This is a genomic window from Bacillus salitolerans (genome assembly GCF_042680805.1).
GTDB classification, from domain to species: domain Bacteria; phylum Bacillota; class Bacilli; order Bacillales; family SA4; genus Bacillus_CJ; species Bacillus_CJ salitolerans.
This window is the reverse complement of record NZ_JBHUEM010000052.1, coordinates 1-57,671: the sequence shown is the minus strand read 5'-3', so window position 1 is coordinate 57,671 and position 57,671 is coordinate 1. Positions and strand designations below refer to the sequence as shown.

The window sequence follows — 57,671 nt, the reverse complement described above, 5'->3', positions numbered from 1 at the left end:
ATGAACACGCTTGGATAACAGTTTGAAATGAAAGATTGTCATTACACCAACTAATAAAAGCAGTACCACACCTGCCGCAGATGCATAACCAATCTTGAAAAAATCGAAGCCATATTCATAAATGTAAAAGACAAGCATATTCGTAGAGTTTACGGGTCCGCCTTGAGTCATGATTTTGACCGTATCGAACACCTGAAAGGATGCAATTGTATTTATAACTAGTAAAAAGAAGATCGTTGGCGACAGCATTGGAACTGTTATTTTTGAAAAGATTCTCCATTTATTCGCTTGATCTAATTTTGCTGCTTCATAAAGCTCCTTCGGGATGCTTTGTAAACCTGCAATAAACACAAGTGTGTTATAGCCAGTTATCTTCCACACACTTACGATCACAAGTGAGTAAAGGGCTGTGTCTGGATGTGCTACCCATGTATTAGCAGGCAAGCCCACTAGTTTTAATAAAAAGTTAAGAAAACCATATTGTGGGTCCATCAACCAGAGCCATAACAAGGATACTGATACTAACGAAATAATATAGGGACTAAATACGGCGCCTTGAGCCATTCCATAAAACGCACCTGATTTATTCAACCAGAGCGCAAATAGTAATGATAGGACCATTGAAATACCTACTGTTAATACGGTATAAATAATCGTGTTCATAAACACTTGGCGAAATTCATCTTCTCGAAACAAATCTATAAAGTTATCAAACCCTACAAAATTTTTCACTGGACTAATTAAATCCCAATCTGTAAAACTGAGAAAAACCATATAAAAGATTGGGTAAATAAAGAATAGAATGAAAACAGTGATAGCTGGTGCAACCATTAAGTAAGGACGAAATAGCTTCCCAGACATCATGATACAGATCCTCCGACTACGGCCAACTCTTCTCTTTCCGATCTTACGTCATACATTCGATTTCCAAGTTTATCGAAGTAATAGAGGTCTTGATTTCGAATGTTAACTGACACATTGCTCCCTTCTGATAACGGCTCCGTAAAGCTTTTCACCATAAACATGCCAAGTTCCGTTTCGATTTGGTAGATTGTTTCTGAACCTAGCGTTTCTCTTGTTACGATTTTTCCATTTAAGGTAAGTCCATCACTAATTGCTTCAAATGAAACCTTTTCTGGTCTAAATCCAACTTGGTGGACATTTTCCTTTAAGGAAGAAGCAAGTAAACCGTGACTGTCTAGCAAATTCATTGGTGGCGTTCCAATAAACTGAGCGGTAAACGTATTACTTGGATTATTGTATAGCTCGACTGGACTTGCGACCTGCTGAATTTCTCCTTTATTCATAATGACAATTTGGTCACCCATGGACATTGCTTCCACTTGATCGTGAGTCACATAGACAAATGTTGTACCAAGCCGTTTATGTAGTTGAATTAATTCAGTACGCATTTGTGTTCTAAGCTTCGCATCCAAATTTGACAAAGGCTCATCCATTAAAAACACCTTCGGTTTCTTTACCATTGCACGGCACAATGCAACACGCTGTCTCTGACCTCCTGATAAGGTTGACGGCTTCCTTGATAAATAATCTGATAAACCTACAATTTCAGCTATCTCTTGAATTAACTGGTCACGTTCTTTTTTAGGCACTTTACGGTTTTTTAAACCAAACTCTATATTCTCCCGAACAGTCATAGTAGGGTATATCGCATAGTTTTGAAAAACCATAGCCACATCACGTTGACCTGGTTGAACATCCTTCATACTTTTTCCGTCTATTTCTATCTCACCACTCGTCTCGACCTCTAACCCTGCAAGCATTCGAAGTGTCGTAGATTTCCCACAACCTGATGGTCCGACTAATACGGTGAAAGAACCATCTTTAATTTCAAGATTAAGGTTTTCAATGACCGTGTCTTTTCCAAACTTTTTCGCAACATTTCGAAATGAAATACTAGCCAATTGATCCACTCTCCCTTTTTAGGCTATAGCCAAAGTAATTCATCTTCTCTTCTATACTACTGAACATGTAATCAGGCTGGATTCGCCTTTTGTCGTATGTACCGTACCAGTCTAAGATGCATATGGGAACACTCGCTTCTTTTGCTGCTACTGTATCAAACATGGTATCCCCGACCATTAATACTTCAGAGGCATTCACATTAAGTTGCTCGATGGCCTTTATGATCGGCTCTGGCGACGGCTTCGGATATTTCACATCATCAAGGGTAACAATCGTGTCAAAGTGCTCTCTTATTTGAAATAGCTCAAGCCCTTTAATCGTTAAGTGATACTGCTTATTCGTGACAATCCCTAGCTTTATCCCTCTTTGCTTTAATACGATTAATGCCTCTTGAACCTTAGGAAATATGTCAACTAATTGATCATGATGGTTGGTAATATGCTCCATGTAGGTTGCAATCATTTCTTCCTTTTTATGAGGTGCGACGATGTCAACAAAATCCTCAAATGCTTCACCAAATCGATCTTCAATGTCTTGGAATGTGTATTGTTGTGGTGCATATATTTCAGCCGTATGATAGACAGCTTCTAATACGGACCTCTTACTATCTAGCAATGTTCCATCTAAATCAAACAGTAAGGTTGTGTATGGTTTCATGTAGTCTGACAGTCTCCTTCCATAGTTTTGGGTTACCAGTAGAAACCGCAATTGCTCCGTTTTCGATGCACTCTTTTATCTGCATAGGGGTTTCTAATAATCCACCTGTGATAAGAGGAATATTGGTTTGTTGCTTGAATTTATAGATGATTTCTGGAATTCTCGCAGGCATCACTTCTACTGCATCTGGTAGGTTGGTTCTCACAGACTCTAAGCCTTGTTTAAAAGAATCCGTATCGATAAGGAACAACCGTTGCACTGTAATTAAGTTCATCTTTTTTGCTAATCGAATCATCGTATTTCTTGTGCTAATGATGCCGTCCGGCTTTACATAGTTTACGAGAAACTCAAGCCCCTCTCTATCACTACTCAAGCCACCAATTTTATCCACATGTAGTAATGCAATCTTTTTTTGCCTTTTACATGTATCCACATATTTTTTGATAATGCCGACATTACCTGTCATGAGGAATAGGATTGACAGATCTGAAATTAAGGCACGATCCAAATGGCCTTCTTCCTTAACAGAAGCAATCACTCTTTCATTACGAAGCGCCTCTAAGAATACGTCTTTTTTCATCGTTCATCTTCCTTTCAGATTAGATGTAGGCAAAATAAAGAGACCCCTAATAGCCATCACTATCACTCTGGATATAGCGCTGTCTATTAATGGTCTCTCCGTAGTCTCTTGACCAAGTATTCTTGTTACTTTTTATCCTAATGGATAATTGTTAAGAGAAAACTAGTTATTCTTTTAGATAATGTAAAGGTTTGTAAATATTTCTTTATTTCTGTAGAAGTTTATCGATTTATGAGTGTTTGTATGATTTACAAGTATATTCATTCTCTTTTGTCAGAAGTAGATAGTGCACTTTGGATTTACTTTCTCATGGACCTTTGGTGAAGAAGAAATACTCTAGGATACCTTTTTTTTCGGACATGTGACTACCGACGATTCATTAGCAAAATGTCTTTGAGCTGCCTCTCTTAGACATTTTGAGGATGATTCTCTCGCTAAATGTCTTTGAGTTCGCTTCTCTTAGACATTTTGACTACGTTTCACTCGCAAAATGTCTCTGACGGCGATTCTCTTAGACATTTTGACTACGATTCACTCGCCAAATGTCTTTGAACATGCCTCTCTCAGAGCTTTTACTCCCCTTTAAGTAAAAATAGGAAAACAAAAAAAAGCCAGCTATTAGATAGCTAGCTTCATAATAATTAGTTTTCTTCTGATGGGATAAGTAGAAGCCTACTGGAGTCTTCGCGATATGAACCATCCGTTACCGTTAGATGGTAGCCCCCTGTTGTCCAATCGTCCATTTGGTCTTGATACCACTTACTTGATACATGACCTGATTGACCTGGTCCGACTACATTATAGCTTTCTTTCGGATTTTTCATATCGATCACCGATCTCCATGCCGCCCCGTGGGTTACTTGGCCAGTTGTGCTATTCCATCCTGCAGCTCCAACTGTGATACGACTTCCCTGCATTGGAATGGCACCTTGGCTATTAAATAAAACATTTAATGGTTTGACAGAGGATAATGGATGAGCAAAAGTAACCGCGTGTAACTCTCCCCATTTCCATTTAGCTGGGCTTTTCCCTTGTATATCTGCTGCTCTGTCTACTGCTAGTTTAAGAGACTCGTGAAGAACGGTTTCCAGACCACCCTTTTCTTCCATCCATGGGCCTGGCTCTCCTTTATCGGCCTTTCTTAGCAATTGATCGACCACTTGTGCTTTTCCATCAAATAGCGGAAGCATGTCAGGATGAATGTCATCATGAAACAAATAATTCGCAATCTCTTCCATCCAGAAATGGAACAGAAGCGGAGCTCCATGATCAATGCGATCGGTAAAGTCCCAGGTTTCTAGCAGTGCGAGTGCCTCTATATCGATATCTCTGAGGCTATCATTCTTTAAATACTTTTCAAACATAGGAACAAACTCTTCTGCCTGCAGGTTGTGATGGTCAAACTGTAGCTTCATCATATCATCTGCCGTAAAGGTTTCCTTAGATAGTAAAAATTCACGAATTCGATCCTGCCTGTAAGGCTGGGCCCATGTATGGGTAATATGATACCGATAGTCGTCACCAACGACCTTGTTATTAGCGGTTGAAATAAATCCTTCCTCAGGATTAATAATGGTCGGTAATTCATCCCAAGGAATGTATCCAGTCCATTCGTATTCATCTGTCCAGCCCGGGACTGGAAGCATGCTGTCCCCATTTTTTCGAATGGGAATAAGTCCATTTGCCCTGTACGCAATTGTTCCGTCAGTTGAAGCAAAGACAAAGTTCTGGGCTGGTGTATGGAACAATGTTAACGCTTCTTTAAATTCTTCCCAATCTGTTGCCTTGCTAAATTGAAGAACCGCTTCAAGTTCTGGAGATGGGTCTAGTGCTGTCCACCTTAACGCTAATGCTGTGTCTGTTTCATCGTAATGAGCAAACTCAGATAAAATCGGTCCGTGTCTCGTAATAACCACTTCATGATCAATCGAGTCTTGATTTTTTACATGAATGGTCTCAGTTATTACGTCAGCTTTTATCCATTCATCGTTGTATAGAAATTCATGTTTGTTTTCAGGATTACGCTTTTCAATATATAAATCCTGCACATCGGGGCCAACATTTGTTACCCCCCATGAGATATGATCATTTCTTCCCAATATAATGCCTGGGATTCCAGCAAAAATAACGCCGCTAACATTTAATTCCGGTGACTGTAAATGCGTTTCATACCAAATAGCTGGTGTCGCTAAGCCAAGATGCGGGTCATCTGCTAATAGAGGAAACCCTGATGCTGATTTTTCACCACTAACGACCCAGTTATTACTCCCATTAAATTCGTGTGGTATAACAGAGCTCGCAAAGCTCTTAGGAAAGTCTATATCACTCCCTTTTACAGCCTGAATAATCGTAGGACCATCTTCAGGATAAGAGACAAATAAATCTAATGCTTTTTCTTCTGGAAATGTTTTTAGGAGATAGGCACGAAATGCTTGACCTTCCCAATGTCCCCCTAAGTCAAATGCCATGTACTTACCGATGGCTAAAGAATCTATTTCAGTCCACTCTGTTGGTTCATAGCCCAAAATTGTGAACTCAATCGGAAACGAATTTGATTCTTTTGCTTCCTTTATGTAAGCATTCACACCTGCGGCATAAGCTGATAGGGTTTGTTTTGCCTCATCAGAGTACATGTCAAAAGATGCTTCTGCTGCTCTTCGTAATCCTAGTGTTCGAAAAAATCGATCCCGATCAATCGCCTTAGCTCCAACGACTTCACTTAACTGTCCAGACGCCTGCCTCCTGCTTAAATCCATCTGAAAGATTCGGTCCTGGGCAGTGACAAACCCTTGAGCAAAATATAAATCGTGGATGTTTTGTGCTTCAATATGCGGCACACCAGCAGAGTCTCGGTACACTGTCACTTCTTCAGTTAAACCAGAAATCTCTAATGTCCCTTCAATTTTGGGAGCACTCTTTCCGAGCAGCCAAAAAAAATAACCGGCTGCACAGGCTAATAGGAAAACAATTCCGAGTACAATACTTAAAGTAATTTGCCATTTCCTTGTGGCAGGCCACCGTTTTACGCGTTTTTTCACAATAACTTCCAAAGTAATTCCCCCTTATGTGTTAGCGCTTTCAATTCCGTTGTACTGAATATTAAGAATATTTAGTAACCATATTTTATCAAAAATAGTATTTTATTGCTATAACAAACAGTAGGCCGTTAAACATAACACACTTGCCCCTTTAAAGTACTAAAGGCTCAGGGTGCCCCGTTTTGCCACGACAAGCAAATGTTCTTGCATGAAATAAAGGGTGGTTTTCCCTTCTATTCATGACAGGTTATTTGACCAAGGAAAAAGTGATTTTTCTTTTTCCCTCGAGTAGGATGAAATGGCTAAGTTCGTCGCCATTTCATCTTGGCTGGGAGCTGGTGCTGGTTTTAGCCGTAACATTGTATAAACTAAACACCAGAAACTTTCTTAACATAAAAAAAATGCTACCATCCTTCTTGGTAGCACTCCTACATTCGTTAATTTGCTTCTACATTCTGGTTTACGTTAGCCTCTTCTCCCTTCCATTTAAATAAAGGAACAAGTAATAAAGTTCCGATTAAAAATAACAGAGCAGCGACTAGATAAACACCTAATAATGTTAATGGAGTTTTGATGATACCGGTCAGAGACATTCCAATGACCATCATCCCCATAAACATCGGATTCAGTACGCCATTGACACGGCCAACAAATGATTCATCTGTGTTTTGCAAGATGAGTGTATTAATTCCAATATGTATACATGGAAAGAAAAGTCCATTAAAAACTTGCAGTAAGATTGTTAGCGGAATAAGTGTTGACCAGCCAATCCCCACTGTACTAATCATGCTGGCAAATATTCCGATTGCTAAAAGCTTTTGTGGAGATATCTTCTTCGATATTGCCATGACTATTCCGCCACCTACTAACATACCAGCTCCATTTGCCATGAGTAACCACTGCAAGAATTCCTTCGTTTGGCCTAGGTTCTCAATCGTTACAAATATCATCAGAGGCTGGATAAGTCCAACTGCTAGCCCGCAAACCGCAAAAACACTCCCCATAATCGTTAATACTTTTTTGTTCATTACATATTTAAAGCCATCTGCTAGTTCCTTCTTAAAGGTGGAGGTCTGATCTATTATTTCTTTTTCTTTATCCTTAGGAAGTAAGGTTAACACTAATGCTGATAGTAAGAACATGATTCCCATAATCATTATGGATGTGTAAATTCCATATTTCTGATAAACAAACGTACCTATCATCGGTCCAATTACCATAAAAATAGCCATTAATGATTGAAACATTGCCATAATTGTTTGTAGTTGCTCACCTGGTACATGTTGTTTAAATAGCCTCATCGCAGATGGCATGGAGAACTGTGATAGAATAGCCGATACTAGTGTTGCAAAGAAAATCACATACCAAGTCCCGTAAATTAGTGTTAGTAAAACTACAAACACCGATACCGCGGAAAGTAAGTCACACCAGACCATGGTTAGTTTAGGCTTCCATCTATCTGCAAAGGTCCCTCCTATAAATGAAAATATAAAGATAGGAGCAAATTCTGCTACTGAAATCAAAGAGATAAAAAGGGGATCATTATTTGTGATTTCTGTTACGTACAACAAAATGGCAAAATTCCTTACCCAGATCCCTAGTTGCAACAAGAAGCTCGAAGACATAATCGCTAACACAATTCGGTTCGTAAAAATAGTTCCACGCTGTTTTCCTGGAGCCACCGGGGCGCCTTGATTATGAGTCATCTCCATACTCATTCCCACCTTTCCACTCATAATCATTATCTATGCAATGATAAATAGCAAGTAAAGATTTTATGAAGAATATAATTTCATTTATGAGTACGATATAGTCTAAACAAAATGTATGTCCTTTACATACTATGAAGAATAAGTACATGAAAAGGAGAGTAGATTCTATGCCTAGTGTAATTGTTGGACCGGTTGTATTTAATTCAAATGAAGGAGTTATTGTAACAGGAGATACATTAAATACATCTCCTACCTCTACAAGTAAAACCGTTGCTGGTTCAGGGGGATTTAATACCGGTTATTTTGTCCAAACAAATAACGGACTTAGTGCAACGAACAATGTCGACCCTGATGTTGCTGATTCTAATTTAACAGAGGTTGTCTAGACCAATCAGAAAAGAGGTAGGGCGTCCTACCTCTTTTTCGTTTATCAGAATATCAACGCTACGAAGTTGCTACTATCTCCTCACGGTTGGTCGTTGCAAAGATACATTAGAGACTAGCCTGGCATCCAAACGAGACTAGTGTCCATCATTCTCGCGTTATCCAATTAAAATTAACTCATCTTGACGGGTGGTTAAATATTCAATGCCATCCTTTGTGACGACTACATTTTCTTCCACGATAAAATGAATGCCGTTATCTAAAAAGATGGTAGGTTCAATGGTATATACATTCCCTTCCTCGATAACAGCGAAAGGGGCATTCCCGTAACGCTTCCATCTAGGGCCGAGCAGGCCTCCGCCATCATGAACTTCTCTTCCTATTTGATGACCGGTTGCGTGCTGAATTTCGGGATAGCCTTTCGAAACATAATAATTCCTAGCAATTTCATCGACTTCATATCCCTTCACTCCAGGCTTCATTTTTTCCGCTGCTAAACTAATGGCTTCGTGTACGGTATTAAAAGCGTGCTGAATATCATGTGGAGCCTTAGTTTCTCCCTCCTTCAAAAAATAGACGGTCCTAGCAATGTCGGAAACGTATCCATCAATTGCCACACTAAAATCCATAATCAGTAGGTCTCCAGGTTGGATTATTACATCCGAAGGAGCACGGTGGGCGATATTTTCCTTCATGACAATTGGCATGGAGAGTGTTCGATCTATTCCATTCATGACTCCGCGAGACTCCATTTCTTTTACAAAAATGGTCCCTACTTCTTTCTCGGTCATACCGGCTTTTAATTCGTTGAATACTACTTTATAAATGTCTTCTGTTACATTGATGGCTTTTTTTATTTTTTCAATCTCCGTCGTTGATTTTACAGCTCTAAGCTTTGAAAGAAATCCAGCTGATGAAACATAGCTTCCTTGAAACACATTACCTATCACTTTCTTTAACCACCTAAATCTTCCAGCGGTTAATCCATCCGCTAAGTGCTCTTCCTTTGAATAATTAAGGGCAATTGTTTGAGGCTTGAGTTCTTTGATCACCTCTAGTAATGTATTTTGGAGACCACTTGAATACTTGTAAACCTGATCAAATAAGCCTGATTGCTCAATATCATGAGCATCGATACCACTACATAAAGCAAGCTTTTTGCCATCGCTCGTCACAATAAACGCTCCTGCGCCGACTGTTTCAACACCAAATACAAGAGGAAGACACGGGTCATTTCCTTCTGAAGTAAGAATAAGCCATAAATCTATATGTTCATTTCTTAAATACGTAACGACTTGGGATAGCTTTTCTTTTTGAATTTGAAACATATCATCCACCTCCACTATGATCACAAAAACGTTCGACGACATCGATCATGAGACTGACGCCATATAAGAAAGAATCAAGCTCAATACATTCATCTTTGTTATGAACTCGTTTTAATACTTCGGTAAAAGGGATTTTAGTTGGGGATAACCCATAAATATCGTTAGCTAACTCTCCTATAAAGCGACCATCTGTTTTCCCAAGAGCTGTAAATGGAATCCAATTCGCTTCTACACCATACTTACTTGATTGATCTTTAAAAAGCTGTAGAATCACTGAATTCACATTACTTTCATAGCCTTTTTGAAAAAATAACAGCTTCCAATCCACATCAAAATGAGAAAAAAAGTTCGAAAACATTTCTTTACTGAACTCTTCGTTTTGATAGGGGAGCGTACGAATTTCAATTAATGCCTGTGCTTTCGTTGGAATGGTTTCACCACCGGTTTCCGGAATTGCACCCATCCATTCAACCATTGCAGTTGGTAAACTAATATATTCATATAATTGGTGAACGAGCTTCGTATCTTCAGTTTTAGCAGAACTTTTTAATTTTTCTATAAATCCGGCTGAATACAACGACTGTATTTCGTATTCGGTCGCATCAAACTTGTAGTTCATTAGTTCCTGTAATACGGCAGAAAGCTTTACAATCGCTTGGTTTTCCGCATCACCTATTGCGGTTACAAGTATTCTAGCTGTTCCTTTTTCACCTGAAGCAAACAATAAATGGTTGCCTTGATTCCCTGTAATGGTAAAACCTCCACCTTCACTTAGAACGGTTGCCCCTTGAAAGAACTCCGGATGCTTTTGTGCTAAAAACTCCATTCCTTGTTTACTGCCATTCTCCTCGTCAGCCGTAGCAATAAAATAAACATCTCGTCTTAGCTGACGATTGTTTCTTTTTAACTGCATAAAGGCGATTAGATGCATGATGGTCAGTTGTTTTGTATCAAGTGTTCCTCTTCCCCATAGCTTGTTATCAAAAATTTGCCCAGAAAATGGAGGACATGTCCATTCTTCTTCCTTTGCAGCAACAACATCCACATGTGAAAGCAAGACTAATGGAGCTTCATTAGAACGACCATTTAATTTCGCAACAAAATTGGCTCGTCCCTCCGGACTATAAATAATCTGTGAGTCGATGTCTTCTTTTTGAAGCACTTCCTTTAAAAAGTAGGCAGCAATTTCTTCATTAGCATATTCATTTGTCGTATTCAACTTGATAATCTTTTGAAGCAGTTCTATCGATTCTTTTTCAATGCTTGTATGTATCATACGTTCACCTAATGAGATGGAATCAAAACAAGCTCTGTTTGTCGTTTACTTAAAATGACTGGACCTTGTTCTGTTACTAATATATTTTCCTCGACTAAAATACATGGCAATCCATTATCCTGAATGACCGTTGGTTCGATTGCATAAACCTCTCCCGCTTGTAATACTCCCTCTACTTGCGGTCTAACTGGGGTTCTCCTTGGACCAAGTGTCGTTCCACCATTATGTGTGGACCTTCCGATTTGATGTCCGACGGAATGACGAATCGTTGGATATCCTCCCTCAACAATCCGCTTACGCCCAGCTGCATCAATCTCATATCCCTTTTTTCCTGGTGCCACTGCTTCGATTGTTTTCGTAATGGCATCAATCGCTGTATCAAATGCATGTTGAATATCATCAGGAGCCTTATCTTCTCCCGGCTTTAAAATGTAGCAAGTCCTTGCTATATCTGATACGTAGTGCTCATACTTTAAGCTAAAATCAATGATGATAATATCACCTGGCTCTGTTTTGTAAGGACCTGGTTTCCTGTGTGCCAGCCCGTTTCTCACCGTGCAGACTAAAGGTAAATCATATGGTTCACCTAAACCATTCGTTACACCTCTTGCCTTCATCTCTTTAACAAATAGCTCACCTATTTCGATTTCTGTCATTCCACATTCAATTCTTGAAAACACGGTTTCAAAAATATCCGTTGTATGATCAATCGCTTTTTGTATACATTCAATTTCAGATTTTGATTTTATGCTTCGAATGTTGCTCAATACAGGCTCACTTGATACTTCTATTTCCTCAAGACGATCACCTAAAACATCAGTTAGCCATTCATATAAACCTTGTGATAACCCATCACACATATGATCATTTTCCGAAATGTTGAGAGCAAGCCTCTGACAATTCAACTTAGTCCAAACATCCAAAAATGCCTCTTCCATTCCTGCTTCATAGGTTATCACTTGCTTAAATAACTTAGTGGACTCATAGCTTCCTCTATCACTCTGAGAGGTTAATACAATATGCTCACCATTACTTCTAATAAAAATGGCCGCAAGATGCACAGATCTCACCCCTACAACTAATGGCAGAGAAGGATCTGAACCTTCCCTCGATAAAATCAACCACGTATCAATCTCATGTTCTTTCAACAAACCTTCCGCCTGAGTTAATTTTTCAAGTGTAATGATAGAATTTGAGCTATTCATCATTCTAGACTCCTTTCAAATTATGAAGAAATGAAGATTGCTATTTTTTACTTGTAAAGTGAAACTACAAAAGTGGAGGTTTTCCTCATCCTTAACAGTTTGTGAGATGTGGGTCACACAGAAGTTGCCACAAGATATGGCAATTTTAGTTTGTGTTCCTATTATAGGGTTCTACTGGCGTTTAGCCCCCACTTATCCTTCTTCGAATCCTCTAAAGTTTTGAAGTGGGGGTCTTAGCATAGTTAGAGTGGGATAAAAAATCACATAACTTCATAAAATTAGGGTGCCAATTTTCGTAGGATAAATACGGAACAAGATGAAGTTTTTTAGATTTACGTTTCAAGTCCCCTATTAATGAGTGAACACGCTTGACGTCCATTTTTTCTACATAACCTTGCCGAAAGGATTGCAGTTGTACTTCAACAGATAAATCAGCAAACAACTCAAGGAAATATGCTTGCAATGATTTTGCATCAACAGAGGGGAGGGTGTATGATTCTATGATTAATTCAGAATGACCCTTCAAAGTTGGATGTTTTTTTCCGCCTAACAGATGAGTGATAAAAAATGTAGTTTCCACACTTTCATTAAGTAGCGGTAGTAAATTCGGCGGAGCATCCTCAATAGCAAATCGATCGTTTTCCTCTATTTCAAGCTGTTCATAGTACTTATTCCACATTTCAGGCATAGCTTCACCTGCACGTTGAATTCTCGAGATAACTTCTGCCACCGTAGTGATGGCACTATTATTAGGCAAATAGTTGTTTGTACTCGGTTCGCCTTGAGCGATAATTTTGATAGATGCATTCCCCTTTGTTCCCATTTTCACTAGATAAATATCGTTTTGATGAGCACTCTTCCAATTCAGTTTCATTTAATCGATCCTTATACTATTATTAAAATTTTTAGACTACTTACACTTTACTAATTATTTTACATTCCGAAATATCTTATGAGAAGTAATACGCTCTTATTAAGAAAAAAACAGTAGGCTATTATATTAACCTACTGTGTCTTCGTAATACGTTCGAGCCAGTTCATAAATAAATGAATCAGCCTATTCCTTGCTTCTATTTGGAGAAGATGTCCTGCTCTATCCAACACCGCATAGCTTACATGTTGAAATTTGCCTGCAAGCTTCATATGGTCTTCAAATCCTACAATACTGTCATTTTTACCAAGTACAAGTAGAGCAGGCTTATCTATTTCGCTCATATGAGCAAATGGTTCAAAGCTGAAAAAGTATCCTTTTGTCTTCCATTCCGAGGTTAAGAACTTACGGTTTGCTAGCAATCTACCAGGTTGAACCTCTTCTAAAAATAGCTGAATATTTTCCTTTGTTTGATAGACTAATAGTGTATGAATCGCTGTCACAATTTCTTGGTCCAGCTTGTTTAACACCTCTTCATTCGTTTCCATCATTTTTTTAGAAGAGGTTGACCTTGCTCCGGTATGAAGGGCAGGAGCCAATAAACAAATCCCTTCGACTTGATTGATTCGCTTATGCATAATTCCTTGAGCGAGGTAGCCTCCAAAAGACATTCCGACTAACGAAAAGGGTTGATCATGAACAAGCACGTCGATTAATTCCAACAGAATGTCTAGCATCTCATCGTTATTTTTTATATCCACCACTTGGTTGCTTCCCCCGTGGCCTGGGATATCTACATATATTCTTTTCCAATCTGACTTTTCTTGCTGAAATACTGGTTCGATCCACGCCTTCATAGATCGGTGATCCGTTCCCATTGCATGAAAAATAAATAGTGGCTTTCCTTCTCCATAGATTTCATAGTGGATGGTTTGGTTTTGAATGACTACGTCCATTAATACGTCCTCTTTCGTGAGAATTCTACTTTGAAATGATTATATATGACTTTTAGAAAAAGCTCACCTTTATAATCAAAATTTAAAATACTCCTGCAAAACTAAAACTATCCATTTACATTGAGGATGATTTCGAATGTTTTCGAGTAATCCTTTTACGATCGCACGGCTTAGTGTCGGCTCATTCAATTGTTCCTTCAGTAATCGTAACGACTCTTTTTCAATCGACTCTTCCAACTCTTCTAGTAAGGGTTCTACTAGTACAATAAGCTTTTCTTTTGAAACGCTTTCAGTCATCGGCTGTCTAAACACTTGAAAAAGCTCCTTTGAAAGAAACGGAATAGTCGAATGTTTAGCCAATAGATCAGTCTTCTCTGCTAATGATTGAGCAAGTAAGTGTAAGTCTAACGGCACGCTATTAAATAACAATAGTTCTGAGTAGGTTTTCATGAGACCTTTGATACAGTACATTAAATCGTACTGTACTAGCTTTACTTCCTCTCCATAAATTCGTTCAATCATAAATATGATTGATTGATTCATTAATTGATCGTAGTAGTGCATTTTGGAAAGGAGGTTTTTACTAAACGATCTCATTTGCTCCTTGATCAACATTCTGACAAAGTCAGCGTTTTTATGAAATGAATGATAAGTTGTGTAATAAAATTCATACAATAAATTGTCACATTTGGATGTATTTCTGACCACAGAGTCAATGTCAGATGTAATTTGAATCATAAATTGGTCAATCAAGGCGACAATTAGCTCGTCCTTTGACTTGAAAGATAAGTAAAAGGCCCCTTTTGACATACCACAATGCTCTGTTATTTGTTGGACTGAGGTCGACTCAATTCCTTGTTTGGCAAAAAGCTCAAGTGCTTTTTCCATAATCAACTGTTTTTTCATCATTGTATACTGACCGCTCCTATTGGTTTTTAATTGACAAATGACCGATTAGTCATTAGTATAAGGAATTGAGTTAACTTAGTCAATTAGGGGTAGGTGTTTGAAAAGTGAAGGGTTTAGTAAATTTTGTCGTCAAGAACAAGTTAGCTGTTTGGTTACTTACGATTATTATTACTGTATCTGGTATTTACTCTGGTACACGAATGAACATGGAAACAATTCCTGATATTTCCATCCCATACTTAATGGTCATGGATGTTTATCCAGGAGCAACTCCCGAGCAGGTAATGGAAGACGTATCCATTCCATTAGAACAAGCTGCAGAGGGACTAGAAGACATAAAATCCGTTAATTCTAATTCTTATTCTAACATGGCAAGTCTTCAGATTGAATACGAATACGGAATTGACATGGATGAGGCAAAACGTGCCCTAGAGTCTGCATTAGATGCAGTCACTTTACCAGAAGGAGCACAAGAGCCAATCATTACAGCTATAAGTATGAATATGATGCCAGTTGTGGCGCTAAGTGTAAGTAGTACGGTGGAAGATATTGTTGAACTTACTTCAACAGTTGAGGAGATTTTACTTCCTAAGCTACAGAAAATTGATGGGGTTGCCTCCAGTACAATCACAGGTCAACATATCGAAGAAGTCGACCTTACGTATAACAAAGAGAAAATGGCTGAATATGGTTTAACTGAAGATACAGTTAAACAAATGATTCAAGCAAGTAACTTAGCCGTTTCTTTAGGCCTTTATGAGTTTGAAGAAGGTGAACAGGCTGTTTCAATTGATGGAAAATTTATGACAGCTGACGAACTAAAGAATATGCTTATTCCAATTACACCATCAGAGCAAAATCCAACACCATTTGTGAAGCTAAGTGACATTGCAACAATCGAGGTAGTAGGTAAAGTCCAATCTGTTTCACGAACAAATGGTAAAGAAGCAATTGCCATTCAAATTGTAAAGGATCAACAAGCGAACACTGTAAGTGTTGTGAATGCTGTGAAGGATTTAATTGAAGAAGAAACGCAGAATATTGATGGCCTTGTTATTGATGTTTCCCTTGACCAAGGTGAACCAATTGAAAAGTCAGTCTCCACGATGGTAGAAAAAGCATTATTTGGAGGATTAATTGCGATCTTAATAATCTTACTATTTTTACGGGATGTTAAGTCGACGATCATATCAATTGTATCAATACCTGTTTCCATTTTCATGGCGTTACTTCTACTAAATTGGATGGACATCACGCTCAACATTATGACTCTTGGTGCCATAACCGTAGCAATTGGGCGTGTTATTGATGACTCCATTGTAGTAGTAGAAAATATATACCGAAGGCTTCATTTAAAGGAAGAGAAGCTAACCGGTCGTGCATTAATTCGAGAAGCAACAATCGAAATGTTTAAACCAATTCTTTCCTCAACTTTAGTAACGGTGGCAGTATTCACACCTCTTATCTTTGTTGGTGGTATGGTCGGAGAATTGTTTATGCCATTTGCACTGACCATGACATTTGCGCTAGGTGCCTCGTTAATTGTTGCAATTACAGTGGTTCCAGCACTATCCCACTTTCTATTTAAAAAGAAGCTTTATAGTGAAAAATCAGCAGGGAGTCATAAAGAGACTGGGAAATTATCAAACTGGTATAAAGGAATTCTTAACTGGTCACTAAATCACAAAATCATTACATCCATTTTAGCAATCGTATTATTAGTAGGAAGTTTAGCACTGATGCCACTCATTGGCTTTAGCTTTATGGGCAGTGAGGAAGATAAAGTGATGTACTTAACATACACACCTGAGGCTGGTGAGCTTAAGGAAGAAACGCTAGCCAATATCGCCGTAGTTGAGGAAGAGATGTTAAAGCGTGATGATATCGATATCGTCCAAATCTCTATTTCTGAAAGCGGTGATCCAAGTGCTGCCATGATGGGTGGTAGTGGAGAAGGTGGATTAATGTACCTCATCTTCGATCCAGAAATGGAAAACTTCTCAGAGGTTCGTGAAGAAATTCAAGAATATGTTTTTAATATCGGACAATCAGGAGAATGGAAGAGCCAAAATTTCTCTGCTTCCACCATGTCAACAAATGAACTGAGCTACACCCTTTATAGTGAAGATTTAGATAAACTAAATGAAGCTGTAAAAATAGTTGAAGATATCATGATTGAAAATGACGGTATCGAAGATGTTACTTCAAGTGCAGAGGATGCATTTGTTGAATATACATTTAAAGTTGCTCAAGATGAGTTACTTCAATATGGTTTGACAACTGGACAAATCGTCATGATGTTAAACCCTATGAAGGCTGAACAAGTTTTAACAACAGTTGAAAAAGACGGTAACACGTTAGAAGTCATTGTGCAGCAAGAAGAAACAAAAAAGCCAAAATCAATTGACGATTTATTAGATACCCAAATTCCAACAGCACTTGGTACGATGATGCCACTATCAGAGCTTGTAACCGTTGAAGAAGGAACAACGTTAAATGCGCTTGCTCGTAGTAAAGGTGAATACTACGCTTCTGTATCAGGAACCATTGTTGGAAAAGATATATCAAAAGCAACATCCGATATGGATAAAGCACTTGATAAGCTAGAATTACCGAAGGGTGTTACGCTAAACGTAGCTGGTGTAGCAGCTGATATGAATGAAACATTTACACAGCTTGGATTAGCGATGTTAGCCGCTGTTGGAATTGTGTACTTCATCCTTGTTGTCACGTTCGGCGAAGGTGTTGCACCATTCGCGATCCTATTCTCATTACCATTTGCCGTAATTGGTTCATTTGTAGGATTATTAATTGCAGGCGAAACCATCTCTGTACCTGTTATGATGGGGTTACTAATGTTAATCGGGATTGTCGTGACAAATGCCATCGTATTAGTAGATCGTATCATTCACATGGAGCGTGATGGCATGACGATGCGTGAGGCAATACTAGAAGCAGGTACTACTCGCTTGCGTCCAATTCTCATGACTGCTATAGCAACTATCGGTGCATTAGTCCCGCTAGCAATTGGAAATGGCGGTGGCGGTTTAATCTCGAAAGGGTTAGGTATTACAGTTATCGGTGGTTTAACAAGTTCAACACTACTGACTTTAATTATCGTACCAATTGTGTATGAAGTATTATCTAAAATGTTCAAGAAAAATCGTAAGAATGTATTGGAAAACTAGTCTTATCTCACTGAACAAAAATTAGTTAACGCGTTCCTAAACATAATAAAAAAACCAGTTCAAAAAATGAGCTGGTTTTTTTATACTTACATATTATATTTTAAACTTGTTAATGATTTCATCTAATTCAAATGCCATTCGATTTAGATTTTCAGTAGAGTGTACAATTTGTTCCATTGAAGCTTGTTGGTCTTCTGCATTACGCGAAATGGCTTCTGCTCCTTTTGTTGTTTTGGATGCGATTTCTGCCAGTTTTTCAATAATCAATGACACTTTGTCTGAGCTTTTAGACATTTGACTTGAAGCATCTGTTACTTCATGAATTTGTAAGGTCACTTGATTTGTTGCTTGTAAAATAGATAAGAATTTCTCTCCAGTTTCATGTACAATATTCATTCCAGTTTGTACTTCTTCTTTTCCCTTATCCATGGATAATACCGCGTTCGTAGTCTCAACTTGGATTTCATTAATAAGCGAAGAAATCTGTGTTGCTGATTTTTCAGTTTGTTCCGCAAGTTTTCGAACCTCATCCGCAACAATCGCAAAACCTTTCCCATGTTCTCCCGCTCTCGCCGCCTCAATCGCTGCATTCAGAGCTAATAAATTTGTCTGTGTTGAGATATCCGTAATAACTTGAATGATGTTTCCGATTTCTTTCGATCTTTCTCCTAGTTGGATAACGACTTCTGCACTTTCTAAAACCGCTTCATGAATTAACTCCATTTGTCTTGATACATTTTGAACAGACTGATTCCCTTCATTTGAAAGAGATTCCATGACATTTGACGATTCAAAAACATGTGTAGAACTAGATGCTACTGTTGAAATCCCAGTAGCTAATTCACTGACAGCGAATGCTACTTCTTCAGATGAACTCTTTTGATGTCCAATATTTTGAAGCATATGTTTTAATTCATCATTCACTTTTTCAAACTTATCCGTATTCTCCTCAACAGTTGCTGATAGTTCTTGTGAAGAGGATGCCACCTGTTGAGTTGTATCTTTAACCTTTTCAATCATTGCTTTAATTTGATCTTTCATCTCATTAAATTTTTGATTGATTTTCCCAAGTTCATCATGACCTGTCTCTAAGTTAAATTGGAAGTCCCCTTGACTTGCTTTATGAATACCACCAAGTAATACATTTAATGGTTTTAATGATCGCTTCAGCAATATATACTGAACGGTTAAGACCATTGCTAAGAGAATTAGTAGAGCGATAACTGAATACTTAATTAACGCAATCTGACCTTCTTGAATCATACTTGCATCAATATCAGCCCCAAGATAGGCAAATATATTTCCATTTGAATCTGTATATGGATAAAGAATCGTCATCCATGTACCTATTTCATCCGTATATGTATCAGAAAATATAATCTCTTTAGAATTCAGTAATAACGAAATACTTTCAACCATATTTGATGGCTGTTCATATAAATCCCCGTTATCCATTCCAACTTCAATAAAATATTCTTGAATATGTGATGGTGATGCAATGATCGTTGTTTTACTTCCATCAACAAGCTCTGTCCCAAATAAGTAAGCCTGTGCCATACTTGGATTCATCTCCGACGACTGATCAAACAGTTGTGTGAATTCTTTTTGTATAGGTGATTCAAGATTCTTATTATGAATGGCTTCCATTACATCTTCTGTGCTAATTGACTTATGTAATTGCTCTGTTACTTCTAACGCTTGCTTTTCTAGAGTAGCACGTAAAACATTTCCCTGAATAAAGAAACATGAAACGATTAATACAACTCCAACTATAATTGTGTTCACGGTAGAGATTAATAGATTCTTAGTAAAAAATGATAGTCTCATGATGTCACTCCTTCTTTTGTTATATCTCTTCGATGGATAAAAAATAGGAACTTTTTCCTAATTGCTATATCATTATATTGAATTTATAGTAAATTGTCACTATTAATGTTTAAGTTAAAAACTATATCATAGCAATGAAGCACCCCAGTATTCTTTTCTAAAATAATGAATCCGACTTCCAATAGATTAAACCTGCTGAGTGTCAGTTTCTTAAAACAAAAATGATCACCCTGTCTGTATTAGGGTGACCAAAATTTATTAAGATTAATATAACCGTAAGTCCTTACTCATCGGTCCACTAGCCGTTCTTTTATTATGCCAGATTGATCAATGATAGCTTGTCGGAATCGTGAATGCCTTATAGGTATTGCTTAATATTGATTGTCCTTCTAGTAAAACAGGAAAGCTGTATTCTGCCTTCATGATAAAATCTCATTCCCCTCATATATCCTTAGCATCATCAATCCTGTAGCTTAAAATGAAATAAGCATATTTGGATTTCGCTTCTAGTTCTTCTTCTGAAAGCTGTTTCTGCTGGTCATCGTTTACCATTTGTAGTTGATTCTCTTCCCCTCGGTCACGCATTGCATGGAGCATTCTATTATGTGACTGTTTCCACTCTCTACCTGTCATGTGGGAAAAGTTAATGGAGAGATCAACTTGTTTATCTGATTCTCCGCTATTTTCTTTTAGCTCTTTTGCCAAAAGCTTTAGACCAGGTTCAAGCACCTTCATGATTTCAGTCATCATCGAATCATCATGCTGAAAGAGGGCTGGATTTAATTCCACTCTTTTTACGCCAGGTTTTGACTTGTAATATTTCTCAATTAAGTTTCCTTGTTGACGAGTTTCTACTAGCTCCAGTAGGCCTGCTTCTTCTAGTTTATTTACATGATAGTATAATCTCGATGGCTTCTCACCTAGTTTTTCAGCTATTTCCGAAACGGTAACCGGATTGTCCTTTGCAATAATCATGATATTTCTTTTTCTCTCATCCATTAGCATTTTAGCTATTTCCATATCGGATAGTTTTTGATTGCTTGCCATGTTAAAGCCTCCAAGTTAGTCAATCGCAGCTTGGCTCCCAGTTTGCTGTAGCTTTCTCTTTTTAGGAATAATTTGATGAAGATCCTTATACCCCCTTAAAAATGGGATAAAGAGGACAACGAAAATTAGCAGAGCTCCAGCAAATGCCACTCCATTTAAGATCCCAATAAGCCCAGCTATCCAGCCTCCAAATAAAATCCCAATCATTTGAAAGGAGTTTGCTGTAGCCCCTAGTAATGAAGATCCTCTTCCTCTAAAGTAAGCCGGAGTCGTTCCTAAAAATAAGCTGCTAAGCGGAACATTGATTAACGTATTCAGTACACCTATCATTATACACCAAGCATAAACAGGTGCAATTCCATACGATAACCTCAGTCCATCTAGAGGAATAATAACTAGCATCCAGCACCCTATCGCGATGGTCCCAAGTAATAATAATACAGAAGGCCTTACATGCTTCATAAACAATGGTCCAATAAATAGAGCCCCAGCTATCGCACCAATTCCAAGCGAGGATTCTAATAAACCAAAGTGAGCACCTGATACTTCAAAAACATTTGTCAGTACAGCGACTAGATTCGTATTTAATACTCCTACTACTAGAGTAACTGGCATGAGCAATACGAGTAAGAATCTTAGCGCCGGAATCTTGACCACTTCTCTAATTCCAGTGACTAGTGACTGCCTATAGTTTTCCTTTGAAGTGGGATGGTGTTCGTCAACTTTTTTCGTAGATATCGTTAATCCAATGAGGAGGAATGCGGAGAGGAGAAACGTACTTGCATCGATTAAAAAAATGACAGTGTAGTTGCCAGCTACTAATAATAGGCCTCCAATAGATGGTCCAATAATATCCATGGCTGAGCGAGTTCCTTGTGATAATGAGATAGCTTGTTGAATATTTTCTTCTCCTACAATGTCTGGAATAGATGCTGAGCGTGCTGGGTCAAAAATAGCAGAACCTAGCCCTTGAAGAACAATTAATAAGATGAGAATAGGAGCGGAATCGTGGAAGATTAGCATAACTAGAACAATCAACATTCTGTAAACATCTGATCCTACCATTAGCCATTTCCGATTATAACGGTCAGCTAAAGGTCCTAGGAAAACTCCGAATACTGCTGTCGGGAGTAGTTGAGCAAAAATGACTAATCCAATCATAAAGGGATCCTTTGAAAGGATGGCAACTAAATACATAATAGCAAGTCTAGTTATTCCATCACCTAATTGAGAGATGACCTGAGCACTCCAAAAACGAAAATACTGTTTATTTTTCAATAAAGAGAACATAAACAACCCCCTAAAATTATTTAATCGTTAAAATTTTTTTTATCGATTAAATTTATTTTAACAGTCGATTCTTATACTGTAAACCGTATTTTAAAAACATCAATCATAAACCTAGGTAGTACACCAGCAATAAATAGAAATCAAAGGATTAGAGGATACACTCCCATAAGCACAAAACGCTCAGAGCACCCGTTTAGCCGACAAGCAAATGTTCCTAAATGAGAAAAATCTGCTTGTCCCCTTTTTCTCATTTTTAGGAACATTTGAACTCGAGTGGCGAGGCGCTGGAGCTGGATTTAAAAGTAATCTTGTATATACAAACTTATGCTTTCTTAACCTGCGAAAAAAAGCTATCCTTTCACGGATAGCTTTTCGTCATCTTTATAAATCATCAAAACCATTGTCAACAGTATTAACTTTTGTATACTGACGGGATTTTTGTTCAAAGAAATCAGATTTCCCAAGGTCTACTTCTTCATATGCTTTGATCCATTTCAAGGGATTGGTTCGAAAACCTTCGAAAGGACGATCATATCCTAGTTGGCTACACCTAACATTAGCATAAAATTTGATATAAGCCTCTAGTTCATTCATGTTAATTCCATCAATTTTGTTACCAATGATATGGCGTCCCCATTCAATTTCTAAAGTAGCTGCCTGGGCAAATGTTTGCTTGACATACTCCCCTAACTCTTTCGTATCGAACGCTGGGTATTGTAACAAAATCTCCTGAAATATTTTTACGAATAAATCAACATGAAGCTGCTCATCTCGGTTAATGTAATTAATCATGGTACTAGATGCAACCATTTTCTGATTTCGTGCCAAATTGTAAAAGAATGCAAACCCTGAGTAGAAAAACAATCCTTCTAGTACGACATCATACACAATGGATTTTAATAAATTCTCTACATTTGGTGTTTCAGCGAAATCCTTATAGCCATTGGTCACAAAGTCATTTCTCTTTCTCAGAATGGGATCTTTTCTCCAAAATTCAAACACTTCATCCTGTGTTTTTTTCTGAACAAGGCTTGATAACACATAAGAATACGAATGATTATGAATAACTTCCTGCTGAGCAAGCATGATCATAAGTGCATTGATGCTTGAATCAGTTAGATAATCAGCCACTTTACCGGCATAATCGGTTTGGACACTATCTAGTAGAGCTAATAACCCGATGATTTTCAAAAAGGCTTCCCTTTCCGTTTCGGTAAGTTCCGGAAATTGTTTTATGTCCTGTGACATGTTGATTTCAAACGGTGTCCAAAAGTTAGCTAGCATTTTTTTATACTTCGTATATGCCCACGGGTAAGCGATGTCATCCCAATTTAACACATTTGAGCTAGACCCATTAATAATAGCAGTAGACCGATTAGGTGCTTCTACGTCCATGATTTTTCGTTTTTCTAATATTGCCATTTGTATTCCCCCTTAACTTGCACACGAATCACATTCTTCAATATCACTTGAAGTAGACCGAACGTAATAGGTGGTTTTCATCCCACTTCTCCATGCAGATAAATGAAGAGCTAATAACTCCTTTGCTTGTATGGTGTTGACGACATAAAGATTAAAGGAGATTGCTTGATCAATATGGCGCTGCCTCGCCGCATTTTGCATAATACTCCACTCTTGATCAATATGGTAGGCAGATTTATAAAGCCAAAAAGTATCTGGGTTCAAATCTGGAGCGGTCACAGGAATCTTATAATCTTTCTTTTCTTCTGAATAAAGCTTTTGGAAGATTGGATCAATACTAGCTGTGCTTCCTGCAATTATTGAAGTAGATGCATTCGGTGCAATCGCCATTAAATACCCATTTCGAATACCGAATTTTTGAACGTCCTCTTTTAGGGACTGCCAATTTTCATCTTCATATCCTCTACTTTCAAAATACTGACCCGTGTGCCATGCAGAATCTTTGAATGCAGGATATGCTCCCTTTTCCTTTGCAAGATCATTGCTTGCCTGAATCGTTAAGTATGCTATTTTTTCATAAAGTTCATTTGCATAATGGACAGCTTCTTCACTTTCCCATTTGATACCCTTTAATGCGAGCAAGTGATGCCACCCAAACGTTCCTAACCCAATCGATCTGTATTTTTGATTGGTTATTTGTGCTTGTAAGACAGGAATCGTATTTAAGTCGATGACATTATCTAGCATTCTCACTTGGATTGGAATGAGCCGATCTAATGCATTTTTACTAACAGCTTTTGCAAGATTAATAGAAGATAAATTACAAACGACAAAATCTCCAGGTGTTTTGACAGTAATGATCTTTCCATCCTCGGTAAATTGTTCATCCACTGTTGTGGCACTTTGGTTTTGGGTAATTTCTGTACATAGGTTACTGCAATACACCATTCCAATATGAGCATTGGCATTTTTCCGATTCACTTCATCTCGATAAAACATATACGGTGTTCCGGTTTCTAATTGAGAGATCATAATCCGCTTCATAATGTCGATAGCTAGAACCTTTTCAGAAGAAAGGTCTGGGTGATTTACACATTCCTCGTATTTTTGCCGGAAGCTTCCACTACCCGTTTTTTCATCATAGAAATCTTCAAGGCTGTAGCCCATCACGTTTCTTACTTCATGAGGATCAAATAAGTGCCATTCCTCTCTTGCTTCAACCTTTTCCATAAATAGGTCTGGAATGCACACCCCCGTAAACAGGTCATGTGTCCGTAATCGCTCATCCCCATTGTTTAATTTTGAATCGAGGAAAGAAAATATGTCCTTGTGCCAAACATCCAAATAAACAGCAATGGCACCCTTTCGTTGCCCTAGCTGATCAACACTAACAGCTGTATTATTAATTTGCTTCATCCATGGGATCACTCCAGATGATACCCCTTTGTATCCTTTTATATCACTACCACGGCTTCTAATTTTTCCGATGTACACCCCAATGCCCCCACCTGATTTCGATAAATTCGCAATATCGGTATTACTGTCATAAATGCCTTGGAGGCTATCATCCACTGTATCTATAAAGCAGCTAGATAGCTGTCCAACCGTTTTACCCGCATTTGATAGAGTTGGCGTTGCTACTGTCATCATTAATTGACTAAGTGCCCAGTAAGCTTCTTTTACTAAGTGGAGTCTTTCACCCTTTGCTTCTTTTTTCATTAAACTCATCGCAATAATCATGAATCTTTCCTGCGGGAGCTCGAATATATTCTTGTTATAGTCCTTTGCTATATAGCGGTCTGATAATGTTCGTAGTCCTATATATGTAAATAAATGATCATTCTCTTGCTGGATTACAGCGCCTAGATATTCAATTTCCTCTTTTGAGTAGTCTGTAAGTAAGGACTTTTGATAGATGCCCATTTCTACAAGTGTTTCTACTAATGGTAAAAAAGGTCCATAATTTTGTTTGGAATCATAACCTCTATTCGTAGCTGCCTCATTGTATAGTTTATGCAAGTAGACACGTGCACAAAAGTAAGTCCAGTCTGGCTCCTGTTCGTTTATATTCGCAAGTCCCTCAAGGACTAATAAATTCGTGATCTGTTTTTTTGTGAATATTTCACGATTTAGAATGGTATTGGTTATTTTTTGGGTGTAGCTTTCCAGATCAAGCTGTGGAAAACTTCCCCCTATTTTTTGAATAAAGCTCGTTATTCTTTCTTTTGAAAAAGGTTCATATTGTCCTTGTTCATCATGAATCATTGTTGCCGTTTGAAGCATCTGTTCTTCCTCCTTTTCATCCTTAAATACAATTTCTCAGTAAACGAAAAAATCCACTCACCTATTGGAGTGGATAAAACGATAGATTAAACAGAGAAAAGATAGAAGCTATGCTTTAACTCTAGTTAAACCATCGCTTCATCCTCCCAATCCCCGAAGAATATGAAACGCTAAAAATTAAGGCAGGTCTCCTGACTCGTGCTTGACTCTACTATGAGTCCTTCCCATGGATCTTACATCCAAAGTGGTATATACTCATTTCGTCACACTTACAGTTGCGGGGACAGTTTTGGCTTTGCACCAAATTCCCTATTAAGCTAGCATAGCACCTTAACTCGCGGTCATATATCAATATGTAGTTTTCTTTTCGATAAACACAACAATATATTGTGTTATTTAATCTTACCCTAATTTGGTAGAAAGTTCAATGTCTGAAAAAGTGATATTTTTCGACAAATGATTTGGACTCTTTTGTTTTCACTTAGTAAGTTGCTGTTAAATGTCCGAAAGTTGACGATATTCTTTTCAAAGTTGATGATAAAACTAATAAGCTTGACGATGTTTTGAAAAGTTGATGATAATTTCCAAAAGTTGATGATAAAATGCTAGAGTTGACGATATATTCATAAAACTTGCCGACAAACTACCTAAAGTTGCTGATAGAATGCAAAATTTCATCATTATCATCCTACTTTTTCATAGAAGAAGCCATAAATTTGCCAAATAAGTCCCAGCATATAAAAAAGAGACTTGATTTTACTCAAATCTGCCTCTTTTTCGCTTATCCTGTATGTTTTTTTGCTCAAAGTCTGCCGATGAGCCAATTCGCCAAAAAGTAGAGTTACCCTTCTATTACCTTACCGAACTTCATTTGGCTTTTAATGAATTGTTCCGCTTCATTAGGAGGAACAGGTTTACTAAAATAATAGCCTTGGATGAAATCACAATCCATTTTCTGCAATTCATGTAATTGATTTATTTCCTCTACCCCTTCAGCGACAACTTCTAATTGAAGATGCTTCGCCATCGAGACGATGGTCCGTACAATCGCAAGGTCAGTATCTCCACTCTCCATATCGCGAATGAAGCTACGGTCAATTTTAAGCTGATCAACAGAGAACTTTTTCAAATAAGCAAAAGAACTGTAGCCTGTTCCAAAATCATCAATGGCAACTTTCACACCTATTTGCTTGAGTTCTTTCAATACTTCCTGAGTATGCATCGCATTCATTGTCATACTCTCAGTAATTTCTAATTCTAGTAATTCCGGAGATAGCTTCGTTTCCTTTAGGATTTGCTTAATTTGATCTGCTAAATCATTTTGTAAAAATTGTTTAATAGAAAGATTCACTGCAACGGTCACAGATGTTTGATATGTATCCTGCCACACCTTTGCTTGTAGGCATGCATTCCGTAATACCCACTCTCCCATTGGAAGAATTAAATTCGTCTCTTCTGCAAGTGGAATAAATCGATGAGGTGGGACCACTTGGTAGTCTGGATGCTCCCATCTTAAGAGAACCTCAAATCCTTTTAGCTTAAATGTTTTCGACTCTACAATTGGCTGATAGTGAAGCACAAACTCATCGTTTTTGATCGCTTTTCGTAAATCTGCCTCAAGGTAAAACTGTTGCTCTTGGTCACTAGACATTTGTGCATTATAAAAGGCATACGTATTTTTCCCATTTTCCTTTGCACGGTACATGGCCATATCCGCTTGCTTAAGCAATTGTTCGGCTGTTGTGCCGTCGATAGGATAGATCGAGATCCCAACACTTGGAGAAATATAGATATTCATCGTACCTAACTGAGTGCTTGTTTGGAATAAGCTCAGAAGCTTTCTGGCACTTTGCTCCGCTACCAACAGATCTTGACCGAGGTCGATTACCCATCCAAATTCATCACCACCGAGCCTGTAAATCGTCCCTTCCTGACAATTTGCAGATAATCGATTGACTATTTCCTTTAACAAGTCATCACCTACATGGTGTCCGAGCGTATCATTAATTCGTTTAAAATTATCTAGGTCAAAGTAAAGGAGAGCAATATGATTGTTCTCATTTTGATTATTCTTAATTCGATCTTTAAATTGTTTTAAAAACGCATTTCGATTTGGTAATCCAGTAAGGGGATCATTATAAGCTAGATATTGTATCGTTTCTCTTGTTAAAGCCTTCGCTTTTTCGGTTTCCTTCTTTGCCTTATTTGCTTTCTTTTCCGCATCTAATCGAAGCTTCTCTGATAATTGAGAGCTATAAAATGTGATGAGTGCCATTAACGTTGTTAAAATGACAAGATGAATAGAATAATAGCTTTCCCAGAGCACAAAATACTCATGTCCATACTTATACGAAAAGTAAACGATACTAACGGAAGATCCAACATATGAAAATAAAAAATTCCGTACGTCAGGATATAAAGCACTTAATAACAATGGTAAAAAAAGAAAAATATAATTCACATAATGATGATCCATATAATTCACTAAAGCCAACAAGACTAATGAATAGGCTGTAATCGTGTACATAGTGAAGGTAATCGACTTTTTGTTCCAGCATAATATTGTCGGTATGATCGCAATAGGATATCCGAACCAAACGATTGCATGGAAAGTCGTCCCTGTATCAAAGAAATTTAATATGGTAAAGGAAATGAGACCAAACCATATGACAATAATCATTTTTTGATTTCGTTTATGAATAACTTCTAGAATGTTCATCGTACACGCCCTTATTTAAACGAAGTAGGTATATTGTCTTATTATCCCTATACTACCATAATTTTTAATAATACATACAAAAAATGTCGAATTTTCTGCTGAAGTATCCAAACAAATACATAGAATCATTTTGGGAAAGCTACTAGTAACCTAGGTGAAAGGAGTTGTAAATATGGCTGAACAAATGAGTAAGAAGCTTCAAAACGCAGTCAAAAATGCAAATGAAACGAATCCTGGTTCTAGAAGAAGAACAAAGCCTCATACCTCAAAGAAAAATAAAGACCTATAACGAATAGAGAACCTTGTTGGTTCTCTATTTTCTTTAACAGTATTCAACTCGATTTGTAAAATACACTGGATAGTTTCCTATAGAAAGATAAACCTTAACTTTTAGGAGGTGATAGATGGTGACAAAGCAGCAAAACAATGAGCAGAAATTGAATGTGCAGCTTGGTGGGATGGGCTTGTACGGTACAACAGGAAATATTGACGTGGCAGGTTATTCCATGAGTGGTGATATTGAAAATGCAGGACAACTAGAAAAAGGCTCTCTGAAAGAAGATGGACAAACCGGTGCATCTGCATCTAGATACCAATCCATACAAAAGAATTAGGAAAGATGGAGTGTGATCCTATATGGAACTACAGGAACGTGATTTTATAACGATTGAGGATGAAAACGGGTCGGAAAAGGAGTATTCCGTTGAAGCATTGTTTCATCAAGGTGAAGAATCGTATGCGCTGTTAGACAGTGATGATGAAACCCTTCTAATGAAGGTAGAAAATGAAGATGGAGAGCAATATCTCGTTGGGATTGAAGATGAAGAGGAAACCGAATCGATTTTAAGTGCTTACCAGATTGCCGTTGAAGCAGCAAATCGAGTTGAATCGTGACTCGGAACGAAGGGATTGCAATACCTCCCTTCTTTTTTAATTTTATAAGAATGATTTACCTTTTCCTATCACAAACTAAGAATACTTTGAGTAGAAAGGAAGAGAATCGTGACGATAGAACAGAGTCTTGCAGAGGAACTAAACGAAATGATCAATGAAGATAATATTCCTTTATCCATCACTGAAGACATTCATGAAATCACCGCTAGACTCCAACGTGGTGAAATGATGGTAAGTGATTTAAAGGGTATGGATGTTTTTATCGAAGAAAAGATAAAAGAAGCGATGCAAAGACTTCAACGATAAGTAAGGAGATTGAAAAAATGAACAAAAAAGAAATGCTGCTACATATGATTAATAGGTTTACCGAACATGCAACAACTGCCCCAAGAGAATTACTTGAGGAGCTACATCAAATTAAGAGGAATTTAGACCAATTAAGCAACGAGGCAATAGAAATGCTTGATGGACCAACTACAATTCCAGCTGGTGATCGTAAGTATGATGCAGATAATCCACTACACCTTCTCTATCATACATATGGAGATATGGAGAAGTTTGCCTATACAGGTGAAAAGGATGAAGATTTATACCATGTCATTCAGCAGATGAGGGGCTTTTTTGACATCCCTGATCGCTATTTCCCTTAAATGAGGTGTTAACATGTCAATATCTGAACTTTCTCTAAGGCTTGCCATTGCTTTTATCACCATGCTCATACTCGCTAGAATAATTGGCAGAAAAGAAATTTCACAAATGACCTTCTTTAATTTTATTTCTGGTATTGCCATCGGTTCCATCGGCGCTAATGTAGTTGTAAATGCCAATCTTACTTTACGAAATGGTGTCTATGCCCTCGTTGGTTGGACGGCTTTTACCATCCTGATTGGATTTGTAGATATTAAATCAAGACGCTTTCGAAAACTGGTTGAAGGTCAGCCATTAATTGTTATTAAAGAAGGAAAAATAATGGAAAGAGAGCTACGAAAGACAAGATTAAATGTGGACGCATTAAATGCTCTCCTTCGGGAAAAAAATACTTTTTCAATTGCTGATGTGGAATATGCGATTTTTGAAACAGATGGGAAGCTGTCGGTCATGAAAAAGGAGCCTAAGCAACCGTTGACGAAAAGTGACTTAGCTATTCAGCCAAGTACAAACAATAAATATCCCATTTCCACTGGCGTTATTTTTGATGGTGAGGTAAACACAGGAAATTTGACGAAGCTCAACTTAAAAGAAGATTGGCTCCTTTCACAATTACAACAATCTGGCATTCAGTCCTTCTCCGAGGTTCTCTATGCTGAAGTGCAAAAGGATGGATCCTTGTACATTGATAAAAAGAATGATCAAATTCTACATTAGTAAAACGACTCCAAATGACCCGAATACTCATCTGAGCATTCGGGTCAACCATTTTCATGCAGGTAGTTTTCATTATGTTCCTCTTGTTACTTACCTTCAAGTGCCTCACTTCTTTATATTAAACGGTCCTTTGAGAAACTTGGTTTTTTTTTACCATGATAAAATGAAAAATAAAACAGTCAAGGTTTTCTTCATCCACTCCTGTTTGTTAGATGAGGACCGCATGATGTGAGTCACACAGACGTTGACAGAGGATGTGGCGCTTATTCTGAGTTCCCTATTATTCGGCTCTTACTGGCGTTTATCCCGCACTTACACTTCTTCGAATCTTCTAGTGTTTTAAAAGTGGTGGTCTTAGCGCCAGTTAGAGCGGGATAAATTAGTGAATTGGAAGCCTTTTGCTTGAATGCCTTCAATAAGCTCCGGTAGTATTTTGACTGTTTGCTCTAATTCGTGGAGTAAGATAATACCGTCATCATGAAGGTTGTCTACGACATTATTCACAATCTCTATTGGGTTATGCTTAAGCGACCAATCAAATGAAGAAATACTCCACAGCACGGGAAGTAAATGTAACTCCTTCGTTATCTTTATAGTACATTCGTTATACGCACCAAAAGGAGGCCTGAATAGTTCCACGTCTTGGCTCGTAATCGCTTCGATATACTGTTTACTTTTATGAATTTGCCGATATTGCTCATCATACGTAAGCTTTAATAAATTAGGGTGATTAATGGTATGAGAACCAATCGTATGTCCCTCTTCCACCGTCCGTCTCCATGGTCTTTTTTTATAAAGAAACCGGCTTTGCCAAAAAAAAGTAGCTTGAATATCGTACCGTTGTAATATCGTTAATATTTCTGGAAGGTATTTTCCTGGCCCATCATCAAACGTTAAGACAACTGCTTGTTTTGATGTTTCTTTGATTTGATTTACTTTTGTGATCACGTGATGATCCTTAAAGTCGTACACGACTTCATCTGTTACTACTCAAGGACTATTTAGCATGTTTAATTCCTCACTCTATTTCATAAATTCGAATGTTTATATAGGTTATTCTAATTGTTCGATAATGGTTTCCGCAAAGATTTGAATTTTCACGTGACACCTTTTTATTTCAATTGTTGTCCAATAACTTTGTTAGAACAAAAGGCCCAGGGCGCCCCGTTTAGCCTAAGGCAGAGCAAATGAAGCTAAATAAAAAAAAGGTTGGTTTTCCCGTTTATTCATGTCAGATGAATTGACCTCGAGTGGCTGGGTGCTGGATTCCATGGCACTAGCCCATTCTCATGCTGAAAACTTTTATACTTTCCTAATAATGAACAAAAAGGTCAGTCCTCTTATCTGACTAACCCTATAACATTTTTAGGTTAAATTTTTTCCGTAAAAAAGCTCATCCATTTCCATTGTTAACGCTTCGGTAATAAATTGTTGCTCTTTTTCTGACAATTGTTCTTTTGTATATCCAAAGAGGTAGTTATCTAAATCAAATTGCTTTAGTTTACATTTTGTATGAAAGATGTTTTCTTGATAGACATTCACATCAATCATATCATATAGCTCTTGAACCTCATCTGGAATATAGTTTTGAATGGAATTGATTTCATGATCAATAAAAAGCTTATGCCCCGTCACGTCTCTCGTGAAGCCTCTCACACGATAATCGATCGTCATAACATCTGTTTCAAAGGAATGAATTAAGTAATTCAATGCTTTTAATGGTGAAATTTCTCCACATGTAGAAACATCAATATCAGCACGGAATGTACTTATTCCAAGCTCTGGATGATATTCAGGGTACGTATGACACGTAATATGACTTTTATCTAGATTCCCGACTACAGCTGCCCCGATAGGACCTGGTGATTCCTCAAAGGCTTCCTTTGGTGCCTCATCTACTGGTCCTTCTGATACAAGTATCGTTACACTAGCTCCTTGAGGAACATAATCTTGTTTCGCTACATTTAAGATATGAGCACCGATAATATCGGTTACATTGGATAAAATTTTTGTTAACCGGTCTGCATTATATTGCTCGTCAATGTATTCGATATAGGCTTCACGATCTTCTTTAGTTTTTGTAAAACAGATGTCATACATATTAAAACTTAATGATTTAGTGAGGTTATTAAAACCATGTAATTCGGTAACCTGTTTTGGAGTTAGCTTCATAGTACAATCTCCTTTTTTAATTACGTTTTCATTATTTTTAGGTTTGTATGAATGGACTTATAATATTCGTCTACTAATCCCTTAGGAAACATTTACTACTACATTTTAGTGTGAAGTTCCCTTGCTTATTATGTGAATGCCAATAATCTCGATAATTACCAACTATATATTGTTCAAGCAAATACCATAATAAGATTGCAAAACGATTTTGCACATATGGGGAGGTTATGACGATGATAAGAAAGGCATTAACTATAGTTGTAGCAACAATATTAATTGTTGCCCTTGCAGCATGTAATATGAATGGAACAGAAAATGCACAAGGAAACAGAGGCGATACAGATAATCGTGGTACAGCTAATCGGGATACTACTCTAAATGTTCGTCATACAGGCGAAGATTACGTAAGAAACATCAATGATCGTACAGATACAAATCCAAGATACAATCAAGATACACATACCCAGCAAAACAGAATGAATGGAACAAATCAATATGATGAAACGCAGTACGGTCAAACAACAGATGGACAAGGTTTTAGGGGGCGAGGCTTGGATAATGCACGCCAAGGACTCGTTGACAGAAATATGGCAACTGATATTTCTGCAGACAGTACAAATCTATCGAGTAAGAAATATCCACATACAAGAGCCATATTAGTTCAAGAGGCAAAGTTTAAACAAATTAACATTGACCCAGCAAAAGCAAAAGAGTATGTAAATAAATTTGCACAAGGTAACATCCGTATTCAGACCGGTCAAGGAACTACAGCAACTGAACAAGGAAAGCAATCTCCAACTCAAACCAATAAGCAAACTGGTGCAAATCAAGGTGCCTCAGCGAAGGGACAAGGTCAAGCGGCTCAGCCTAAACAGCCCGTTGCTCAAGGTGGTAAAACTGCACAAGGTAACCAACAAACAAATCAAGGTAACAAAAATCAACAAGCGAATCAAGGCTCGACTCAACATCAGCAACAAAAAGCTAATAAAGGGTCTACTGCTCAGCAAGGTACCACACAAAATCAGCAACCGAAACAAGATAACACTGAACAAGCCGGGACAAAGGCACCTGCAGGAAACACAGCAGGCTTAAGTGAATTTGAATCACAAGTTATCGAGCTTACGAATGCTGAAAGAAGAAAAAATGGTTTACCTGATTTAAAAGCAGATACATCATTAAGTAAAGTAGCTCGCGAAAAATCAAACGATATGCAAAAAAATAACTATTTTTCTCATACAAGTCCAACATATGGCTCTCCTTTTGACATGATGAGAGACTTCGGTATCACCTATAATACAGCAGGTGAAAACATTGCCCAAGGACAACGTTCACCTCAGGAAGTTGTCCAAGCATGGATGAATAGTGAAGGTCATCGTAAAAATATCTTAAGTAACAAATTCACGCATATTGGGGTAGGTCATGAAACAGGTGGAAACCACTGGACACAAATGTTTATTGGAAAATAGTTTTACAAACCAAAAAGGCCTTTTAAGAAAAGGCCTTTTGGTTAACAAGTAGGGTACACCTACTAAGAATACTTAATTTTAATTACTAAATATGCAAACAATATTACGTCCACTTTGTTTTGCCTTGTAGAGTGCATCATCAGCATCCTGGAAGAGCATATCTGGTTCTATAATTCCTTCTCGGTAGGCAGCGACACCAACAGATACAGTCATATGCAAAACCAAATTGTTTGGTAGTACAAAGGGATGATTTTCGATTGTTTTTCGGATTCGTTCTGCGATATCTGTTGAGCTTTCGATCGGACAATTCGGTAATAAAACCGAGAATTCTTCTCCACCGTTTCTTGATACAATATCACCCTCCCGTGTTAAATCCGTTAGGAGTTTGGCTAATTGTTTCAGAATTTCATCCCCTGCTGGGTGACCATACGTATCATTGATCTGCTTAAAATGGTCGACATCTACTAAACAAATCGAACAATCTCCATTCGTTTCAATTGTTTTTGATAACATTGTATTGTAAAAATAGTCAAAGGATCGAACATTATACAATCCCGTTAAAGAGTCTCTTTGGGAGCTCTCTTTATATTTAAGATAGAGTTCACTGTTCCTTCGAATATACGACACAAAGTAAAAGGTTAATCCACCACCAACGATGGTACTAAATACATGATACAAGGCAACATCCAGTACTTTCATAAAATCCTCACTTACAATAAAAAATGCTATGGAGAATATTGATTGACTAAATAGAAGAAGAAGTCCCCATTTTTTCCAAGGCTCAATTTTTATTTTGTAAGTAATAAGACTTGAACCAATAGCAATGGTCAGCATCATAAATAGAGCAACAACTGATGAGAAATTATAAGCGATAATAAATCGACCAATTGAAATGATGACAGCTGAAATAATCGTTGGAATGAATCCACCGTAAAAAGCGACTAAAATAACAGGAATATGACGCAAGTCCAAAATGGTAATATTATTCACTTGGATACTATAATGCATTAAGACTATGCCTAAAATACCTGCTAAGATTCCATCAAGAATCTTTATTTTAATGGGGGATTGAAGAGTAAGTCTATTGTCGCGGAATAGTTGATGCCATATAAATGTAAAAGACATGAGGATGGAACTATTAACAATTAAGTCACTAATCATATTCGTACCTTCCTTAATAACAATTTACTAAGAAATTAACATTTTCTTTACAATTATATCATCGGATGGAAGTTTTAACATGTAAAGTCGATAAATGATAAAATTTACAAAGTGAAAGCGAAAAAATGAGGACGAGCGTACTTTCCATAACAATTTGTACATACAATGTACAAGTTGTAGTTTTGGAGGGATTCGTCTTGAGCATTTCAGTACTTGCTAGCTATATTGTATTAGGATTAACATTAGCTGCACCAATTGGTCCAGTAAACTCAGCTAGGATCGATAAAGGAATCAAAAATGGCTTTTGGCACGCTTGGATTGTAGGAGCAGGCTCAATGATTGCAGATGCTATCTTTATGCTATTCGTGTATTTGGGCATGGTTCAATTTCTTCACATACCGATCGTTCAAATCTTTCTTTGGCTGTTTGGAGGCTTTGTTCTAATCTATTCTGGAGTTGAAAGTATTTGTGGAGTCAATAAAGTGCTCTTAGATTACCGAAGAGAAAAAGAGCCTCTTTATAGATGTTTTCTTACCGGATTTATTATGTCAATCACGAGTCCTTTATCCATCCTTTTCTGGCTTGGAATATACGGGTCTGTATTAGCAAAGACCGCAACTTCATATGGGACAGGCCAGCTACTCCTTTACAGTAGTATGATTTTTCTTGGGCTAACGTTATGGGATTTATTTGTTGCAGCTCTTACAACTGGATTTAGAAGATATTTAAATTCAACAAGCCTCAAAATCATCTCCATTCTTTCAGGTGCTTCATTAATTGCCTTCGGAGTATATTTTGGGATACAAGGAGTTTTAGCACTACTTTACTAATATAGTTCCCCCCTTCAAAAAGGGGGGCTTTTAACATTTTGATAAAAAAAATGGCCATGAAGTAAGCATCCGTTTAAGCAGCTAAGCCTATATTACGTTCATTTCAAGATTAGAATATGGACCGATTGTAGGTGTACAACCGGTCTTTCTATTTATTACTTCATTTTAGACCAATGCTTACTCGTCACTTCCGTTTCTGCAAGTTCAAATGTTGTGCGATACGGCTTGAAATTCACATGCTTGTTGACTGCATACAAATCATGAGGTGCACATAAGAATAGAGCTAACGCTTGATGATAAACGTATCGATCAATCTCCTTTGCTTTCTCAAGTAACTCTTTCTGATGTGTCTCTGCTGCCATACGATTAAATAATACCTCAAACTGAGGGATAATCGGGCCACTGCGAAGAGCTCCATCTTCTCCCAAAAATTCACGATGAAAATAGGCAGGTGTACCTTCGTAAAATAGCGTATCAGGGCTTCCTATAAAAATATCCCAATTTGGAATTAACCGTTTTTCAGCTAGTACTTTTCTCCATTTCAATTCATCCTTTGGAAAAATGTTATGAACAGCCACCTCAATATGAAGAGCGGCTCTAAAATGATTGGCAAGTGTCTCAGCTACCTTTATATAGTTACTTGGAGCAGCTATTCGTAGCTCTCTACCAGATGACCACTCCCCTTTCTTCAATAAGTCCTTAGCTTTATTTGGGTCATGCTCAATTGGCTTTAACTCCTCAGGAAAATCAAAAGCCCAAGGTGGTGTTAACGCTGGAACCTTTGTAGCATATCCGGAGAAAGCTCGCTGAATCAGGTCATCTCGATCTACTGCATAATTAAAAGCCAATCGAAGATACTCATTACTAAAATCTATATCACGCTGAAAGCGATTAAATGATCCAGCTACAACACGGTTTCCCCCTATCGCTTCTAGCTTTGCAAACATAGAATGCCGAAGCTCTTGCGCCTTTTCCGGTGGAACTTGTGTGACAATATCCACTATTCCTTCTGTATTCATACATAATTGAAGAGCTTGCTCCTGCGTAAGATCATTACGGAATATAACCGTTTTTAACCTAGGGCCTCTTTTCTTATTCCAATACTTTGGATTAGCCTTCAGCACTATATAGCGGGAACGATCCTCATGAACTGTAAACCATTTTGCGGCGTAGGGATTTTTACTAATTACGGATTGAACATTATATATAGAAGAATAACCTTTTGATAATATAAACGGTCCAGTGCCCCACGGGCCTGGTTCATCCAGTACTCACCAGTGACCTTCTGCTGTTCCGAATTTCTTATAACCAAATCCAAGAACATTCCAAAATAACAGACTTGCAATATGGTAAACCCTTAGTTTCCCTGTGGCTAATCCGTCCGGTTTTGGAAAATGAAATCGGACCGTATTCTCATCGATTGCCTCAATTGTGGTTCCGTCAAGTAGATTTACCCATGTCCCAGGAGGATGTGGGGCAATCCATTTTCTTTCTTCATGAAAGGCTTGCTGAACATGGTAAGAAGTAAAGGGTTCATGATTATGAAATATCACTTCATTTCGTAGAGAAAGCTCTAATGTCCTATCATTAACCCAGTGAAGTTCTCTTGCCAGTGATGGAACGATCCTTCCTTGATGATCAGCTCGAACAGCCTCTTCCATTGTATTAAATAATACATACAACCAATTTAATGGTGATGGATCGACTATATAAATGGTACCAGTTTGGGTGCTTTTCACATAGTCTTGATGATTTGCATCAATCATATACCCACATCCCTTTACTGCTTTTTATATCATTTATACTCTTTACAACATTACGGCATTCGTTTTTTATAACTTTTCCCCACGAACAAAAGGAGCAATCGCCCCGTTTAGCCTAAGGCAGAGCAAATGTTCCTAAATGAGTAAATGGGTGCTTTTCCCTTTTACTCATTTAGGGTTATTTGAGGGAGAAGTACACCAGCGAAGAAAAATCTATAAGAACCGATGTTTGTTTCATGATTAGCCTTCTTCTCGATGATTTTTATAAATATTGAAAAAGGATATAAAATGAAAATTAAAGACCTAAATCTATCGGCTTAGGCTAAAAAAATGTCGAATATTGCCTATTTCATATTGTGAATATTCTGAAAAAATAGTATATTATAATTACATCTTCTTCTTTATCATTGTTATGGGTCTAATTCCAAATTGCACTTAGTACGAAAATGGCAAACCCAATCGAAAGATGGTGACGCAAAACTAAAGGGGCTAAGTTGAAAAAATATGCCAGCCAGTTACCGAATATTACTCCTAAAATAGAGGGGGAATGTAGTTTGGATTATTGCAAAGAGCGTTCTTTAGAGGTAGTTAATAGAGATATATTTATTTTGAGAAATTTAATGTATAAAGCTAGCGAACGAGTTGGTAGGATGGATGACCCACTAGTAGTTGAAATTAGTCAATTTTTGGATCAAAAGTTAAACCAACAAGGAGAATTAATAAAATCCCATAGTTGATAAATTGGAGGAATGTAGGATGTCTAAAAAGAAATTAATAAATAAGGTTGTCAAAAAGAACATCAAATTGCATATGGAAGTGCAAGAACAAGAACACCAGCATGAACTAGAAGAGCAATTAAAATGGCAAAAGTCTATAATAAAAGAGGAATACATCGTTTCAAAATAAGTGTATCTTAATGGAATGACTAGAAGTATGATCAAAGAAGAAGATAATAACAGTTCATCCTAACGGGAACTGTTATTTTTTTGATGATTCGTTTTAAGGGTACTTGTTGTTTTTTCATGTTTATCCTCCCCTTGAAAAAATCAAACAAAGTCTATTATTGAATAGATTGGACAAAACTATATATTAGACTGACTTAAAAAACATCATGAAACTTGACTAGTAACGTAAAGCATCCTTTCTCAAATCGAGAAAGGATGTTCTAGTATTGTAAATTAGTTTATTCTTTCAATAGTATTACTTGTTTTTACAGTCACTAAATCATAAAGTCCACCTTCTGAACTTACGATATAATCCGGTGCTGGCTGACCAACTCGAGCTTTATGACCAGCTATATGGGCATCACTCTTCTCCCACATTTTCCAATGGTCTTCTGATTCCCATCGAATCATCACGATTACTTCTTCTTCCCCGCGTCGAACCTTTTTGACCATAACGGATAAGTCAATAAACCCTTCTTGTTTCTCAATAATTCCTTCACCGCTGAATCGTTCTACTACCTTTTCTGAATTACCTTCTGTTACAACTGTTTTTCTCATTTGTATAAACATAAGCTCATCCCCGCTTTATTTTTTCTAGAACAAAGGGGATTCCTAACACTTACAAGAATCCCCAACTTACCATTATTTTAATGCAGCTTTAATTTCTTCAACCATCTGTGCTGTTGAAATAAGTCCTCCACCAGATAGATACCATACGGCTGGATCTAAATACACAATTTTATTAGCCTTCGCTGCTTTTGTTTTATTCACAAGCTCATTGTTAAATACGTCAGATGCATTTCCTTCTCCAGATACAACGGAATCGCGATCGATGACAAATAAGTAATCAGGATTTTTCTCTGCAATATACTCAAATGTTACACTCATACCATGAGTGGAAGCTTCAATATTCTCATCTGCAGCTTTCACACCAAAAACATCATGAATAATTCCGAATCGAGATCCAGAACCATAAGCACTTAGCTTTCCACCTGTAGTTAACACAAATAATCCTTTTTTCTCATCAGAGTTTGTGATGTCTTGAAGACTTGCGATTGTTTCATTGATTGTTACAAGCTCTGCTTCAGCTGCTTCGTCTTTACCAAATAGTTGGGCTAATAGTTTCACGTTATTTGTAAAAGATTCCATATAGTTCGAGTTATCAATACTGATGAATACGGTTGGAGCAATTTTATTTAGCTCTTCATAAGCTGCTGACTGTCTACCTGAAATTATAATCAAGTCTGGCTTCATTCCATAAATTGTCTCGAAATCAGGTTCTTTTAAGCTACCAACATTCACATATTTGTCATCTTCATATTTAGATAGATAGCTAGGTAAAGTACTTGCTTTTGCTACTCCAGCCACTTCTACACCTAGTTTATCCAACGTATCTAGTGCCCCAAAGTCAAATACAACGACAGTTTGAGGATTATGCTTTACCACAACTTCTCCTAGTTCATGCGTAATGGCATGTTCAGTTGGCTCTGTAGCAACTTCTTCTTTTTCTTCTTGTTTCCCTTCTGTTGAATTAGCATTTTGACTTTCTGTCTTCGTCTCAGCTTCCCCTGTCGTTTCGGTTGATGTACCGCACGCTGCTAAAACGAGGGCTAGCATTGCAATCATAAAAATTGAAAGAATATTTTTTTTCATGTTAATCTCTCCTTTAATTTTTTTATATATAAAAATGATTATTACACACATGTTTATCCCGCAAAAAACGGGCCTTACTATCGTTTCTTATGAAAAATACACACAAATCTTTTTTCCATCAATTTCTTGGATTTGAAATTCCATGCCATACACTTCTCTCAAAACTTCATTTGTAATTATTTCTTCTGTTTTCCCTTCTCTGATCACCTTTCCATCCTTCAAAGCAACGATAAAATCGGAATAGCAGGAAGCAAAATTTATATCATGAATGACGAGGATAATCGTTTTGCCTAACTCATCTACCATTTTTCGAAGCGCCTTCATAATCTGAACAGAATGCTTCATATCTAAATTATTGAGTGGCTCATCCAAAAGGATATACTCTGTATCTTGAGCTAATACCATGGCAATGTATGCTCGTTGAAGCTGACCACCGCTTAATTGATCAATAAACTTATCTTGTAATGCCTCAAGCTCCATATATGAAATTGCATCATTTACATATTTCCAGTCCTCTTCCCTAAGCTTTCCTTGAGAGTAAGGAAACCGACCAAAACTTACTAATTCCTTTATCGTAATTCGGATATTTACATTGTTCGATTGTTTTAGGATTGAAATAGATTTAGCTAGTTCATTACTTTTATAAGAAGTAATCTCCTTACCCTCTAGGAGAACGTGACCTGCGTCCCTCGGAATTAGCCTTGAAATCATCGAAAGAAGCGTACTCTTTCCAGCCCCATTGGCTCCGATAAATGAAGTGATTTTCCCTTTTTGAATACTGTGGGAAACATTCTCAACTACTGGTTTCGTTCCATACTTTTTCGATACATTTTTCACTTCTACCATGTTTTATTCTCCTTTAACAGTAGGTAAATAAAGTACACGCCACCTACAAAGTTAATGATGACACTAATTGTTGTGGAAAAGGTAAACACTCGCTCGACTAAAAATTGTCCACCTACAAGCGCTACGATACTAATCAAAATCGAACCTGAGATTAAGAAAGAATGCCTGTATGTTCGTAAAAATTCATGTGCCACATTTGCGACGAGTAATCCTAAAAACGTAATCGGTCCCACTAACGCAGTTGAAATAGATACAAGAACTGCAATAACGATTAACAATCGCTTCACAACATGATCATAATTAACACCTAAATTAACGGCTTCATCTCTTCCAAGTGAAATGACATCTAAAAATTTTACAAACCTAGAGAAATAAACTGTAATCGCCACTAATAACACAACAGAGATTAAGAGGAGGTCTGTATTCACATTATTGAAGCTAGCAAACATCGAATCTTGCACGACTAGAAATTCATTCGGATCAATGAGTAGCTGCATAAAGGACGAGATGCTTTCAAAAAACGTACCCATAATAATCCCGATTAACAACAGGAAGTAAATGTTTTTACCTTCTTTTTTGAAGATATATTTAAATAACAGCAAGGCGAAGATAATCATGAGACCTACGGATAATAGAAAATGGTACTCCCTGCTCATCATGGCTAGTGTAGTCCCGCCAAATAAGAATACAATCACGGTTTGAATCAATAAATACAGGGAATCAAGTCCGATTAAACTTGGCGTTAAGATTCTATTATTTGTAATCGTTTGAAACACGATGGTTGAAAAGGCAATACAGCTTCCTGTAATGATGATGGCAAATATTTTAATAGCTCTTTTAGGAAGTACATATTCCCAGTGCTCTCCAATATCCCAAAATAAGAACAAGGCTATTAAGCAAATAGATAAGATTGTGAGACTAATAAGTTTCGTTTTATAAGCCATGTGCTCTTCTCCTCAGTAGTAAATACAGGAAGATACCGCTTCCAATGACACCCACCGTTAACCCAATCGATACTTCATAAGGGAAAATAATGATGCGACCAAAAATATCACAAACTAATACGAACACAGCTCCAAGAACAGCCGTATGCTGCAAACTATTTTTTAAATGATCGCCTTGGTAAATCGATACAATGTTAGGAATAATTAATCCTAAGAATGGTAGTGTACCCACTGTTAGTAATACAACGGCAGATACGAGCGCCACAATAATTAACCCGATGTTGACAACATGCTTGTAGTTGAGTCCTAGATTCGTAGCAAAGTCCTCACCCATTCCCGCAATCGTAAATCGGTTCGCAAAAAGGTAAGCAAGAATGACGGCTGGGATACTTATGTATAAAAGTTCATATCTGCCTTTGATAATCATCGAAAAATCCCCATGAAGCCAGGAACCTATACTTTGAATGAGATCATATTTATACGCAAAAAATGTGGTTAACGACCCTACAATATTTCCAAACATTAACCCAACTAGTGGTATAAAGATCGCGTCCTTAAATTTGATTTTGTCTAGAATTTTCATGAAAATAAAAGTTCCTAACAGTGCAAAAATAAATGCAATCGCCATTTTTTCAAGCATTCCTGCTGCTGGAAATAATAGTAAGGCTACTAACACCCCTAATCTTGCAGAATCCATTGTTCCGGCTGTCGTCGGAGATACAAATTTGTTCCGACTAAGCTGCTGCATGATTAAACCAACGATGCTCATGGACATACCAGCGATTAATATACTCATTAGCCTTGGAAATCGACTAATGAATAAAATTTCCTTTTGATCTTCCGTTAATTGAAAAATGTCCAACGGTGATACATTTGAGACACCAACAAAAAGCGAAACAAAAGATAGTATAATAAGTAAACTGACCAAATAACGAAGTTTCATATGAAGTCCTCTCAGTTTAAGAGATTTTATTACAAAAGCAAAAGATAATCATTATCAATAACTGACAAGAAAATAATACTTGTTTAAACAAGTATTACCGTTGTAATGATAACAATTATCATTATCATAGTCAATGCTCTTTTTCCAATTTTTTAATATTTTTTTCTAGTTCACCATTTGTACTACTTCTACTGGACAATTCTCAAAGACGTCACTCTTTTCCATCTTCTCTAAAAAAGTTGGAATGTGGTCAATAATCGTTGGATTATAAAAAAAACTGATTGAATCATCTACTATGAATGATGTTTTGGCTAGCCTACCTAGAAACGTGTGGAAGTTCTAAAAAGTCTACAAAAAAAATAGAAGGTGAATGAGTCACCTTCTAGAGTTCTTGTAAGTTAGTTCGAATTAAATCTAAGCTTTTTAAACACATTTTTAATTCTTCTTCAGTCATATTTTGGGTTGCTTGTGATATCGTCGTGAGCGCTAATCCTTCGAGATCCCTTTGTATTTGTTTTGATTCATCCGTTAAATAGATATGCTTAATTCGTCTATCTTCATTGTTTGGTTCTCGTCTAACTAAATTACGTTTTATCATATTGTCAATTAAACGAGAAATACTAGCTTGATCTCGTTCATTTTTCATAGCAAGTTGATTTTGTGTCAGCCCATCCTTCTCATACAATCTACTTAATATTTGCCACTGCTCATATGTAATCTCAAATCCATGAAGCTGAAAATTTTGATTTAACCGATTACTCATTAATCGTGAAGCATGAAATAGTTTATAACCAATAGATTGATCTAATAAATATTTTTCAGTTGAAATACCTCTCACTCCTATTGCCACAGTAAAATACCGCTTCTTTTCCTATATTTATTATAAAAGTGAAAGGAGCTTTATACAAATAGAAAAAGACCTTCTTGCAAGAGAAGATCCTTTCTTTTTTTATTATTGTGACAATAGCATTTTTTTAACAAGCTCACGATTTCTTTGTTTAAACACTTCATTATGTGAAGATACCATGGCCACTCCAGCAGCATCAGGCTGAATATATTGCTTTGCCTTGTTAACCGCATTCGCGGCATCCTGGAAGGCCCCTGCAATCAAGTTCAATTTCCCCTCATGCTTCAGTATATCCCCTGCCGCGTAAAGTCCTTTTACAGATGACTCGCTCGAAACAGTACCTGAAATATAGAAATGATCTAGTATATCAATCGATAAGTCACTATTTTCAAGCAAGGAGGCGTCCCGTTCAAAACCGTGATTAATCACAATATCATCCACAACCAAATACAAGACTTCTCCAGTTTCATGATTTGTTAACTCAACACGCTCAATTTCCTCTTGATTAGGCGATGCGAGTAGCTTCGTAATACTCGTATTCATTAAACACTCCGCAGAACTGTTCATTAACTGGGTTATTTGTGCTTCATGTCCTGATAAATTTGGCTTCCGATGTGTTAAGTATATTTTTTTGGCTACAGGCTCCAGTTCGTTTGCCCAGTCTATCGCAGCATTACCTCCACCTGAAATGACGACCGTTTTATCCTTGAAATACTGCAACGATTTAACTGTATAATGCAAGTTCGAAATCTCAAATCGTTCTGCCCCTTCGATTGTAAGCTTTTGTGGTTTTAGAATTCCACTACCTACGGCAACTATTACCGTTTTTGAATAATGGATTTGCCCACTTGAACCATGTAATTCAAACATACCCTCTTCATTTTTCGATATGGAAGTGATTCGTTCATTTAAAACAACTGTTGGATCAAAGGTTAATCCTTGTTCAACAAGCTGTTTGATTAGATTAGCGCCTGATGTTGGTGTTAGTCCCCCCACGTCCCAAATCAATTTCTCAGGGTAAATATGAATTTTCCCTCCTAATTGGGGCTGGAATTCAATAATTTTCGTTTTCATTTCACGAAGTCCACTATAAAATGCTGAATAAAGCCCAGCAGGACCTCCACCAATAATCGTCACATCAAAAAGATCCATTTCCTTCACGATACACACTCCCTAACCCAACTTTTTCACTCTCAGCACCTGTTCCTAATGAAATTTTGATTTCAAAAGAACCAACATCAACGTTTGCTCCAACGTATTAGCAAGTTTTTCTAACACAACAAATGAGGTTGACAATCATTATCAATAGAATTATAGTTACATTGTACATTATGTTGATAATGATTATCAATATTAACTAGATTTTTCCAATTGGAGGATTATCATGGTACGTCTTTACACAAATGATTTACAAGTCAGCTACGGCGAACGGTTAATTGTGAAAGATCTTAGTATCCATATACCAGATCAAAAAATTACAACGATTATCGGCTCAAATGGTTGTGGTAAATCTACCCTGTTAAAAGCAATGACACGGATTATCCCGCACGAGAAGGGGTCCATTATTCTTGACGGTGGGAGTATTACAAAAGAAGACACGAAGGCTCTTGCCAAAAAAATGGCGATTTTACCTCAAACTCCTGAAAGTGCGAGTGGCTTAACGGTCGGTGAATTGGTGTCGTACGGGCGTTTTCCCTATCAAAAAGGATTTGGCCGGTTAACTAAAAAGGATATAGAAGTAATCAATTGGGCACTTGAAGTAACCGGAACAATCGATTTCAAGTATCATCCTGTAGATGCTTTATCAGGCGGACAACGTCAGCGTGTATGGATTGCTATGTCACTTGCTCAGGAAACAGAAATGATTTTTCTAGACGAACCAACCACATACTTAGATATGGCTCATCAACTCGAGGTTCTTGAGCTTTTACAAAGGCTTAACCGGGAACAGAAACGCACGATCGTGATGGTTCTTCACGACTTAAATCAGGCAGCCCGCTTTGCAGATTATCTCATCGCATTAAAGGATGGACAGATTGTGAAAGCAGGTAATTGTGAAGAAGTCATTACCCGAGACGTGCTACAAGAAGTGTTTCAAGTTGATGCAACAATCGGAAGAGATCCTAGGACTCAAAAGCCGATGTGTATAACTTACAACCTATTAAAAGGAGTTAATCAACATGAAAAAATTACTCATACCATTCCTACTGTTACTAGTACTCATGCTTAGTGCTTGCACAGATGCAGCAAACGAGACAGCTGAGACAGAAACGCAAACAGAAAGTGAAACTACAACGGATCAATCAACAGGAGAAACACAATCTGGAACCATTACATATGAATCTGAAAATGGTCCGGTAGAAGTTCCAGCAAATCCTGAGCGTGTCATCGTACTATCAACTTTTGCAGGAAATGTACTTGCTCTTGATGTACCAGTTGTTGGTGTAGATTCTTGGTCAAAAAATAATCCTCGATACGAGCTAGATGGTGTTGAAGAAGTAACGGATGAAAACTTGGAAAAAATTCTTGAGCTAGAGCCAGATTTAATTATCGGATTATCTAGCATGAAAAATGTAGAAAAGCTACAGGAAATTGCCCCTGTTGTTACATTTACTTACGGAAAGCTTGATTATTTAACACAACACTTAGAAATTGGAAAACTAGTAAATAAAGAAGCAGAAGCAAAAGCTTGGATCGATGATTTCAAAGCTCGTGCAGCTGAAGCTGGAACTGAAATCAAAGCAAAAATTGGAGAACATGCAACGGTTTCAGTTATTGAGAACTTTAATAAAGAACTATATGTATTTGGAGATAATTGGGCTCGCGGAACAGAAATTCTATACCAAGAAATGAAGCTGAATATGCCTGAAAAAGTAAAAGAAATGGCCTTAGAGCCTGGTTACTATTCTTTATCTCTTGAAGTATTACCTGAGTTTGCTGGTGATTACCTAATTGTGAGCAAAGCAGAAGATACAGAAACTTCATTTATGGAGTCTGAAACGTTTAAAAACATTCCTGCTGTAAAGAATAATCAAGTATATGTAGCAAATGCAAAGGAATTCTATTTCAATGATCCGATTACACTTGAGTATCAACTAGAATTCTTTATTGAATCATTTCTTGGAAACTAATATCATGTGAGGAATTCTTCTCGTAAGAATTCCTCTTCTTCAATTCTGGTAGAGAGCTGAGGTACTATGAAAACATACATACTTTCCATTCCCTTTACAATTAAACTACTACTTAGTTTCCTATTGTTTGTCCTTGTTTTCTTTATTGCGATGATATTTGGTGCTGCTGACACGACGACAAAAGAGGTATTTCTTGCTCTATTCTCAAGTGTAAAAACAGATACACTGATTATGCTCCGCGAAATTCGCTTACCTAGAGAAGTCGCTGCTGCCTTTGTAGGGGCGGGACTGTCAGTTGCAGGTGCGATTATGCAAGGAATTACTCGAAACCCACTAGCCGATCCTAGCCTATTAGGCCTAACCGCGGGTGCAAATGCCGCTCTTGCTTTAACGATTGCGCTTATTCCAACAGCAAATTATTTTGTCATTATGGTTGCTTGTTTTATCGGTGCAGCATTAGGAACGATTTTAGTTGTGAGTATAGGAAGTGCAAGAAAAGGCGGGTTTTCACCATTTCGAATTGTCTTAGCAGGTGCAGCTGTTTCGGCCTTTTTGTATGCCATTGCGGAAGGAATCGGATTGTACTTCAAGATTTCAAAGGATATTTCAATGTGGAGTGCTGGTGGAATCATCGGAACAACGTGGGGACAGCTTCAAGTCATTGTTCCTTTCATCATAATTGGGATTGTCATTTCATTATTTTTCTCAAGACAGCTTACAATCCTCAGTTTAAATGAAGAAGTGGCCATTGGACTTGGACAAAAAACGACCACTATCAAATTTCTATTATTTTTCGTTGTTGTTATTCTAGCAGGCTCAGCGGTTGCGTTAGTCGGAAACCTAGCCTTTATAGGGCTTATGGTCCCTCATATTGTCCGGTTAGTTGTCGGAACCGATTATCGTTATATTTTGCCGATGTCAGCTATGTTTGGAGCAACTTTTTTAATCCTCGCTGACACACTTGGACGGAATCTAAATGCTCCATTTGAAACACCGGTATCCGCCATTGTCGCATTATTGGGCCTTCCTTTCTTCTTATTAATCGTCCGAAAAGGAGGCAGAGCATTCTCATGATTCATCCAAGTTTAATCAGAAAACAGCGGATCTTCTTACTTTTATTAATTGTATTCATTCTAATCACGATAGTTATTGGTATGGGTCTTGGTTACTCTTCCCTTTCCTATAATAGACTCCTTCTTACCTTGCTTGGTCAAGGAACCAACAAAGAAGAGTTTGTGTTATTTTCGATTCGCCTCCCACGAATAGTGATTACCCTTCTTGCCGGAATGGCACTCGCAGTTTCGGGGGCAATTTTACAAGGGATTACGAGAAATGATTTAGCTGATCCTGGAATTATTGGCATTAATGCGGGTGCAGGAGTGGGAGTCGCTCTCTTCTTTTTGTACTTTCCAATTAGTGCTAGTTCGTTTATTTATGTACTACCAGCGGTCGGTTTTTTCGGTGCATTACTAACAGCTTGTTTGATTTATTTATTCTCCTACAGTAAACGAGTTGGTCTTCGACCTATTCGACTTGTTTTAACGGGTGTTGGATTTCAGATGGCATTATCCGGTTTAATGGTAGTGCTGATTTCTTCATCTGATCGTGAAAAAGTAGATTTTATTGCAAGGTGGTTAGCAGGTAGTATTTGGGGAACTGATTGGCCGTTTATATGGGCGATTTTACCGTGGCTCATCGTACTAATTCCTTTTAGTTTATACAAAGCAAATCGATTAAATGTATTAGGCTTAGGGGAATCGGTTGCAATTGGTGTCGGCGTTTCGATTGAGCGAGAACGACTGGTCTTGCTCCTTTCGGCAGTAGCATTAGCCGCGGCTGCCGTATCAGTAACAGGCGGCATCGCGTTTATTGGATTGATGGCCCCTCACATTGCCAAAGCACTAGTTGGCCCTAGAAACCAGCTGTTCCTACCAATATGTCTCCTACTTGGAGGCTGGTTACTTCTACTAGCGGACACCATTGGACGGAATCTCGCTGACCCAGACGGAATCGCTGCTGGGATCATGACTGCGCTCATAGGAGCACCATACTTTATCTATTTATTATTGCGGCAAAAGTAAAGAGCCAAAGTTTGTAGTTTCAATTAAAGAAGTCAATCTTTTATCAAGGAAATAGCATACGTAACCGGAACCTTGGTTCGTATGCTATTTTCCCTTTCTATCGACTTTTTCTTGACGATTAGAGGGGGAAATGTCTTTGAGTTCCCTTCTCTTAGACATTTTCATGACGATTGTAGAGCAAAATGTCTTTGATTGCCTTTTTCAATTCAAGCTCAAGAACATTTCCAATGGTAAGTATAATTATAGAAGCTTTTGCAGTCTCACTTCACTCACATATCTTTTCCATCCTAATTTTTCATTAACCGTATTCATCGGAATATTCGTATTGCGATGGGACGTGAAGATTCCCTCATAGCCATTTGCTTGAGCATATTGAATCCCTTCTATTTTTAAGGCAGTGGCAACACCTTTTCCTCGAAACTCACCTAAGACAGCGGTATTTCCTTGAAGGAGCTTTTTCGATGTATCACTAAATGTACAAAGGTGGCTATATCCAATGAACTGATTACCATCTTTCGCAATGAAAAATGCTTCCTCTATATTATTTTCATAGTGTAACCAATTATCATTCGGTGGCATAGGTGGAAGTAAGGCCTCTCTCGGAAAATCGAACCAAGTCCTCTCGTTTAATTCCTTTAATTTTTCATTATAATGACCATCAACTCGTTTTTCTTTTGCTAAAGTAGTGATCGATATATTCGGTTGAGCATGTTCATGGATGTTCAATGATTTATCTTGAAGGTCTAAGTACACTTTCTCCATTCTATGATCTTCTAAAAATCCTTGTTTTATAAAATACTCAAGTTCATATGTTTGGCTCTCTAACAACCTTGTTTGTATCGCTTTTGAATCGATTTCAGACAAGCCTTGTGTGGTTGATTGATACAGCATGTTTAACAGTTCTACTATTTTATAATCAGGGTGTAATTGTATTTCGAGTCGGTGTATGAGGGGTGAAGTAACTTGTTCCCATAATAAGCTGTAACCTATTACCATGTTTGAACCACGGTTCACGAGAGCGAGCTGCACTTTCATCCGATCTTTATCAATCTTATCGATTAAGGATGATGCTCCTTTGTTTTGGCGATAAGCCTCTTGACGAATCGGGTAAACCATTTCCCCATCATCTTTTGATAGTTTACGTACAATAAAGGTCATGCAATCCCTCCAAATCAATATCCACTATTCTATCAACTAAGAAACCTTCAGTAAATAATTGATTTACATTTATTAGTAGACTTACTAGAGAATATGATTAGGGATTCGGAAATAAATAAGAACATAGGCTTAGCCTATGTCCCTTTTTCTTACATAACAGCTTTAAACTCTCAAGCTTTTTCATTACCTATACGGTTGTGAAATCAACCAATCAAAGTTTAGAATCATCAGTTCTTCTTACTTTTTTCACAGTAATGACTGCTAATAAACTAGTTAACACCTGTTATAATCGCCGTATCACCTCTTAGTGAATCCATTTAGCGAGTTCATAATATACGGGTATACCAATAATTAAATTAAAAGGAAACGTGACTCCTAAGGCTAAGCCTAAATAGATGGACGGATTCGCTTCTGGAACAGAGGTTTTTAAAGCTGCTGGTGCAGCAATATAGGAAGCACTTCCAGCTAATACCCCCATTAACGTAACACCGCCTAAGGATAATCCGACCAATTCACCTATCATGACACCTAAACTCCCAAATAGAAGTGGCATCAATAACCCAAACAGTAATAATTTGATACCGTGCTTTTTAACCTCTGGTAATCGTTGCCCCGCAATTAATCCCATATTTAATAGAAATAAGATTAAAATACTATTATATAAGTCCATAAATAGCGGTTTCACCATTGGGACAGCACGTTCTCCTAGAATTAGACCGATTATTAAGCTACCAACAAGTAATAGTATACTTTTCCCGAAAATACTTTCTCGAAGTACCTCCTTATCTAGTAAAGAGCTATACCTAGAGATAATACCCATACTTTGTGAAGGAAATACCGATACATCTTGTTTGCTCTCGATTATTTTCAACAAAAGTAAGGAAACTAAAATAGCTGGGCTCTCCATTAACACAACTAATGCATTCATAAATCCTTCATAAGATGTACCATTTTTATCAAGAAAGGTGATAGCGGCTCCATATGTAACAATGCTGATAGAGCCGTATGTTGCGGCAAGTCCAATCGAATTTTTTAAATCCATTTTAAGGAGCTTCAGAACAAAAATGGTGATAAGCGGAATGATGATTCCTAATAATAACGCTCCTAGAACGGGAGCAATCACAGAGTGAATCTCATAATGTGAAAGTTCTATTCCTCCCTTTATTCCGATCGCCATAAGTAGATAAATACTTAATGCTTCACTTAACCCATTAGGGAACTTCAAATCAGATTTAAAAATGGCTGCAATAATACCGAGTAGAAAAAATAAAACAACTGGAGATAATATATTTTGCATTATGATTTCATTCATACTTTTCCCTCCTAAAAAAAACCGACAATCTCAAAAACGAGTGCTTTTTAGCTACTCATTCCTGGATTGTCGGTTTATCTTCAACTGGTTTTAAAAAAAGCCCTTTAAAGATCTCCCGTTATTCAGTTAAAATTTTTCTCAAGATCATTAAAAAGTTTAAACACCATTACTCGTTCACCGGTACGAGTACTAATATCCGTATGAAAACTATCGACTTGTTCTCCCGTATGCTCGAAAATAATTTGTTTTAAATCGTCAATACCTGATTCGACCAAATCGGAGCGAATTTTCTTTATAGATAACATGCCATCCTTTGATTCACAAACAGCATATTCAGCCGGTGTTAATATCCCTTTTAAATTGATGATGACCATATCACGCAAGATATCTGTTTTAACCGATACAGAGCCTCTACCAAGAAAATCCTTTTCCCATTGTGTGATGGCTTTACTTATTTCTGATTCTAATAGTCCTTTAGATTTCAAGTTTTGCTCCCCCCAAATAAAAAATGGTCTATTCCTTAGCAATACTTCAACTCGCCCAAGAAATACACCGATTTACGTTATTTATACTTTTTCCAAAGGCAGTAGCTTTTTCATCTTGCCAATTCGTTAATTAACAACACGCTAAAGCGCTGTCAACGAAAAAAGTTAAAGAACATCTCTCGATTATTATATTACTATTAATATAGCTTCATTCGTTTAAAATGTCAATATTGTGACAGGCTGTGATCCTTTTTATCATTCTGTAAATTTCTGATTCTATGGAACAACCTGTCGTTCGTTATCCGATAATTTCCTTAAAGGTCATAGGTGTAATAAAACCCTCATGACACGTATTTATTGTGTCATTCTTTTTTATCGCAATCCTTCTTCTTGTAAAACAGTAAGTAATAGCTCCGGACGATCTGTCATGATTCCGTCTACACCCATTCTTACAAGCTCTCGCATTTCTTCCTTATCATTGATTGTCCAATAATAGACAGGCATGTTGCGCTTCTCTGCATCTTTTAACATTGCGTTTGTTGCTAAGTCAATTTCGATACCTTTTATGTTATAACCAACAGGAAGATGGAGCATCTCAAATGAAACAAAATTATTAAATACAGGAAGTCCTAGTCGATGAAAAATATAATATGGATACATTTCTCCTTGGCTAGCTGAAGTAATAATTTGACCATCTGACAACTTGCGTAATTCTAATAGAGTATCCTTATCAAAGCTTGCTACCACAATATTATGTTGCATATCGTACTTCTTGACTAAGTTCCAAAAGACCTCCGCGCTTTTTTTGCCATCCTCCGCAGAGTCTTTTAGTTCAACAACCATTTTTTTATCTCCATATTTAGTAAATATCTCTTCTAAATCAGGGATATAAGCCCCAATATCAATAAATGGGTTGAGAGCAATGTCTCGAATGGGTTGACCATTCTCATCCTCAAGTCCATAACCTGCATCTAATGCTCGTATCTCCTCATAGGTTTTATCTCTAACTCTACCCGTACCATTTGTATTACGGTCGACTGTCAGATCATGAATCGTGACAAGTCTATGATCCTTCGTTAAGGCAACATCAAATTCAAGTATATCCACACCAATTTCTACAGCATGCTCAAAAGCAAGATTGGTAGAGGATGGCCGCTCCTGGTTGCCAGCTTGGTGTGCAATGATGAGTGGTGCATTCTTTTCTTTTGGAAACCATGAGGCATCTAGGCTTGTATCTGTTCGCGGTAAAAGTAAATTCGTTATATATAAGAGGAAGATAATCGCTATTACTTGAATGATTCTATTATTCTTAACGAAATTTTTCATATTTTCTCTCCTTCTATCAAAATAGTTGCAGTAAGTGCTTCTGAAGGTATGTAAATTGTATTGCTTACCGTTATTATACAAAGGTCTCACTTTTAGTTTATCAATTCCTCGCATTTCATGTTATATAAACTTGTTGTTTTACAAACATTTTACAATTATCCATCATGTCAAATGCGCCATGTAATACACTAGTGGTCTATCAATTAAAAGCTGGAAAATCGTTGATTACATAAAAAAGAGAGGTCTCCCTCTCTTTCACTAAGCATACATCTTCTTCTCTTCTTCCTTCTTAAAGAAGCTCTTCATCGCATGGAATACATCGGCTTTTTGCTTGAGGATAAAGTAGCGGAATTTTTCGTCACTGATGTTTTTGTAGGCGGACATTAAGGTTGAGTGACGGTTGTATTGATTCACATAGCAACCATATACACTTCATATTTCGCCTTTTATTTCATTGTATTTCTCATTTTTAAATTTATTGAACAAACTCAATAAAAATCGTTTTACCTTATATTCTGATTTAGTTGTATGATTAGAATCTACGACTAATTTTGTAATTTTAAATTCAAATTCTGTATTTGGATATGGTATTCTCTTTCTTGAAAAAAAACCGTATTCTAGGGTACATTCTCCCTTTGAGTCTCTTGATGAAAAACTATAATTTGCAACAACACTTGACACTAAAAGACATGAGTGAAATTTTGAATTTTTTAATATTTCAGTATCATGTAGCTGTTCACCTTTTAGAATCATATTTTTAACCTTTTTATCCATCCAATCAATTTCTTGAGGAAGGCTGACTTTTTCATCAAAACTAACCTCAAAACTTGTCACTTCATCAAATTCAAAAATTTTTAACCTATCGATTCCTTGTAGACTCAATAAAAATTTTATTCTTTCTTCATTATTAAATTCTCCAAAAGTTATTTTTTGTTCTTTATCTTTTTTAATATAATTTTTTCTTTCTAGGTTTAATACAGTTTCTTTATACAACAGTTCATTCAAACTCTTTGTTTCAGGAGCAGTTGATTCTAACAATACTTGTAGTTTATTTTGGTCTTTATCAAGTTGTAAATTAATTCGCCCTTCATATCTACTTGTTGAGTTAAAAAAATCTTTGGTTGGATCCGTTCTTTCAATAATATATTCAAGCTCTAAGTTATTTTTATCTTGGTTAATAGGTGTAAAGGGAGTACTTTTTATTATTTTATAATTAGTTGCATTATTACCAACAATATCTCTTATTGAAATTAGGTCTTCCTTCACTACATCAAATAAGGATTTATCAGAATCATAAATAAGTTCTCTAGAAACAAACTTTGGTGTGTTTTCTTTTGTAGTCTGTTTCAATTTTAATATCTCAAACTCGTTTGGAGTTAGAAGAGTTGAAGATAGTATTGGGATTGTAATACTCTTTTCTGAACTTCCTGTATATATTCCACGCTTAAATAACAATTCTTTTAAATCAGTCCTTGTTAAAAGTGATGAAGCAATTAATGGCCTAATCATGTCTCCATACGGGAGTATATCATCAATACTTAGCCGTTCAATGCTCTGGTTTTCATCATTGCTCATATTATTCATCCCCTAATGTATTAACATTTAATAAAAATGATTTTACTGAAACACTACCTACAAAATTCTGATCAGTAAAATTACTTTTAACTTTTTCTACAATGGAAACATGATGAACTCCACCATAGTCCGGAAAATGTATAATTACATTACCACTAAAATTCCTTGTGAAATTGTGTGCTAATCCCATCATTCTTCTTAAATTTTCATCGTTAAAGTTTTCATTAATAAACAATAAAAGTGTTTTTGAATCTGTTTGTAATTTTATAGGAATAATATTCGAATTAATAAATTGAACTGGTAATATACTTCCACTATATTTCTTTGTTCTAGGATCGTGATTATAACCAGTATCAGGATAGTAGAAATCGTGTACTGTATTACCATAAGTCAATTTAATAAAATTTAAAACTAAAAAGATGAAATTTGCCCTTTTATTATCTACAAGATAAATTGATTCGAAATTTAAATCTTCCATTCTAAAATTTTCTATTTTTTCAATTACACCTGAATCAATAGAATCATCATTTGCTAACCAAAATATTACCCCTGTCTTTTTTATATCTGGATTATGTAATTGTGGACTGGCAATTCTTTGAGTATACTCCTCACTATAATCAATACACTGCATAGTTTGCACAATTTCTTTTGAAAACTTTTTGAAATTTTCTGTAATCTCCTTCTCATTGTCAGGATAATTATCTTGATATTTAGCTGAAATAATCACATTTTCTATAGTATTATCCCTTAAAGGACAATTATAAGAAAACAAATGATCAACACCATGTGATTGTCTATGGCCTTTTGCATTTGTTCTTTTATGTTCTTCATTGTCATAGCATTTGATATCAAAATTATTTATTACAGAATTATACCCAATTAAGGGTAATATTTTTTGTACTATCTTTTCACCATATTCTCCAAGTTTTTTTGGGAATTCTCCCCCGGCCATATATATCTCTCCTAATTAAAATTCTCTTTTATAATAAATCTTATAAAAGAACATTTGTTTTTCCTCATCGAAGCCTTTTTCTAATTCACCATCTTTGTTATTTGTTTTTATTGTAAGTTCAAAATTATTATCTAATTTTATTATGTTTTTGAACTTCTTTATTTCTTTCTTAACAACATTTGGTTCTATATTGAATTTGCTCATTGGTATTTCTTCTGAGCTTTTTATTATTTTATTAAATTCATTAATGTATTTTTCACTTTTGATTATCCTCGAGGAATAATCATCGATATCAAAGTGGTCATTAGAAGAAAAATAGTTTAAAGTTTGATTCTTCTTTTCGATAATTTCTTGTTTTTCATAATCTCCGCTTTCATAAGCTTTATCATAAAAATTATTACAAATCTTTATATACTTCTCAGTATAATAAGTATTATTCTTTTCTGAAGTTACATTTAAGAAGTCAACTTTCCAGTATTTTGCCTCTTCTGAATTTGACTTGGTATTATCAATAACTAAAACCTTATAACCTTGTTTTTCATCAACATTAAAAACAATACAGCCCTTTTCAAGTCTCTTCATATCAATTCCTTGATCAACATAAATACTTAAATTATTTTCCTCACTATTTACCTTTAGAAAGTGGTCTCTATTTTCCGATTTAAAAATTCCAATACAATCAGTACTTTTACCATTAATAATACAGTTTGATATATATGAGATATAAAGTTCACCACTTTTTATTCTTGGATGATACGATTTACTATATAAAAAACGGGCAATGTTAGATGATTCTTCAAATAATTCGTTTTCCATTCGAAAAACTCTTGATAAATAAGTATAGATTTCATTAAGATTCAAGTCACTTTCATGGTGAAATCGGTAGACTTTTTCAAAATTAAATGACGACAAAAAGTACTTTAATAATATTTCCTTCATGTTTTCGTCCTGTATGTCTTGTGGTTTTTCTGAGAAAATTATTCCCTCTTCTCGTAGCTTATTCCCTATTTTATGGACAATTAATTGCTCTAAGTTTGCATTAAAAAAATCAAACATAATTTTTAACCCTCTTTATAATTTAGTTATATTTTATCAAACATTTGTGACTGCTAAACTAAAGTAGACAGTTTCTGCTAGATAAGATGAAACACTTATTACCCAAATATACCAGATAAAAATAATAACCTTTCATTGTATGATTGTCA

51 protein-coding genes, 3 pseudogenes and 2 riboswitches (1 of these 56 running past the window's edge) are annotated in these 57,671 nt (G+C 36.8%); of the genes and pseudogenes, 15 read left to right on the top strand and 39 right to left on the bottom strand.

Features of this window, described 5'->3' with window-relative positions; genetic code table 11:
• The 6 genes from ACFSCX_RS20775 to ACFSCX_RS20750 all read right to left on the bottom strand — a co-directional run.
• Positions 1-861 carry the 5' portion of a carbohydrate ABC transporter permease gene (locus ACFSCX_RS20775; RefSeq protein ID WP_377930387.1) on the bottom strand. Its footprint begins 9 nt before the window's first position, so 861 of the gene's 870 nt are visible here — the first part of the coding sequence; its start codon is at positions 859-861; the stop codon falls past the left edge of the window.
• The gene (locus ACFSCX_RS20770; RefSeq protein WP_377930174.1) at positions 861-1,925 is read right to left on the bottom strand and encodes an ABC transporter ATP-binding protein; all 1,065 of its coding nucleotides are present in this window, start codon (positions 1,923-1,925) and stop codon (positions 861-863) included. Before ACFSCX_RS20770 ends, ACFSCX_RS20775 begins: the two co-directional genes overlap by 1 nt.
• Positions 1,918-2,583, bottom strand: coding sequence for an HAD-IA family hydrolase (locus ACFSCX_RS20765; RefSeq protein WP_377930173.1), 666 nt, complete (start codon positions 2,581-2,583; stop codon positions 1,918-1,920). The genes ACFSCX_RS20770 and ACFSCX_RS20765 overlap by 8 nt, the downstream gene beginning before the upstream one ends.
• Positions 2,555-3,163 carry a glycerol-3-phosphate responsive antiterminator gene (locus ACFSCX_RS20760; protein ID WP_377930171.1) on the bottom strand — a complete coding sequence of 203 codons (609 nt, stop codon included), beginning with the start codon at positions 3,161-3,163 and terminating at the stop codon, positions 2,555-2,557. The genes ACFSCX_RS20765 and ACFSCX_RS20760 overlap by 29 nt, the downstream gene beginning before the upstream one ends.
• A 641-nt stretch (positions 3,164-3,804) precedes the next feature.
• Positions 3,805-6,213, bottom strand: a complete 2,409-nt coding sequence (locus ACFSCX_RS20755; protein WP_377930170.1) for a penicillin acylase family protein — start codon at positions 6,211-6,213, stop codon at positions 3,805-3,807.
• Positions 6,214-6,638: 425 nt separating this feature from the next.
• Positions 6,639-7,913, bottom strand: coding sequence for an MFS transporter (locus ACFSCX_RS20750; protein ID WP_377930169.1), 1,275 nt, complete (start codon positions 7,911-7,913; stop codon positions 6,639-6,641).
• Between the two features lie 167 nt (positions 7,914-8,080).
• Between ACFSCX_RS20750 and ACFSCX_RS20745 the strand changes: the two genes are divergently transcribed.
• Positions 8,081-8,299 (top strand): spore germination protein, encoded by a 219-nt coding sequence (locus tag ACFSCX_RS20745; protein ID WP_377930168.1) that lies wholly within the window; start codon positions 8,081-8,083, stop codon positions 8,297-8,299.
• A gap of 156 nt (positions 8,300-8,455) precedes the next feature.
• On the opposite strand, the gene ACFSCX_RS20740 is transcribed toward ACFSCX_RS20745, so the two are convergent.
• The 6 genes from ACFSCX_RS20740 to ACFSCX_RS20715 form a co-directional block, all read right to left on the bottom strand.
• Positions 8,456-9,625 carry a M24 family metallopeptidase gene (locus ACFSCX_RS20740; RefSeq protein WP_377930167.1) on the bottom strand — a complete coding sequence of 390 codons (1,170 nt, stop codon included), beginning with the start codon at positions 9,623-9,625 and terminating at the stop codon, positions 8,456-8,458.
• A 1-nt stretch (position 9,626) separates the two neighbouring features.
• Positions 9,627-10,901 (bottom strand): M20/M25/M40 family metallo-hydrolase, encoded by a 1,275-nt coding sequence (locus tag ACFSCX_RS20735; protein WP_377930166.1) that lies wholly within the window; start codon positions 10,899-10,901, stop codon positions 9,627-9,629.
• Positions 10,902-10,909: 8 nt separating this feature from the next.
• Positions 10,910-12,106 (bottom strand): M24 family metallopeptidase, encoded by a 1,197-nt coding sequence (locus ACFSCX_RS20730; RefSeq protein ID WP_377930165.1) that lies wholly within the window; start codon positions 12,104-12,106, stop codon positions 10,910-10,912.
• A 211-nt stretch (positions 12,107-12,317) separates the two neighbouring features.
• On the bottom strand, positions 12,318-12,980 hold the full coding sequence (locus tag ACFSCX_RS20725) for a zinc-binding metallopeptidase family protein (protein ID WP_377930164.1): 663 nt from the start codon (positions 12,978-12,980) through the stop codon (positions 12,318-12,320).
• Positions 12,981-13,111: 131 nt separating this feature from the next.
• The gene (locus tag ACFSCX_RS20720; RefSeq protein WP_377930163.1) at positions 13,112-13,933 is read right to left on the bottom strand and encodes an alpha/beta fold hydrolase; all 822 of its coding nucleotides are present in this window, start codon (positions 13,931-13,933) and stop codon (positions 13,112-13,114) included.
• 75 nt (positions 13,934-14,008) lie between these two features.
• Positions 14,009-14,842: a TetR/AcrR family transcriptional regulator gene (locus tag ACFSCX_RS20715; RefSeq protein ID WP_377930162.1), complete on the bottom strand. Its 834-nt coding sequence runs from the start codon at positions 14,840-14,842 to the stop codon at positions 14,009-14,011.
• A 104-nt stretch (positions 14,843-14,946) separates the two neighbouring features.
• On the opposite strand from ACFSCX_RS20715, the gene ACFSCX_RS20710 reads away from it, so the two are divergent.
• Positions 14,947-18,030, top strand: a complete 3,084-nt coding sequence (locus ACFSCX_RS20710; RefSeq protein WP_377930161.1) for an efflux RND transporter permease subunit — start codon at positions 14,947-14,949, stop codon at positions 18,028-18,030.
• 93 nt (positions 18,031-18,123) lie between these two features.
• On the opposite strand, the gene ACFSCX_RS20705 is transcribed toward ACFSCX_RS20710, so the two are convergent.
• From ACFSCX_RS20705 to ACFSCX_RS20675, 7 genes and pseudogenes are all read right to left on the bottom strand, one after another.
• Positions 18,124-18,933 (bottom strand): methyl-accepting chemotaxis protein, encoded by an 810-nt coding sequence (locus ACFSCX_RS20705; protein ID WP_377930386.1) that lies wholly within the window; start codon positions 18,931-18,933, stop codon positions 18,124-18,126.
• A 132-nt stretch (positions 18,934-19,065) separates the two neighbouring features.
• Positions 19,066-19,227, bottom strand: a pseudogene (locus ACFSCX_RS20700) (HAMP domain-containing protein); the annotation flags it as partial.
• Between the two features lie 1,071 nt (positions 19,228-20,298).
• The gene (locus tag ACFSCX_RS20695; protein WP_377930160.1) at positions 20,299-20,904 is read right to left on the bottom strand and encodes a helix-turn-helix domain-containing protein; all 606 of its coding nucleotides are present in this window, start codon (positions 20,902-20,904) and stop codon (positions 20,299-20,301) included.
• Positions 20,905-20,919: 15 nt separating this feature from the next.
• The gene (locus tag ACFSCX_RS20690) at positions 20,920-22,194 is read right to left on the bottom strand and encodes an MFS transporter (RefSeq protein WP_377930159.1); all 1,275 of its coding nucleotides are present in this window, start codon (positions 22,192-22,194) and stop codon (positions 20,920-20,922) included.
• A 381-nt stretch (positions 22,195-22,575) separates the two neighbouring features.
• Positions 22,576-23,616, bottom strand: coding sequence for a ribonucleotide-diphosphate reductase subunit beta (locus ACFSCX_RS20685; RefSeq protein ID WP_377930158.1), 1,041 nt, complete (start codon positions 23,614-23,616; stop codon positions 22,576-22,578).
• Positions 23,617-23,628: 12 nt separating this feature from the next.
• Complete coding sequence (locus ACFSCX_RS20680; RefSeq protein WP_377930157.1) at positions 23,629-25,899, bottom strand: ribonucleoside-diphosphate reductase subunit alpha; 2,271 nt, start codon at positions 25,897-25,899, stop codon at positions 23,629-23,631.
• 164 nt (positions 25,900-26,063) lie between these two features.
• Positions 26,064-26,247, bottom strand: a riboswitch (cobalamin riboswitch).
• Between the two features lie 493 nt (positions 26,248-26,740).
• The gene (locus ACFSCX_RS20675) at positions 26,741-28,618 is read right to left on the bottom strand and encodes a putative bifunctional diguanylate cyclase/phosphodiesterase (protein WP_377930156.1); all 1,878 of its coding nucleotides are present in this window, start codon (positions 28,616-28,618) and stop codon (positions 26,741-26,743) included.
• 404 nt (positions 28,619-29,022) lie between these two features.
• Between ACFSCX_RS20675 and ACFSCX_RS20670 the strand changes: the two genes are divergently transcribed.
• The 5 genes from ACFSCX_RS20670 to ACFSCX_RS20650 all read left to right on the top strand — a co-directional run bounded on the left by ACFSCX_RS20670 (position 29,023) and on the right by ACFSCX_RS20650 (position 30,877).
• Complete coding sequence (locus ACFSCX_RS20670; RefSeq protein ID WP_377930155.1) at positions 29,023-29,232, top strand: hypothetical protein; 210 nt, start codon at positions 29,023-29,025, stop codon at positions 29,230-29,232.
• Positions 29,233-29,254: 22 nt separating this feature from the next.
• A complete protein-coding gene (locus ACFSCX_RS20665) occupies positions 29,255-29,512 on the top strand; it encodes a DUF1292 domain-containing protein (RefSeq protein WP_377930154.1) in 258 nt (85 codons plus the stop codon).
• A gap of 108 nt (positions 29,513-29,620) precedes the next feature.
• Positions 29,621-29,818, top strand: coding sequence for a hypothetical protein (locus ACFSCX_RS20660; RefSeq protein ID WP_377930153.1), 198 nt, complete (start codon positions 29,621-29,623; stop codon positions 29,816-29,818).
• Positions 29,819-29,835: 17 nt separating this feature from the next.
• Positions 29,836-30,162, top strand: coding sequence for a hypothetical protein (locus ACFSCX_RS20655; protein WP_377930152.1), 327 nt, complete (start codon positions 29,836-29,838; stop codon positions 30,160-30,162).
• A 13-nt stretch (positions 30,163-30,175) separates the two neighbouring features.
• Positions 30,176-30,877 carry a YetF domain-containing protein gene (locus ACFSCX_RS20650; RefSeq protein WP_377930151.1) on the top strand — a complete coding sequence of 234 codons (702 nt, stop codon included), beginning with the start codon at positions 30,176-30,178 and terminating at the stop codon, positions 30,875-30,877.
• Between the two features lie 354 nt (positions 30,878-31,231).
• Here ACFSCX_RS20650 and ACFSCX_RS20645 read toward each other — a convergent pair whose 3' ends face one another.
• Together ACFSCX_RS20645 and speD are read right to left on the bottom strand one after the other, a co-directional pair.
• The gene (locus ACFSCX_RS20645) at positions 31,232-31,825 is read right to left on the bottom strand and encodes a polysaccharide deacetylase family protein (RefSeq protein ID WP_377930150.1); all 594 of its coding nucleotides are present in this window, start codon (positions 31,823-31,825) and stop codon (positions 31,232-31,234) included.
• A 417-nt stretch (positions 31,826-32,242) separates the two neighbouring features.
• The gene (speD, locus tag ACFSCX_RS20640) at positions 32,243-33,049 is read right to left on the bottom strand and encodes an adenosylmethionine decarboxylase (RefSeq protein ID WP_377930149.1); all 807 of its coding nucleotides are present in this window, start codon (positions 33,047-33,049) and stop codon (positions 32,243-32,245) included.
• A gap of 1,085 nt (positions 33,050-34,134) precedes the next feature.
• On the opposite strand from speD, the pseudogene ACFSCX_RS20635 reads away from it, so the two are divergent.
• Positions 34,135-34,515: pseudogene (locus ACFSCX_RS20635) on the top strand (CAP domain-containing protein); the annotation flags it as partial.
• Positions 34,516-34,593: 78 nt separating this feature from the next.
• Here ACFSCX_RS20635 and ACFSCX_RS20630 read toward each other — a convergent pair.
• Positions 34,594-35,676, bottom strand: coding sequence for a diguanylate cyclase (locus tag ACFSCX_RS20630; RefSeq protein ID WP_377930148.1), 1,083 nt, complete (start codon positions 35,674-35,676; stop codon positions 34,594-34,596).
• A gap of 197 nt (positions 35,677-35,873) precedes the next feature.
• Between ACFSCX_RS20630 and ACFSCX_RS20625 the strand changes: the two genes are divergently transcribed.
• The gene (locus ACFSCX_RS20625) at positions 35,874-36,506 is read left to right on the top strand and encodes a LysE family transporter (protein WP_377930147.1); all 633 of its coding nucleotides are present in this window, start codon (positions 35,874-35,876) and stop codon (positions 36,504-36,506) included.
• A gap of 155 nt (positions 36,507-36,661) precedes the next feature.
• Here ACFSCX_RS20625 and ACFSCX_RS20620 read toward each other — a convergent pair whose 3' ends face one another.
• Complete coding sequence (locus tag ACFSCX_RS20620) at positions 36,662-37,693, bottom strand: ABC transporter substrate-binding protein (RefSeq protein WP_377930385.1); 1,032 nt, start codon at positions 37,691-37,693, stop codon at positions 36,662-36,664.
• Between the two features lie 84 nt (positions 37,694-37,777).
• On the bottom strand, positions 37,778-38,272 hold the full coding sequence (locus tag ACFSCX_RS20615; RefSeq protein ID WP_377930146.1) for an ABC transporter substrate-binding protein: 495 nt from the start codon (positions 38,270-38,272) through the stop codon (positions 37,778-37,780).
• 435 nt (positions 38,273-38,707) lie between these two features.
• Positions 38,708-38,792, top strand: a riboswitch (cyclic di-GMP riboswitch).
• Between ACFSCX_RS20615 and ACFSCX_RS20610 the strand changes: the two genes are divergently transcribed.
• Positions 38,764-39,006, top strand: coding sequence for a Spo0E family sporulation regulatory protein-aspartic acid phosphatase (locus ACFSCX_RS20610; RefSeq protein ID WP_377930145.1), 243 nt, complete (start codon positions 38,764-38,766; stop codon positions 39,004-39,006). (Overlaps the previous riboswitch by 29 nt.)
• A gap of 19 nt (positions 39,007-39,025) precedes the next feature.
• Complete coding sequence (locus ACFSCX_RS20605; protein WP_377930144.1) at positions 39,026-39,175, top strand: hypothetical protein; 150 nt, start codon at positions 39,026-39,028, stop codon at positions 39,173-39,175.
• Positions 39,176-39,447: 272 nt separating this feature from the next.
• Here ACFSCX_RS20605 and ACFSCX_RS20600 read toward each other — a convergent pair whose 3' ends face one another.
• The 7 genes from ACFSCX_RS20600 to ACFSCX_RS20570 form a co-directional block, all read right to left on the bottom strand.
• The gene (locus tag ACFSCX_RS20600) at positions 39,448-39,783 is read right to left on the bottom strand and encodes an antibiotic biosynthesis monooxygenase (RefSeq protein WP_377930143.1); all 336 of its coding nucleotides are present in this window, start codon (positions 39,781-39,783) and stop codon (positions 39,448-39,450) included.
• 72 nt (positions 39,784-39,855) lie between these two features.
• Positions 39,856-40,866: a siderophore ABC transporter substrate-binding protein gene (locus ACFSCX_RS20595; RefSeq protein WP_377930142.1), complete on the bottom strand. Its 1,011-nt coding sequence runs from the start codon at positions 40,864-40,866 to the stop codon at positions 39,856-39,858.
• Between the two features lie 87 nt (positions 40,867-40,953).
• Entirely contained in the window at positions 40,954-41,712 is a 759-nt protein-coding gene (locus tag ACFSCX_RS20590; RefSeq protein ID WP_377930141.1) for an iron ABC transporter ATP-binding protein, read from the bottom strand.
• A complete protein-coding gene (locus ACFSCX_RS20585; RefSeq protein WP_377930140.1) occupies positions 41,706-42,656 on the bottom strand; it encodes an iron chelate uptake ABC transporter family permease subunit in 951 nt (316 codons plus the stop codon). The genes ACFSCX_RS20590 and ACFSCX_RS20585 overlap by 7 nt, the downstream gene beginning before the upstream one ends.
• Positions 42,646-43,599 carry an ABC transporter permease gene (locus ACFSCX_RS20580; protein ID WP_377930139.1) on the bottom strand — a complete coding sequence of 318 codons (954 nt, stop codon included), beginning with the start codon at positions 43,597-43,599 and terminating at the stop codon, positions 42,646-42,648. Before ACFSCX_RS20580 ends, ACFSCX_RS20585 begins: the two co-directional genes overlap by 11 nt.
• 382 nt (positions 43,600-43,981) lie before the next feature.
• Complete coding sequence (locus ACFSCX_RS20575; RefSeq protein WP_377930138.1) at positions 43,982-44,449, bottom strand: MarR family winged helix-turn-helix transcriptional regulator; 468 nt, start codon at positions 44,447-44,449, stop codon at positions 43,982-43,984.
• A gap of 102 nt (positions 44,450-44,551) precedes the next feature.
• A complete protein-coding gene (locus ACFSCX_RS20570) occupies positions 44,552-45,598 on the bottom strand; it encodes an NAD(P)/FAD-dependent oxidoreductase (protein WP_377930384.1) in 1,047 nt (348 codons plus the stop codon).
• A 232-nt stretch (positions 45,599-45,830) separates the two neighbouring features.
• Between ACFSCX_RS20570 and ACFSCX_RS20565 the strand changes: the two genes are divergently transcribed.
• The 4 genes from ACFSCX_RS20565 to ACFSCX_RS20550 all read left to right on the top strand — a co-directional run bounded on the left by ACFSCX_RS20565 (position 45,831) and on the right by ACFSCX_RS20550 (position 49,658).
• Positions 45,831-46,676 (top strand): ABC transporter ATP-binding protein, encoded by an 846-nt coding sequence (locus ACFSCX_RS20565; protein WP_377930137.1) that lies wholly within the window; start codon positions 45,831-45,833, stop codon positions 46,674-46,676.
• Complete coding sequence (locus tag ACFSCX_RS20560) at positions 46,627-47,577, top strand: iron-hydroxamate ABC transporter substrate-binding protein (RefSeq protein ID WP_377930136.1); 951 nt, start codon at positions 46,627-46,629, stop codon at positions 47,575-47,577. Before ACFSCX_RS20565 ends, ACFSCX_RS20560 begins: the two co-directional genes overlap by 50 nt.
• A 66-nt stretch (positions 47,578-47,643) precedes the next feature.
• Entirely contained in the window at positions 47,644-48,651 is a 1,008-nt protein-coding gene (locus ACFSCX_RS20555) for a FecCD family ABC transporter permease (protein ID WP_377930135.1), read from the top strand.
• Positions 48,648-49,658, top strand: coding sequence for a FecCD family ABC transporter permease (locus ACFSCX_RS20550; protein ID WP_377930134.1), 1,011 nt, complete (start codon positions 48,648-48,650; stop codon positions 49,656-49,658). Before ACFSCX_RS20555 ends, ACFSCX_RS20550 begins: the two co-directional genes overlap by 4 nt.
• 240 nt (positions 49,659-49,898) lie before the next feature.
• Here the strand turns inward: ACFSCX_RS20550 and ACFSCX_RS20545 are convergent, their stop codons facing one another.
• The 8 genes and pseudogenes from ACFSCX_RS20545 to ACFSCX_RS20510 form a co-directional block, all read right to left on the bottom strand.
• A complete protein-coding gene (locus ACFSCX_RS20545) occupies positions 49,899-50,816 on the bottom strand; it encodes a GNAT family N-acetyltransferase (protein WP_377930133.1) in 918 nt (305 codons plus the stop codon).
• Positions 50,817-51,120: 304 nt separating this feature from the next.
• Complete coding sequence (locus ACFSCX_RS20540) at positions 51,121-52,128, bottom strand: sodium-dependent bicarbonate transport family permease (RefSeq protein ID WP_377930132.1); 1,008 nt, start codon at positions 52,126-52,128, stop codon at positions 51,121-51,123.
• A gap of 122 nt (positions 52,129-52,250) precedes the next feature.
• Entirely contained in the window at positions 52,251-52,613 is a 363-nt protein-coding gene (locus tag ACFSCX_RS20535; protein ID WP_377930131.1) for a Na-translocating system protein MpsC family protein, read from the bottom strand.
• 372 nt (positions 52,614-52,985) lie between these two features.
• Complete coding sequence (locus ACFSCX_RS20530) at positions 52,986-53,939, bottom strand: glycerophosphodiester phosphodiesterase (protein ID WP_377930130.1); 954 nt, start codon at positions 53,937-53,939, stop codon at positions 52,986-52,988.
• Positions 53,940-54,197: 258 nt separating this feature from the next.
• Positions 54,198-54,359, bottom strand: a pseudogene (locus ACFSCX_RS20525) (sporulation protein YhbH); the annotation flags it as partial.
• Positions 54,360-54,371: 12 nt separating this feature from the next.
• Positions 54,372-55,514, bottom strand: coding sequence for a GapS4b family protein (gene gapS4b / locus ACFSCX_RS20520; protein WP_377930129.1), 1,143 nt, complete (start codon positions 55,512-55,514; stop codon positions 54,372-54,374).
• 1 nt (position 55,515) lies between these two features.
• Entirely contained in the window at positions 55,516-56,466 is a 951-nt protein-coding gene (gene gapS4a / locus ACFSCX_RS20515) for a GapS4a family protein (RefSeq protein ID WP_377930127.1), read from the bottom strand.
• A gap of 15 nt (positions 56,467-56,481) precedes the next feature.
• On the bottom strand, positions 56,482-57,522 hold the full coding sequence (locus ACFSCX_RS20510) for a nucleoid-associated protein (protein ID WP_377930126.1): 1,041 nt from the start codon (positions 57,520-57,522) through the stop codon (positions 56,482-56,484).
• Between the last annotated feature and the right edge of the window lie 149 nt (positions 57,523-57,671).

Excerpts from the sequence above, each read along its gene's own strand:
- ACFSCX_RS20540 (WP_377930132.1), bottom strand. The coding sequence starts at position 52,128 with ATGAATGAAATCATAATGCAAAATATATTATCTCCAGTTGTTTTATTT.
- ACFSCX_RS20590 (WP_377930141.1), bottom strand. The coding sequence starts at position 41,712 with ATGGTAGAAGTGAAAAATGTATCGAAAAAGTATGGAACGAAACCAGTA.
- ACFSCX_RS20725 (WP_377930164.1), bottom strand. The coding sequence starts at position 12,980 with ATGAAACTGAATTGGAAGAGTGCTCATCAAAACGATATTTATCTAGTG.
- ACFSCX_RS20690 (WP_377930159.1), bottom strand. The coding sequence starts at position 22,194 with ATGTTCTCTTTATTGAAAAATAAACAGTATTTTCGTTTTTGGAGTGCT.
- ACFSCX_RS20730 (WP_377930165.1), bottom strand. The coding sequence starts at position 12,106 with ATGAATAGCTCAAATTCTATCATTACACTTGAAAAATTAACTCAGGCG.
- ACFSCX_RS20605 (WP_377930144.1), top strand. The coding sequence starts at position 39,026 with ATGTCTAAAAAGAAATTAATAAATAAGGTTGTCAAAAAGAACATCAAA.
- ACFSCX_RS20560 (WP_377930136.1), top strand. The coding sequence starts at position 46,627 with ATGAAAAAATTACTCATACCATTCCTACTGTTACTAGTACTCATGCTT.
- ACFSCX_RS20750 (WP_377930169.1), bottom strand. The coding sequence starts at position 7,913 with ATGGAGATGACTCATAATCAAGGCGCCCCGGTGGCTCCAGGAAAACAG.
- ACFSCX_RS20685 (WP_377930158.1), bottom strand. The coding sequence starts at position 23,616 with ATGGCAATATTAGAAAAACGAAAAATCATGGACGTAGAAGCACCTAAT.
- gapS4b (WP_377930129.1), bottom strand. The coding sequence starts at position 55,514 with ATGAGCAATGATGAAAACCAGAGCATTGAACGGCTAAGTATTGATGAT.
- ACFSCX_RS20760 (WP_377930171.1), bottom strand. The coding sequence starts at position 3,163 with ATGAAAAAAGACGTATTCTTAGAGGCGCTTCGTAATGAAAGAGTGATT.
- ACFSCX_RS20665 (WP_377930154.1), top strand. The coding sequence starts at position 29,255 with ATGGAACTACAGGAACGTGATTTTATAACGATTGAGGATGAAAACGGG.
- ACFSCX_RS20765 (WP_377930173.1), bottom strand. The coding sequence starts at position 2,583 with ATGAAACCATACACAACCTTACTGTTTGATTTAGATGGAACATTGCTA.
- ACFSCX_RS20655 (WP_377930152.1), top strand. The coding sequence starts at position 29,836 with ATGAACAAAAAAGAAATGCTGCTACATATGATTAATAGGTTTACCGAA.
- ACFSCX_RS20545 (WP_377930133.1), bottom strand. The coding sequence starts at position 50,816 with ATGACCTTTATTGTACGTAAACTATCAAAAGATGATGGGGAAATGGTT.
- ACFSCX_RS20650 (WP_377930151.1), top strand. The coding sequence starts at position 30,176 with ATGTCAATATCTGAACTTTCTCTAAGGCTTGCCATTGCTTTTATCACC.
- ACFSCX_RS20570 (WP_377930384.1), bottom strand. The coding sequence starts at position 45,598 with ATGGATCTTTTTGATGTGACGATTATTGGTGGAGGTCCTGCTGGGCTT.
- gapS4a (WP_377930127.1), bottom strand. The coding sequence starts at position 56,466 with ATGGCCGGGGGAGAATTCCCAAAAAAACTTGGAGAATATGGTGAAAAG.
- ACFSCX_RS20735 (WP_377930166.1), bottom strand. The coding sequence starts at position 10,901 with ATGATACATACAAGCATTGAAAAAGAATCGATAGAACTGCTTCAAAAG.
- ACFSCX_RS20530 (WP_377930130.1), bottom strand. The coding sequence starts at position 53,939 with ATGAAAAATTTCGTTAAGAATAATAGAATCATTCAAGTAATAGCGATT.
- ACFSCX_RS20715 (WP_377930162.1), bottom strand. The coding sequence starts at position 14,842 with ATGATGAAAAAACAGTTGATTATGGAAAAAGCACTTGAGCTTTTTGCC.
- ACFSCX_RS20670 (WP_377930155.1), top strand. The coding sequence starts at position 29,023 with ATGGTGACAAAGCAGCAAAACAATGAGCAGAAATTGAATGTGCAGCTT.
- ACFSCX_RS20720 (WP_377930163.1), bottom strand. The coding sequence starts at position 13,933 with ATGGACGTAGTCATTCAAAACCAAACCATCCACTATGAAATCTATGGA.
- ACFSCX_RS20680 (WP_377930157.1), bottom strand. The coding sequence starts at position 25,899 with ATGCTTCAAACGGCAACAATGATTCATGATGAACAAGGACAATATGAA.
- ACFSCX_RS20705 (WP_377930386.1), bottom strand. The coding sequence starts at position 18,933 with ATGCTTCAAAATATTGGACATCAAAAGAGTTCATCTGAAGAAGTAGCA.
- ACFSCX_RS20745 (WP_377930168.1), top strand. The coding sequence starts at position 8,081 with ATGCCTAGTGTAATTGTTGGACCGGTTGTATTTAATTCAAATGAAGGA.
- ACFSCX_RS20630 (WP_377930148.1), bottom strand. The coding sequence starts at position 35,676 with ATGATTAGTGACTTAATTGTTAATAGTTCCATCCTCATGTCTTTTACA.
- ACFSCX_RS20675 (WP_377930156.1), bottom strand. The coding sequence starts at position 28,618 with ATGAACATTCTAGAAGTTATTCATAAACGAAATCAAAAAATGATTATT.
- ACFSCX_RS20510 (WP_377930126.1), bottom strand. The coding sequence starts at position 57,522 with ATGTTTGATTTTTTTAATGCAAACTTAGAGCAATTAATTGTCCATAAA.
- ACFSCX_RS20695 (WP_377930160.1), bottom strand. The coding sequence starts at position 20,904 with ATGGCAAGCAATCAAAAACTATCCGATATGGAAATAGCTAAAATGCTA.
- ACFSCX_RS20555 (WP_377930135.1), top strand. The coding sequence starts at position 47,644 with ATGAAAACATACATACTTTCCATTCCCTTTACAATTAAACTACTACTT.
- ACFSCX_RS20595 (WP_377930142.1), bottom strand. The coding sequence starts at position 40,866 with ATGAAAAAAAATATTCTTTCAATTTTTATGATTGCAATGCTAGCCCTC.
- ACFSCX_RS20740 (WP_377930167.1), bottom strand. The coding sequence starts at position 9,625 with ATGTTTCAAATTCAAAAAGAAAAGCTATCCCAAGTCGTTACGTATTTA.
- ACFSCX_RS20580 (WP_377930139.1), bottom strand. The coding sequence starts at position 43,599 with ATGAAACTTCGTTATTTGGTCAGTTTACTTATTATACTATCTTTTGTT.
- speD (WP_377930149.1), bottom strand. The coding sequence starts at position 33,049 with ATGAAGCTAACTCCAAAACAGGTTACCGAATTACATGGTTTTAATAAC.
- ACFSCX_RS20585 (WP_377930140.1), bottom strand. The coding sequence starts at position 42,656 with ATGGCTTATAAAACGAAACTTATTAGTCTCACAATCTTATCTATTTGC.
- ACFSCX_RS20550 (WP_377930134.1), top strand. The coding sequence starts at position 48,648 with ATGATTCATCCAAGTTTAATCAGAAAACAGCGGATCTTCTTACTTTTA.
- ACFSCX_RS20600 (WP_377930143.1), bottom strand. The coding sequence starts at position 39,783 with ATGTTTATACAAATGAGAAAAACAGTTGTAACAGAAGGTAATTCAGAA.
- ACFSCX_RS20615 (WP_377930146.1), bottom strand. The coding sequence starts at position 38,272 with ATGATTGATGCAAATCATCAAGACTATGTGAAAAGCACCCAAACTGGT.
- ACFSCX_RS20565 (WP_377930137.1), top strand. The coding sequence starts at position 45,831 with ATGGTACGTCTTTACACAAATGATTTACAAGTCAGCTACGGCGAACGG.